This window comes from Paenibacillus sp. YIM B09110, from assembly GCF_037167145.1.
GTDB lineage: Bacteria > Bacillota > Bacilli > Paenibacillales > Paenibacillaceae > Pristimantibacillus.
The window spans coordinates 1-57,671 of record NZ_JBANSP010000017.1 but is presented as its reverse complement, the minus strand read 5'-3'; the positions used below and the strand labels follow the sequence as shown (position 1 = coordinate 57,671).

At 50.7% G+C, this 57,671-nt stretch carries 42 protein-coding genes (1 of these 42 running past the window's edge); 11 read left to right on the top strand and 31 right to left on the bottom strand.

Going from position 1 to position 57,671, the window contains the following annotated elements; all coding sequences use genetic code 11:
- The 4 genes from V8F51_RS21985 to V8F51_RS21970 form a co-directional block, all read right to left on the bottom strand.
- Positions 1–808, bottom strand: partial view of an ABC transporter substrate-binding protein gene (locus tag V8F51_RS21985; protein ID WP_337102656.1) — the 5' portion only. The gene continues 785 nt to the left of window position 1, outside the view; 808 of the gene's 1,593 nt are visible here — the first part of the coding sequence; it begins with the start codon at positions 806–808; the stop codon falls past the left edge of the window.
- A 66-nt stretch (positions 809–874) separates the two neighbouring features.
- Complete coding sequence (locus V8F51_RS21980; RefSeq protein ID WP_337102655.1) at positions 875–1,789, bottom strand: carbohydrate ABC transporter permease; 915 nt, start codon at positions 1,787–1,789, stop codon at positions 875–877.
- 14 nt (positions 1,790–1,803) lie between these two features.
- Complete coding sequence (locus V8F51_RS21975; RefSeq protein ID WP_337102654.1) at positions 1,804–2,712, bottom strand: ABC transporter permease; 909 nt, start codon at positions 2,710–2,712, stop codon at positions 1,804–1,806.
- Between the two features lie 334 nt (positions 2,713–3,046).
- Positions 3,047–3,838 (bottom strand): alpha/beta hydrolase, encoded by a 792-nt coding sequence (locus V8F51_RS21970; protein ID WP_337102653.1) that lies wholly within the window; start codon positions 3,836–3,838, stop codon positions 3,047–3,049.
- 297 nt (positions 3,839–4,135) lie between these two features.
- Here V8F51_RS21970 and V8F51_RS21965 point away from each other — a divergent pair, with 297 nt between their 5' ends.
- A complete protein-coding gene (locus V8F51_RS21965) occupies positions 4,136–5,842 on the top strand; it encodes an RICIN domain-containing protein (RefSeq protein WP_337102652.1) in 1,707 nt (568 codons plus the stop codon).
- Between the two features lie 92 nt (positions 5,843–5,934).
- Here V8F51_RS21965 and V8F51_RS21960 read toward each other — a convergent pair whose 3' ends face one another.
- The 14 genes from V8F51_RS21960 to V8F51_RS21895 all read right to left on the bottom strand — a co-directional run bounded on the left by V8F51_RS21960 (position 5,935) and on the right by V8F51_RS21895 (position 26,337).
- Complete coding sequence (locus V8F51_RS21960; RefSeq protein ID WP_337102651.1) at positions 5,935–6,831, bottom strand: glycoside hydrolase family 43 protein; 897 nt, start codon at positions 6,829–6,831, stop codon at positions 5,935–5,937.
- A 20-nt stretch (positions 6,832–6,851) separates the two neighbouring features.
- Positions 6,852–8,507 carry an MGH1-like glycoside hydrolase domain-containing protein gene (locus V8F51_RS21955; RefSeq protein WP_337102650.1) on the bottom strand — a complete coding sequence of 552 codons (1,656 nt, stop codon included), beginning with the start codon at positions 8,505–8,507 and terminating at the stop codon, positions 6,852–6,854.
- 66 nt (positions 8,508–8,573) lie between these two features.
- The gene (locus V8F51_RS21950; protein ID WP_337102649.1) at positions 8,574–9,920 is read right to left on the bottom strand and encodes an ABC transporter substrate-binding protein; all 1,347 of its coding nucleotides are present in this window, start codon (positions 9,918–9,920) and stop codon (positions 8,574–8,576) included.
- Positions 9,921–10,053: 133 nt separating this feature from the next.
- Positions 10,054–10,887 (bottom strand): carbohydrate ABC transporter permease, encoded by an 834-nt coding sequence (locus tag V8F51_RS21945; protein WP_337102648.1) that lies wholly within the window; start codon positions 10,885–10,887, stop codon positions 10,054–10,056.
- Between the two features lie 5 nt (positions 10,888–10,892).
- On the bottom strand, positions 10,893–11,807 hold the full coding sequence (locus V8F51_RS21940; protein ID WP_337102647.1) for a carbohydrate ABC transporter permease: 915 nt from the start codon (positions 11,805–11,807) through the stop codon (positions 10,893–10,895).
- A gap of 61 nt (positions 11,808–11,868) precedes the next feature.
- A complete protein-coding gene (locus V8F51_RS21935; protein ID WP_337102646.1) occupies positions 11,869–13,479 on the bottom strand; it encodes a response regulator transcription factor in 1,611 nt (536 codons plus the stop codon).
- Complete coding sequence (locus V8F51_RS21930; RefSeq protein WP_337102645.1) at positions 13,464–15,323, bottom strand: cache domain-containing sensor histidine kinase; 1,860 nt, start codon at positions 15,321–15,323, stop codon at positions 13,464–13,466. Before V8F51_RS21930 ends, V8F51_RS21935 begins: the two co-directional genes overlap by 16 nt.
- Before the next feature lie 175 nt (positions 15,324–15,498).
- Positions 15,499–17,607, bottom strand: a complete 2,109-nt coding sequence (locus V8F51_RS21925; RefSeq protein WP_337102644.1) for a glycoside hydrolase family 36 protein — start codon at positions 17,605–17,607, stop codon at positions 15,499–15,501.
- A gap of 6 nt (positions 17,608–17,613) precedes the next feature.
- On the bottom strand, positions 17,614–18,453 hold the full coding sequence (locus tag V8F51_RS21920; protein ID WP_337102643.1) for a carbohydrate ABC transporter permease: 840 nt from the start codon (positions 18,451–18,453) through the stop codon (positions 17,614–17,616).
- Positions 18,454–18,487: 34 nt separating this feature from the next.
- Complete coding sequence (locus tag V8F51_RS21915; RefSeq protein ID WP_337102642.1) at positions 18,488–19,246, bottom strand: carbohydrate ABC transporter permease; 759 nt, start codon at positions 19,244–19,246, stop codon at positions 18,488–18,490.
- A gap of 16 nt (positions 19,247–19,262) precedes the next feature.
- A complete protein-coding gene (locus V8F51_RS21910; RefSeq protein WP_337102641.1) occupies positions 19,263–20,606 on the bottom strand; it encodes an ABC transporter substrate-binding protein in 1,344 nt (447 codons plus the stop codon).
- 99 nt (positions 20,607–20,705) lie between these two features.
- A complete protein-coding gene (locus V8F51_RS21905; protein WP_337102640.1) occupies positions 20,706–22,325 on the bottom strand; it encodes a response regulator transcription factor in 1,620 nt (539 codons plus the stop codon).
- Positions 22,300–24,048 (bottom strand): cache domain-containing sensor histidine kinase, encoded by a 1,749-nt coding sequence (locus V8F51_RS21900; RefSeq protein WP_337102639.1) that lies wholly within the window; start codon positions 24,046–24,048, stop codon positions 22,300–22,302. Before V8F51_RS21900 ends, V8F51_RS21905 begins: the two co-directional genes overlap by 26 nt.
- A gap of 186 nt (positions 24,049–24,234) precedes the next feature.
- Positions 24,235–26,337, bottom strand: a complete 2,103-nt coding sequence (locus tag V8F51_RS21895; RefSeq protein WP_337102638.1) for a methyl-accepting chemotaxis protein — start codon at positions 26,335–26,337, stop codon at positions 24,235–24,237.
- 317 nt (positions 26,338–26,654) lie between these two features.
- On the opposite strand from V8F51_RS21895, the gene V8F51_RS21890 reads away from it, so the two are divergent.
- Positions 26,655–27,806, top strand: a complete 1,152-nt coding sequence (locus V8F51_RS21890; RefSeq protein ID WP_337102637.1) for a serine hydrolase domain-containing protein — start codon at positions 26,655–26,657, stop codon at positions 27,804–27,806.
- 57 nt (positions 27,807–27,863) lie between these two features.
- Here V8F51_RS21890 and V8F51_RS21885 read toward each other — a convergent pair whose 3' ends face one another.
- Both V8F51_RS21885 and V8F51_RS21880 read right to left on the bottom strand, forming a co-directional pair.
- On the bottom strand, positions 27,864–28,997 hold the full coding sequence (locus V8F51_RS21885) for a serine hydrolase domain-containing protein (RefSeq protein ID WP_337102636.1): 1,134 nt from the start codon (positions 28,995–28,997) through the stop codon (positions 27,864–27,866).
- 53 nt (positions 28,998–29,050) lie between these two features.
- On the bottom strand, positions 29,051–31,018 hold the full coding sequence (locus V8F51_RS21880) for an alpha-amylase family protein (protein WP_337102635.1): 1,968 nt from the start codon (positions 31,016–31,018) through the stop codon (positions 29,051–29,053).
- Between the two features lie 161 nt (positions 31,019–31,179).
- Here V8F51_RS21880 and V8F51_RS21875 point away from each other — a divergent pair, with 161 nt between their 5' ends.
- A complete protein-coding gene (locus V8F51_RS21875; protein WP_337102634.1) occupies positions 31,180–32,049 on the top strand; it encodes an AraC family transcriptional regulator in 870 nt (289 codons plus the stop codon).
- A gap of 8 nt (positions 32,050–32,057) precedes the next feature.
- Here the strand turns inward: V8F51_RS21875 and V8F51_RS21870 are convergent, their stop codons facing one another.
- Positions 32,058–32,933, bottom strand: coding sequence for a helix-turn-helix transcriptional regulator (locus V8F51_RS21870; protein ID WP_337102633.1), 876 nt, complete (start codon positions 32,931–32,933; stop codon positions 32,058–32,060).
- Between the two features lie 119 nt (positions 32,934–33,052).
- On the opposite strand from V8F51_RS21870, the gene V8F51_RS21865 reads away from it, so the two are divergent.
- The 4 genes from V8F51_RS21865 to V8F51_RS21850 are packed head-to-tail and all read left to right on the top strand — an operon-like array spanning position 33,053 to position 39,910.
- Positions 33,053–34,204 (top strand): glycoside hydrolase family 88 protein, encoded by a 1,152-nt coding sequence (locus tag V8F51_RS21865; RefSeq protein WP_337102632.1) that lies wholly within the window; start codon positions 33,053–33,055, stop codon positions 34,202–34,204.
- Positions 34,205–34,220: 16 nt separating this feature from the next.
- Positions 34,221–34,859: a hypothetical protein gene (locus tag V8F51_RS21860; protein WP_337102631.1), complete on the top strand. Its 639-nt coding sequence runs from the start codon at positions 34,221–34,223 to the stop codon at positions 34,857–34,859.
- 40 nt (positions 34,860–34,899) lie between these two features.
- Positions 34,900–38,889: a glycoside hydrolase family 2 protein gene (locus tag V8F51_RS21855; protein WP_337102630.1), complete on the top strand. Its 3,990-nt coding sequence runs from the start codon at positions 34,900–34,902 to the stop codon at positions 38,887–38,889.
- A gap of 49 nt (positions 38,890–38,938) precedes the next feature.
- Positions 38,939–39,910, top strand: coding sequence for an alginate lyase family protein (locus tag V8F51_RS21850; protein ID WP_337102629.1), 972 nt, complete (start codon positions 38,939–38,941; stop codon positions 39,908–39,910).
- A 410-nt stretch (positions 39,911–40,320) separates the two neighbouring features.
- Here the strand turns inward: V8F51_RS21850 and V8F51_RS21845 are convergent, their stop codons facing one another.
- From V8F51_RS21845 to V8F51_RS21835, 3 genes are all read right to left on the bottom strand, one after another.
- Complete coding sequence (locus V8F51_RS21845) at positions 40,321–41,217, bottom strand: carbohydrate ABC transporter permease (RefSeq protein ID WP_337102628.1); 897 nt, start codon at positions 41,215–41,217, stop codon at positions 40,321–40,323.
- Complete coding sequence (locus V8F51_RS21840) at positions 41,211–42,110, bottom strand: ABC transporter permease (RefSeq protein ID WP_337102627.1); 900 nt, start codon at positions 42,108–42,110, stop codon at positions 41,211–41,213. Before V8F51_RS21840 ends, V8F51_RS21845 begins: the two co-directional genes overlap by 7 nt.
- A gap of 80 nt (positions 42,111–42,190) precedes the next feature.
- On the bottom strand, positions 42,191–43,780 hold the full coding sequence (locus V8F51_RS21835; RefSeq protein ID WP_337102626.1) for an extracellular solute-binding protein: 1,590 nt from the start codon (positions 43,778–43,780) through the stop codon (positions 42,191–42,193).
- A gap of 310 nt (positions 43,781–44,090) precedes the next feature.
- Between V8F51_RS21835 and V8F51_RS21830 the strand changes: the two genes are divergently transcribed.
- A complete protein-coding gene (locus V8F51_RS21830) occupies positions 44,091–46,442 on the top strand; it encodes a helix-turn-helix domain-containing protein (RefSeq protein ID WP_337102625.1) in 2,352 nt (783 codons plus the stop codon).
- Positions 46,443–46,534: 92 nt separating this feature from the next.
- Here the strand turns inward: V8F51_RS21830 and V8F51_RS21825 are convergent, their stop codons facing one another.
- Positions 46,535–47,776: an NAD(P)/FAD-dependent oxidoreductase gene (locus V8F51_RS21825; protein ID WP_337102624.1), complete on the bottom strand. Its 1,242-nt coding sequence runs from the start codon at positions 47,774–47,776 to the stop codon at positions 46,535–46,537.
- Positions 47,777–47,863: 87 nt separating this feature from the next.
- Complete coding sequence (locus V8F51_RS21820) at positions 47,864–50,509, bottom strand: LuxR C-terminal-related transcriptional regulator (RefSeq protein ID WP_337102623.1); 2,646 nt, start codon at positions 50,507–50,509, stop codon at positions 47,864–47,866.
- Between the two features lie 90 nt (positions 50,510–50,599).
- Between V8F51_RS21820 and V8F51_RS21815 the strand changes: the two genes are divergently transcribed.
- The gene (locus tag V8F51_RS21815) at positions 50,600–51,169 is read left to right on the top strand and encodes an RNase H family protein (protein WP_337102622.1); all 570 of its coding nucleotides are present in this window, start codon (positions 50,600–50,602) and stop codon (positions 51,167–51,169) included.
- Between the two features lie 3 nt (positions 51,170–51,172).
- Here the strand turns inward: V8F51_RS21815 and V8F51_RS21810 are convergent, their stop codons facing one another.
- Entirely contained in the window at positions 51,173–52,327 is a 1,155-nt protein-coding gene (locus tag V8F51_RS21810) for a benzoate/H(+) symporter BenE family transporter (protein WP_337102621.1), read from the bottom strand.
- A 90-nt stretch (positions 52,328–52,417) separates the two neighbouring features.
- Between V8F51_RS21810 and pdxR the strand changes: the two genes are divergently transcribed.
- Positions 52,418–53,854: a MocR-like pyridoxine biosynthesis transcription factor PdxR gene (pdxR, locus tag V8F51_RS21805; RefSeq protein WP_337102620.1), complete on the top strand. Its 1,437-nt coding sequence runs from the start codon at positions 52,418–52,420 to the stop codon at positions 53,852–53,854.
- Between the two features lie 2 nt (positions 53,855–53,856).
- Here the strand turns inward: pdxR and V8F51_RS21800 are convergent, their stop codons facing one another.
- Both V8F51_RS21800 and V8F51_RS21795 read right to left on the bottom strand, forming a co-directional pair.
- Positions 53,857–53,994: a hypothetical protein gene (locus tag V8F51_RS21800; protein ID WP_337102619.1), complete on the bottom strand. Its 138-nt coding sequence runs from the start codon at positions 53,992–53,994 to the stop codon at positions 53,857–53,859.
- Between the two features lie 662 nt (positions 53,995–54,656).
- A complete protein-coding gene (locus V8F51_RS21795) occupies positions 54,657–55,346 on the bottom strand; it encodes a metal-dependent hydrolase (RefSeq protein ID WP_337102618.1) in 690 nt (229 codons plus the stop codon).
- A gap of 138 nt (positions 55,347–55,484) precedes the next feature.
- Here V8F51_RS21795 and V8F51_RS21790 point away from each other — a divergent pair, with 138 nt between their 5' ends.
- Positions 55,485–55,643, top strand: a complete 159-nt coding sequence (locus V8F51_RS21790; RefSeq protein WP_337102718.1) for a hypothetical protein — start codon at positions 55,485–55,487, stop codon at positions 55,641–55,643.
- Positions 55,644–55,725: 82 nt separating this feature from the next.
- On the opposite strand, the gene V8F51_RS21785 is transcribed toward V8F51_RS21790, so the two are convergent.
- Both V8F51_RS21785 and V8F51_RS21780 read right to left on the bottom strand, forming a co-directional pair.
- Complete coding sequence (locus tag V8F51_RS21785; RefSeq protein ID WP_337102617.1) at positions 55,726–56,574, bottom strand: formylglycine-generating enzyme family protein; 849 nt, start codon at positions 56,572–56,574, stop codon at positions 55,726–55,728.
- Positions 56,575–56,717: 143 nt separating this feature from the next.
- A complete protein-coding gene (locus V8F51_RS21780; protein ID WP_337102616.1) occupies positions 56,718–57,353 on the bottom strand; it encodes a glycoside hydrolase family 11 protein in 636 nt (211 codons plus the stop codon).
- Positions 57,354–57,671: the final 318 nt, after the last annotated feature.

Here is a 57,671-nt window from a genome sequence, read left to right as displayed (position 1 = left end):
TCATCTTATCTGTCTTCGTATCCAACACGATACCCGCAGGAGCGCCGGCTACCAGCTCGTAACGGAAGTTTTCCTCCATGCTCGGCCTTGTTTTATCGAAGTAGCTAAGCGTATCGGAGCCGCTGCCCGAGAGCCAGATCGGAGCCAGGCCAGGCTCCTTGTCCTTGATGGTTTGCAGCCATGGCTCCAAGTCTTCCAGCGTGTTAATGGAGTTGACATCAAAGCCGTATTTATCGATAAGATCTTTCCTGAACATGATGGTGTGGCTTTCGCCGATTTCTTTGTTGGTTGGTATCGCATAAATCTTGCCGTCTACTTTGCCTCCGTCGAGGAAACGAGGATCCAGCGAATCCGTAATTCCTTGACCGTATTCGGCTAACAAATCATCGAGCGGCAGGAATGCGCCTTTCGCAACGTTGTTGGCAAAGTCGGCCCAGTTAGGAGCGAAGGTCAAGTCTACTTGCTCTCCGGATTGGTAGGCAAGCGCCATCTTTTCCGACCAGGACGACCAAGGTAGTCCTTGGAAGTCGATCTCGGCGTTGATTTTCTCTTTCAAATATTTGTTGATTTCCGCTACAACCGCCTTGGAATCGTTTTGCGGGAAATTGCCTACCGTATACACAATGAGTTTACGGTACGTAGAGATGTCGGGATTGCCGGATCCGATATCCCCGGATGACACGTCGGTTGACGCCGGCTTCTCGCTAGGCGAACCGGATGAGCCCGAGTTGCCGCTGCAGCCAGACATAACCAGCATGGTCGCGGTTATCCAACCAAGCGCCATTCCCCACCTTTTTGTTGTCTTCATTTCTAAAAAAACCTCCCCTATTCATGTTCATATATTCTAACCGGCCGTTAGCCAGGGCTAGACGATCTAACCTTTGATTGCTCCGATTGTGAGCCCCTTGGTAAAGTACTTCTGAAAGAACGGATAGACGAACAGGATAGGCCCTATGGAGACGACAACCATAGCCATTCGAAGACTTTCCGTCGGAACCGATTGCTGCACCAGCAGAGCAACTCCGCTCCCCGCCAATTGATTTTTGAAAAACTCCGCTTGGCGAATCATTTGAATCATTACATACTGCAAGGAGTATTTATCGGTATCATTAATGAATAACAAGGAATTAAACCAATCGTTCCAATACGTCAGCGTAGTGAACAAGCCTATAGTTGCAAGCACCGGCAGCGAAATGGGAAGTACGAGCTGGAAAAAAATCCGCCACTCCGAAGCGCCGTCGAGCTTGCCTGATTCAATCATTTCTTCCGGTACGGTCTGCTGAAAAAATGTGCGGGTAATGAAAATATAAAACGCGTTCGAAAGGCCTGGGAGAATGAGTGCGACATACGTATCCTTCAAATCCAAATAGTTGACATACAACAGATAGAAAGGAACTAGCCCTCCGGAGAACAACATCGTAATCAAGAGATAAATATTAAACGTCTTCTTGAACGGAAAATCCTTGCGAAAGATGGGATACGCGTATAAGGCAATCAATAATACCGCTAGTAATGTACCGATAAACGTAACGGACAGGCTAACCCCATAAGCTTTGGCAAGAGTCGCCGAATTAGTGAATAAATATTGATAGGCAGAGCCGTCGATTTGATCAGGCCAGAACTTGTAGCCCTTTAATGTTAGCGATTTTTCATTTGAAAACGAGATGGCGACGATCAGCACGATAGGCATGATACATGCAAGACTGAAAGCGATGAAAATAATATGAAGCAATATCGCGGCTAGCTTGGACACTTTCTGATACGCTTTAACGCTCGTTCCTTTGTTCATTTCGATTCTCCATTCTAGAAAAGTGCGGTATCGCGATTAAGCTTGCGAGCCAGACTGTTGGCTCCGATGACTAGGAAGAACCCGACTATCGATTGGTAAAAGTTCGCAGCGGAGGACATTCCCAAATCATTGAGCTGGATCAGGCCTCTGTAAACATACGTGTCGATGACATCCGTCGTGGAGCGCAACGCACCGGAGTCGAGCGTAACATGATAGAACAATCCGAAATCAGATCGGAATATGCCTCCCAGATTCAGAATCGTCAGGATAACCATCACGGGAGTCAATAGCGGAATCGTTATGCGGGTGATCTGCTGCCATTTGTTGGCGCCGTCCATAACCGCAGCTTCATACAATTCCTCGCTAATTCCGGTTATTGCCGCCAAATAGATGACACTTCCAATACCGACGGAGTGCCACATTTTCGTGATCCACAAAATATATGGCCATGCTTCAGGGTTCATATAAGCATTAATTGAAGAATAACCAAATAATGGAAACACGTATTTGACCAAGAAACCGTATTCCGGGTGCAGAAAGGCATACACGATATAACTCACAACGACCATGGATAAGAAGTTCGGCATGATCATCACCGTCTGATAAAAGCGAGAAGCGAGTCTCGCACGAACTTCATTTACGCCAATGGCTACAGCAACCGAGAGAATCAGTCCGGATATAATGAAAACAACATTGTAGGAAACCGTATTGACCGTTACTCGCCAAGCATCGGAAGTGGCGAAGAGAAATCGGAAATTGTCGATCCCCACCCACGGACTTCCAATAATGCCATCGATGTAGTTGATGTTCTTGAAGGCAATGAAAACGCCAAACATCGGGATATAACAATTAATGAAAAAAACGATGCTTGTCGGCAGAAGCATAAGCAGCAGTACGCGATATTTAACAATGTTTCGCAGCAAACGGACAATCCTCCTTGGTCGCTGTGATTGGGTAGGATTGGTTAATGAATTTGTAGTTGATGGAACCGCAGCCATAGCACTTAACCTCACTCAATTAATTAGGATGGCTTCATTATAGGGGACGATGATTCGCCTTCTCTCTATTGCAGGTGACCTGATTTATTCAATAGTGACTTTCACTGGTTGAAAATGCTTCGTTTTCAATCAATGGCTAAGAGGACTTGAAATCAAATACAGTCCCGCTAATATTCGCATATTAGAGGGACTGCTGTTCGCATTGTTGAGATCGTCCTCGTTGCCGAACGATGCTTCGAATCTTGATTGCTTCGGATAATTATCTAAAAATAAGCTGAGAAAAATGGTATAGATCGTTTTTCCATACCGGCCAATCATGGTCTCCGCTCTCCTCGTACCAAATGTGCGGCACATTATTCCGTTCCAAATAGGCATGAGTCCTGTCGCTGACATGCTTAAGATTGTCTAGGACCCCGCATGACAGCCAAAGCAGACTGAGCTTAGCCGACGCTTCTTCCGGATTCGGGACAAGCAGCTCGGGCTCCTTCGTGTTAGGAGCGGAAGAAAAACCGCCAATCCAGGCGAACCGATCCAGATTGGCTAAACCGATATTGAGCGATTGCCCTCCTCCCATCGATAAACCGGCCAGAGCACGCTTCTCTCTTCCTATCTGAACCGAGTAGTTGGACTCTATATAAGGGATGAGATCTTGCAGCAAATCGGATTCAAAGTCTTCGAACGCCTTTAGCTTGTCGGAGTCGAATAGATCTCCCACCGCCCTGTCGTTCGCCATGGCACGACCGTTGGGCAAGACCACGATCATGGGCGCAAGCTTGCGGTCAGCATACAAATTATCAAGAATCACCTGCGGACCCGCATGTTTGTACCATTCCTCCTCGTCGCCGCCAATACCGTGCAATAAATAAAGAACGTTATAGCTAAAATCTTCGGAGTAACCGGGTGGGAGGTAAATCATCGCTTTGCGCTTGCAGCCTACCGTCGTCGAGAAATATTCAATCGATTCTATTTTGCCTCGGGCAATGTCTTCCCTGTTCTGGTCAAACCCTAGCGGAGCGGCATTTCTAATCGAATCATGGTCAATCGAACTCATCGTGTTTCGTTCCCCTTCCTAATGACACTTGATTAACTGTCGAAAAGTATAAACTCTCCACACCGAGCAAACAACCTGTCAATGGATACTTCTCAACCGTACGCCAAAGATAGAGTTAGAAGGGGCATAATACCATAATTAGACAGGTTGTTGACCTTAACTCCCGGATAGTACACTCGTTTTTGCAAGCGCATACAATTCACACTCTTATCCTCCCCCATCTCTCTATTCGCTTCGCCCCTGCCGTTGTACTACCATGAATTTACATATACCATTCAAAAAAGGAGATGAGTATTAATGATCAAGAAGAAAGTCAGCTTAGCAGTAAAGCTTCTGTTGCTTATGGCGCTAGTGATATCGCCGATGCTGCTGAGCGGCAAGAAAGCAGAAGCGTGGGTCGGCATGCCGATGTCCAAGCTCCATGTAAGCGGCAACCAATTGGTGAACAGCAGCGGACTGCCCGTGCTGCTGAGCGGGTGGCATCAACCCTCGGGCGCTTACTGGACGTACCAAAACAGCAACTACTATCTGAATCAGAATGGCGGGAACCGGCATGCGGCCATCTTGGCTTACTTGAAGGATATTACCGATACCTTTACGAGCACCTCGGCCAAATACGGCAACAACCATGGATGGTATATGAACCAGGTGCGTTTATTCATTGACCGGGAAGACATGGGCGACGTTGCGGCGGGCACATACAATTTTGCCGGACTGCAGGCCGTTACTCAGAACGTGATCATTCCATATATCAACTACGCTAAGACCAAGGGGCTGTACGTCACGCTCGGCCTTGATTTCACATTAAGCAACAATCAAGCAACAACGCCGGACAATCTGGCCAAGTTCAATCAGATTTGGGGTTACCTCGCTGATCAGCCGGGCATCAAGAGCGCGGATAACGTGATGTTCGAGCTCGTTAACGAGCCGGTGCTATCCGATGTTAACGGGGTATGGGGGGGGCATCCTTCCCAATCCAACTTCGCAGCATACTGGAACTCGCTCAAAAATTTCCAAAATTCCATGATCTCCACGATTCGCGGCAAAGGTGCGGATAACGTCATATGGGCGTCCGGACTTGGTTGGGATCAATACTATCAACTGTGCGCGGCGTATCCGCTGACGGATCCGCTGAACAATGTCGGTTATTCAGTCCATTGGTACCCGGGCTACGGCGCCAATGACAATTACACGACTTTGCAGCAGCAATGGGACACCAATATCAAGCCATGCGCCGATAATTATCCAATCAATATTACGGAGACAACCTGGTTCAAGACCCAGCCGGGAGACTCCTCTTATTGGGATCTGTTCAACGGCTCGAATGCGGGCTTCGGCAAAAACACCAAAGCGATCTTCACGGCCGCGGGCAATGTGAGCATTGCCGTCCATATGAACGGATTTTTGCTGGATCCCGGCACGCGAAGCTCGTTCGCAGACCCGACAGGCGGTTTGATGTATGATGGCAATACGGCCAGGGACGGCATGGCCCGCTTTATTTTCGAATGGTACTATGAGCGCGCGCAGTTTAATCCTTGGAATGGCATATGGAACGGAGTCACGAACGGTGCCACCTATAAACTCGTCAACCGTGCTTCGGGCAAAATACTCGAGGTTCCGGGCGGGCAGAACACGAACGCGCTGCAGCTTCAACAATGGACGGACAACAATGCGAACGCGCAGCGCTGGGTCGTTACGGATCAAGGCACCTACAATAACTATTACGAATTGCGAAGCGTTAGTTCCTCCGATAACAAGGTCATGGATGTTCGTAACGGAACGAAAAACAACGGGGAAGCGATTCAGCTTATGCAGGATCTCTCCAATACCGCGCAGCAGTTCCGATTGATCAAAATGAGCAACGGCTACTGGAGCATTTTGAACGTAAATAGCAACAAAGCGGTCGAGGTTGTCGGATCCTCCACGGCCGATGGAGCGAAGATTCAGCAAAATCTGTACCGCGGCGATCTCAATCAGCAATGGCAGCTGGTACAAATTAATTAACTAGAGATAGCGAGTGAACTGGGCTGTCTCTGTATTGCCATTAAGCGCAGAAAAACCGCAATTCGTCATGAATTGCGGTTTTCTTGCACCTATTAATCGGTATCCTTTACGCTCACAACGCCATCTCGCTCGAGAAGCTCCAGGAAGATCGGCCGCTCGGCCGGTGTCCGGTTCGGCGCGTGTATCGTCAGCATTTGACGGCCATCAAAGGTCTGGAACACCATCCCGTGTCCGCCGTCGTTCTTGAACAACGGTTCCGTCTGCTGCACCCACGGTCCCGCCACGTGGCACGTTTCCGACCGCGCCACGCCCAAGGCGTACTGGTTGTCGATAAAGCTTGCCCACAGCATATAGAGATGACCTCCCCCGCCTCTGAAGAGATAAGGGCCGTCCGTCACATAATTGGCTGTATCCGGGTAACGCGGCGATACGTAAGGCGTTGCCCACGGCGCCTCCGAGGCGCGAAACAGAACCGTTGGCTCCGACGCCGCGCGTCTAAGATCGCTGTCCAATCGTATCGCGCAAACCTCGCCGTCGCCCACCTGCTGCCATTCATGGCAGAAGACCATCCACGGCACGCCGTCTTCATCCACGAACAAGCTTCCGTCGAGCGAGCTCCAGCCAGAGGGGGTGAGAGGCCCATCGCTATGGGGAATAAACGGCCCGAGCGGCTGATCGGCAGCAAGCACCGCGGTGCCAAGCAGAGCGTTGTCCCTTCTGCGGAACGTGGCGAACATATAATACCGCCCGCCGTAAGCGTACACTTCCGGCGCCCAAAAGTTCGTATCCGAGAAGAATCCCTCTTCGGGACGGAATACCGGATGAGGCCCGTCCCAAGAAACCAAATCCTCGCTCACATAGGCATCGAAGCCCGTTCCCGCGCCCCATATATTTTTGTCCGTGCTTCCGAACAGATAGTATTTGCCATCAACCGGCATCGGCAGCACGAATGGATCGCGTATTTGAATATCCTTGCTTTCCAGCGACATCTGAAGCACCCCTTTGCATCTTATCTGTAAGTAGGCGGAACGATGCCGATTCCAGGCTCTTCCGCCCTGAAACGACTCTCCGCGAGAGCGACTTGCTCATTGCCGGAAACGCTGAACGGAATCTCCGAGCCCCTCCATTCGATCATCCCTTCGACCTTCCTCGGAGTCATGCCGATTAGACCAAGCAGATTGCCGCTTTGATCGGTAATGACGCGTATACCGCTCGGGAATGCGATCCAACGCTCGCCGTTTCGGTAGATAACCGATTCGCCCTCCCCGTTAAGCAGCTCGAATACGTTCTCCGCCACCGTTCGGCTGTAGGCGGTATCACCTGTCGGCTCTTCGCCATGATCCATCGCATAGGGACGAAGACCCGTGAACCACAGCTCGCCTGTGGGGCGTGGCATGATGCCGCATAGCCGCTCCACATAATCAAGCACGCATAGAATCGAAGGCGAATACGCTTCGGTGAAGCCTTCTTCCCCCGTCCACGGACTAACGGCTTGCGCGAAACGGGTAAACCCGGTTGCGGCTGACAAGATCGACTGCAGCACCCAGGTCAGCTCGACGTGGCGGCCGTGATGTTCGAATGCATGCGGCGCGCGAATCAGGCTTAGGAAATTGGACGGCCCCGCCCAGCTGTTATAGCTGGAGAAAGGATCGAACCGCGGATCGTCCATCGCCAGCGACGTAAACGGGTATTTAGCAAAAAATTTGCGCGTATTGAGCAAATAACGGCGCAGCATGGAGTCAAAAAACGGACGATCGCCGACCTCGCATGCCATAACTCGCAGAAGCACATCGGACTGCACGCGCACGAACTGTCCATTTTGGTCTCTATCGTAGAAGAAATGGTCCGTTTCATCGAAGCAATACCGGTACAAGCTATCCAGCGATTGATTCGCCTTCGCTCTCCATTCATCGCCCGATTCCCCCAGCTCCTCGGCCATCCGCGCCAAATACAGCCTTTGGCAGTAAACGTTGGCGGTAAGATCGGGAGCTAGAAACGGCAAGATCGGCGAATCCGGATTGACCCGCGTCGCATCGCCGAGATGCGGCGTGTCCGGCACATGCCAGAACCTGGGCGACAGATCATGTCCGGTATCGAAGGCGCTGAACGCCTCCACGCAGCCGGTGCCGAACGTATCGCGATATTTCACAAGCCATTCGTCATATCGGGTCATTGCCGCATACATCGTCTTCAGAAATGATTGATCGCGGCCTTGCAAGCAATAGTGGTTCCAGACAGACCTGGCAAGAGGCGTGACGAGCTGGATTTGCCTATAGGACGGACCATGCTCCGTTATTTTATAAGGGAGCAGCCCATCCTCCCGTTGATGCTTGGCAAATGACAAATACGTCTCCTCGGATACCGACGGGACGAACCGCGACAGCAGCTCGGCGTTAATCGTGCCGGTGCTCTCCAGCCAACAGCCGAGGTAAATGCCGCCTTCGTGCAGGATCGGCTTTTCGCCGCCCGTCGGCACGATGCAGGCAAGCAACGAGCGCATGGCGGCATAATAAACCTGCTCCAGCCGGCCTTGCGAGGACGCGAATTTCACTCCTGCCCGCTTCCACTCCGCCATAACGTTGTCGTCGGATTCCTTGTTCGTCTCACCGATCCGTTCATCGACGGACAGGCTCCTTAATTTGTCCAGCAACATCGATTCACTCATCTTAGATCGTCTCCTTCACGAATGCATGGCGAAACGAGCTGCCGCATGGGCAGCCCGTCTTACCGGTTATTCCTGATTGTTGTTGAAAATTTTCACCGTGCCGTTATAGAACGACTTGACCGCTTCCTCCACGCTCTTGCGGCCGAAACCGATTTCGTACATGGTCGATTCCGCGAGCTTCGAATACTCCGTGTTTCCCGGAGGATTGTAGCTGACCGCAAACGGCTCGGTTTCCGTTGCTTTGGATACGCGACTCGTATAATCGTAGACGATTTTGTCGGCATCGCTGGCCTCACCCTCGAGCAAAGCGCGGTTGGCTGCGGTTACGGGCACGCCGCGGTCGCTGCGGAGAATCTTCGCTACTTCCGGATCATTAATGAAGAAGCTCATCAATTGCGCGACTTCTTTCGGATGCTTAGTCTTCGCATAACCCGACAAGCCTTGGCTGGACTCGAAGACGACGCCGGTGCCTTTGTCGCCGCGCGGCAACTGCACCATGATGAGTTCATCCTGCGTCAAGCTTTGATGGCCCGCGAATTGGTTGGAAGGAATGAGGCTCATCGCGACTTTGCCTGTAATGATCAATGATTTGCTCGTATCCCCTGGCGGATTGGACACTTGCAGCTCGGCCGGAACGACGCCGCCGGCTTTCGAGGTAACATCCCAATACTGGAACCACTTGAGCGCATCCGCCTCTTCGAAGCCTAGCGTGCTATTAGCCATGTCGTACAGCTGCTTGCCGGATTGCTTCAGTCCAATGTCCATGCCGTCGACCGTCAGGTTGTATGTTCCATAGAAGCCGCTGCCGAGTTTATCGGAAATTTGTTTGCTGATTGCCGCATACTCTTCCCAGTTCCAGCCATCCTGCGGAACGGGAATGCCGGCGCGCTCGAACATCGATTTGTTTACTATTACGCCGCGCGCGTTCGCCCCTGCAGAGATATGGACGAGCTTGTCGCTCAGCGTACCGTATTGGACCATCGTCTGATCCATATCCGATAGATCCAGCTCTTGCCCAACGTACGGCGTCAAATCCAGCAGCACGTCCTTAATCGCATAATCCACGACGTTACCGCCGAGGAAGAAAACGTCCGGCGCCGTACCCGAGGCCAGCTGCGTATTCAGCTTGTCGAAGTATCCCGTAGAAGGAGAAAACTCGCCTACGATCTTAATATTCGGATGCTTGTCTTCGAACAGCTTAAGCGCTTGGTTCGTAATGTCCGCCCGCTTCTGGTCCCCCCACCACATGACGCGAAGCTCGACTTGCTCTTCGCCGCCTGTCGAATTTCCTGTCCCGTTGTCCTTCGTATTGCCGGAGTTCGAAGCGCCTGGGCTTCCGGTTCCTCCCGAGCAAGCGGTAAGCACAACCATCATTAAAGCCAATATGCCGATCCATACGCTCTTTCTCTTCATTCTGACCAACCTCCCGATTTTTGTTGAATCCGTTTACATGACTAAGGTTAATCGCAAAGCGTCCATCTTGGAATTTGATTTCTTTAGGTCATCGCTTGTCTTTTTTTCGGGTTGCGTACGATCGATAGCCGATTTATTTCAAACCGGTCGTCGCGATGCCCTCCATGAAGTACCGCTGGAAAATCAAGAAGATCAGCGTAATCGGCACCAGGGACAAGGTTGACATCGCTAGCAGCGCGCCCCAGTCGGATTGGCCGGAAGGATCGAACAATGAACGAATGCCCAGCTGTACCGTGAACAATTTAATGTCGCTCAGATAGATCATTTGGCTGAAGAAATCGTCCCACGACCAAATAAAAGTGAAGATGGCCGCGGAGATTAGCGCCGGCGTAAGCAGCGGCATGATGATCTTGAAGTAGATTTGGCGCTGGCTGCAGCCGTCGATCGTCGCGCTCTCGTCAAGCTCTCTCGGAATGCCGCGTATGAATTGCACCATCATGAGAATGAAGAACGAATCATGCGCCAGCCACTTCGGCAGAACGAGCGGAAAGTACGTATTGATCCAATGCAGCTCGTTATAAATAATGTATTGCGGGATGAGCGTGACATGGTAAGGCAGCATGATCGTAACGAGCATCAGCGCAAACCATACCTTCTGGAACTTAAAGCTCAACCGCCCGAATGCAAACGCCGCGAACGAACATGTGACGACATTGCCAAGGACGCTAAGCACCGAAATCATCCAAGAGTTTACGAAAAAGGTTCCGAAGGAAACGTCCTGCAGCCCTTGCCAGCCTTTGCGGTAATTGTCGAGCGTAAACACCTTCGGCCACAGACCGGTCTGAGTGAATATCATGTCGTTCGGCTTAAAAGAACTGCTGATCAGCCAAAGCACGGGGTAGAGCATGGCAATGCCGAAGAGGATGATCAGCACGTGTTTCGAGAGTCCTATTGCTTTCATCTGCATCTGCTTCATCTCCCATCCTTGCTATCGCCATAGAATACCCAAAATTTGGACGTCATAAATACGATCGCCGTGAAGCCCCCTACGATAAGCACCATGATCCAAGCAAGCGCGGAAGCATAGCCCATCTCGAAGAACGAGAAGCCTTTCATGTACAGATATAGCGTATAGAACATCGTCGCGTCGAGCGGTCCGCCGCGTCCGTCTCCGATCACGAAAGCCGGCGTGAACGCCTGGAACGAATTGATGATGCTCATGACCAGGTTGAAGAAAATGACCGGCGTCAGCATCGGCAGCGTAATGCGGAAGAAGCTTCGCGCTTTGCCTGCGCCGTCTACCTGAGCAGCCTCGTACAGATCGGCCGGAATTTGCTTCAAGCCGGCTAGAAAAATGACCATCGCCGATCCGAACTGCCATATCGATAATGTAATGATCGTATAGACGATGTAGTCCGGATGCGAAATCCATGAAGGTCCTTCGATGCCGAACCAGCCCAGGAAACGGTTAACCAATCCGCTGCCGTCGAAGATTTGCCTCCAGACGATCGCAATCGCAACGCTGCCGCCAAGCAACGAAGGCACATAATACACGGTGCGGTATATGCCCAGCGCTTTAATGCCTTTGTTAAGCGCCATCGCCACGAGCAGCGCGAACGCGAGCCGGAGCGGCACGGATAGAAACACGTATTTGAAGGTTAGCCACAGGGAGTTCGTGAACGTTTGGTCATCGGTAAAAATCGTCACATAGTTGGACAACCCGACCCACTTCGGTGCGGTCAGCAAATTGTATTTCGTTAGGGACAAATAGAGCGAGCCTAACATGGGACCGAGCGTAAGGCAGAAAAACCCGATCAGCCACGGCAACAAAAATCCGTAAGCGGTCAGGTTATGCTGTTGTGGTTTTATTTTTCGTGTAGCTCGCATGGAAGCGGCCTCCTTTCCTGTTGTACGCCCATTATAGGCGACGGAAGAAGGCCGATGAATGCTATTTATTCGGGATGTCGCTATCGATTTTTACAGATGCCGGTTTTCGCTGCCGGTACTCCGAAGGACTTGTCCCGAACATCCGCTTGAACCTGGAACTGAAGTAGCTGGCATTGGAGAAACCCGTCAGCTCCGCAATATCCCACAACCCAAGGGCGGTATCCTCCAGCAGGCGAACGGCGTGCGTCATGCGCGTTTCGTTCAAATACTGGATAAACGTCTTCCCTACTTTATTTTTGAACATTTCCGAGAAATAAGACGGGTTGTAGTTGAACTTCTCCGCAATCATCGTCAAATTCAGGTCGTACATATAGTTTTCTTCGATAAAATGGCACGCAGCCTCGATGAATCTGGTTTCCTCGCCCCCCGATTCATCTGCCGATAGCCGAATGACTTTGTCAGCAATCCGGCTAAGGAAACGAAGCGCCTTTTCCGGCGTGTCCAAGCTTAGCACCATGTCGGGTCTTAGCCATAACTGCTCGTCCGCTTCGAGGGAGAGCCCCGCTTCGCCTGCGATCGGTTCGAGCATGAGATACAGCTGGAATACCGTCTTCACAAAGGCCGGCTGCGAGGAACGGAAAGCTTCCTCAAGCTCTCGTCCGACCTCCCGCTTGAACGTCTCCAGCTCTCCGCGGACCACGTGTCTCTCTAAGAGCTTCATGGTATTCTCCGATAGAAAGCTTTGGCCGGATGCCGTCTTGGTGTCCTGCTGTTTGAACGTATCGGGCATATTCCAAGCTGCGAGAGCAGACAAAAACCCGCTCTTCCAGCTCTCGAAGCCCGTCACGGGCTGGCCCTCGCCCAGCTTGATTTCAAAATCCATAAACGCCGCAACGTTATCCCGAAGCGCCATTGAGATGGAATTTAACACCCCATCCTCGGCCGAAACGGCAAAAAACATGAAGCCGGGGTACATGGCATCCCGAAAGGCGTGAACACGGCCTTCGAACTGGTCGGCGATCTCGCGGCACAAAATATCAAAAGGCAAACGAAACTTGTCGGGCGTACGCGCCGGTTCGCCATCCGTTGCCAGCTTAGGCCGCAAGCCTGCCGCCATGAACCGCACCTCGCGCGTATGCCACGAATCGAGCTCGAATAATCGCGAGCGATGCCGCATGAAGCTGTCCAGCTCCGGCTGTTCTTTGACGAGCTGTACGATGTAATGCTCCTTCATTTCTTTGTAATATTGCGACAAGCGCCAACGAATGACCGATTCCTGATCCTGGCTGCGCCGTTCGTTATCGAGCTCCTGCTTTACTTTCGTAACGGCGCCGGCAAGCTCGTCCCTTGCCACCGGCTTCAACAAATAATCGCGTGCATGGTTGCGTACTGCCGACTTTGCATAGTGGAAGTCCTCATAGCCGGTAATAACAATCGTACGTAGAGTTGGATATTGTTCGCGGCACGCATCTAGAAAGGCCATTCCGTCCATGGCAGGCATATTCATGTCGGTCAGTACTACATCAATCGCTTCATGCGCCAAAAAATCGAGTGCCTCCTTCCCGTTCGATGCCTCTCCCGCTATATGAAATCCAAGGCTTGGCCAATCAATTTTAAGCCGCAAACCTAGGCGAATCTCCAGTTCATCGTCTACGATCAACACTTTATACATGACGAAAGTTCCTCCTGTTCGGGCAAGATAAGTTCGATCGTCGTGCCGAGTCCGCCTTGTCCGGCTTCGATCTGCACGTCAAAGAGTTTGCCGTAATAGAGTCGGCAGCGGGCAAGGACATTGCCGAGTCCAACCTGTCCACCATTATTATTTAGGATGTAATCGAGCTGGGCGTTACCTGATTGCTCGACCAGCTTGCGTCGAAGCGGCTCCGGCATACCCGGCCCCCTGTCTGATATGGTGAGATGAACGCGACCTTGTCTGCGTCTCACTCCGATACGCACATGACCTTCGGTTCCGCTTGCAAAGCTGTATTTTACCGCATTTTCAATAAGCGGCTGCAGAATGAACTTAATGATGACCAATCCGCCGACATCCTCCTCGTCGATCTCGATGTTCAGTTTATCTCCGAAACGGATATGCAAAATGGATACGTAATAGCGAACATACTTGAGCTCTTCGTCCAGCCGTATCAAATCCTCGTTGATCCGGAGCGAGAAGCGCATCATTTTGCCAAGCGACTCGATAACCTCCACCGTATCGTCGGTTCGCTTCTGAATGGCAAGGCTGCTCATGAGCTCCAGCGTATTGAACAGAAAATGCGGATTGATCTGCATGAGCAATGTTTTGTATTCCGCTTGCTGACGCAGCAGCTTCAGCTCGAATTCGTCTTTGATATGGCGCCTCAGCCTGACGACCATCTGCCTGAACGTCGAGCTGGCATAATCAATCTCGTTCCGAATGAACTTCGCCGGAGGCACGCGGCTTTCGGCGACTTCGAAGTCGCCGCGCTCCACGTAGCGCATGGCGGTAATGAGCCTGGAAAGCGGTTTCGTAATTCCGTGCGACAGCCATGTGGCAAGCAAGATCGAGAGAACGATCAGCACTAACGCAAGAATGAAGATCGTATTGCGAAGCTTCATTAGCGGCGCATAGAGATCCTTCTCGGATACGAATCCGATGAGCATCCAGTTCGTCTTGGCGAGCTTTTTGTAAACGAGAATCTCCTTGGCTCCTTCTTCGCTCTTCACGTACACGACGCCTTGTTTGCCGGTTCCCGTCCGGATGGCATCCACGGCTTTCTTCATATTCGCATGCGCCACATACTCCGACTGGCTCAGCATCGGCTGTCCGTCTTGATCGAGCAAATAAATGCTGCCGCCCGTACCCAGATGGATTCTCTCCAGCGGATCGAGAAAGTAATCGGCCGTTACGTTCACTTTCATGATGCTTTTCGCGTTACCGGGCTCGAACGAGCCGATCGGCATCAGCATGCCGATAACCGGATTCGGGTTATTGTTGCGCAGCTCGGCGGCATCCTGCCCGGCAGGCACCCAATATTCGTAGTCATGAATGAAATCTTGATACCAAGGCTTGTCCACGAGCGTTTGATCGAAGACGACCTGATTGCCGCTGCTCACCCACATCCCTTCGCGGCGGTATACCGTAACCGAAGAAACGCTGCTATAACTGTTGGTTGTTTGCGTCAGAAATTGGCTCATGCGGTAATGGGCGGAATTTTTTTCCCCGGAGCTGGCATCCGGATCAGAGATCAAGGCATCCCAGTTCTTGGTCGTGTCGCTATTGAAAACGATGGATGCAAGGTCGTATACCTGTGTCTGAACCATGCTGATATAAGAGCCGTATTCATCCATTTTCTCAAGAGCGGACGATTCGATATGGTCGCGGATCATCGACCGCGATTGGTTGAAGATAAGGATGGACATCGTACAGAAAGCGAGTACAAACAGCAGCACAAAGATTGCGATCAAGCGGTTGCGAAGCGAATAAAACACCGTTTTCCCCCTCTCCATCCGGCAGGCATCGGCAGCAAGACCGGACATAACGCATTGTGACCCCCATTATATAGACAACCGGCCATTGTTCCAAGTGGCAGTATTCATTTAGAGGGGGATTCATATGCAGCCGACAATGAAAAAACGCAAGCCACGAGGCCTGCGTTACCATACATTATTTGCAAAACTATGAGAAGATGCAATCAAATTGGAATACACCTCGTCATACTAATTGACGAGATTTCAACTCAAAGATTCTTGCCGAATAACGGGCCGGCAGACTAACGCTGAGCGAACCGTTGGCGCGATTCCAAATATATTGACAATCCGCTTCGGCCGGATACAGCTGCTGAACGTTCATACCGAGTCCTAGCCAGTTAGGCATGGATATCGATTTCTCGCGATCGGCGCTACCCATTCTCCACACTGCCAAATAAATCGTATCCCCATCATGAATGCCGTAACTGAGCCATTCATCATCCAGCGCCGGCATGCCGAGCGGCCAGATGGGCAAGCCTGCCTTAATATGCACCCTAATTTCCTTGTAGCACTGAATGCCTTCCTTAACGAGAGCAAGCCGATCCTCGCTTATCTCAGCCAAATGTCCGCTTTGGTGAATTCGCAGCAGCATGCTGTTCACCATATTCATAATGACTTCTTCCTTATCGCCGGCACGCAGCGGATAGGACCATACCGCCGCTTGCTCCGGTGTTACAACCGAGGCGCTAGCCGCAGCGATGGCTGCATTTTTGCGATAATCGGTCTGATCGCTTGTCGATTGTATGCTATGCCTGCTAAGCAGCGCATAATCCATTCGCATACCGCCGCTGCCGCAATTTTCGATGACGAGCTGCGGGAATCTCTCGAACACGTCATCCAACCAGTTCAAGTACGCAAGGTTATGCTGCAATAGTCCGTCGCCGAAGCTGTCGGCAGCCGTCTCCGTTCCGATCCCTGCATTAATATTGTAGTCCATCTTGATATAACCAACGCCATATTCACGTACAAGTCGATCGACGACCTCGTTCGCATGGCTGATTACTTCGGGATTGCGGAAGTCTAGCTGATATCGGGAATGATCGATGACGCGTTTGCCATGCCGCATGAAGAACCAATCATCGGGCACTTTGTTCGCCAGCGGACTGTTGACGCCCATCACTTCGATCTCCAGCCAAAGGCCCGGCACCATCCCTTTGTCTCTAATATAATCGATCACTTCCTTCAAGCCGCCGGGAAACCGTCGTTCTGACGGCTTCCACTCGCCTACGCCATCCCACCAATAACCATCCGAATACCAGCCGCAATCGATGCAATAATATTCGCAGCCTGTTTCGGCAGCGGCGTCAATCAGAGGCATTAGCGCTTCTGTCGTCGGTTCGCCGAACAAGCAGTTCATATAGTCGTTAAATATAACAGGTAAATTTTCATTGTCTTCAGATGGTCTGCGAATCATTCTGCGATATTGCGTCATCGCCGCGATGGCCGCTTGCAAGCTGCCATCCACAACACCTACACTTACCGGCACGCTTCTGAACCGCTTGCCCGGATGCAGATTTTGAAACCAATGATGTTCATCCTCGCTAGGACCGCTCGCTTGCATATACAGCATGTTCGACATATCGCTTAGCTCCCACTGCCAAGAGCCGTTATGCTCGATTTGCCATACGAGACCCCGCCCGGTTTCCGTATTCTCAAGAAAGGCCATAGGTACATACTGCGAAGATGACCATGTGCCTGTACTCGAGTATGACAGCCGCTTCATGGAGAACTCGTTAACGTCATGCAGACCTAGCTCAGACAAGCGGTATGCCCGCCACTGCGCTTCTCCATACCACGTATTATGGGGAATATGAAGCATCAGCTTCTGATTGCGATGCTTCAAGCCGCCGCGATCAATGCCGGTCAAGGCGAAGGACGACACATATTCCATCCCTGCCGTCCCCGCGCCCTCGTTCAAGATTTCCGTCCAGCTGCGAATGACTGGAATCCCGTCATACAGCTGCAAATAGCTGGTTACGCGAACCTCGGTTACGAAGTCCTTCTGATGCACGGCGATGAGCTTGCCCTTCTCGTTCCTTGTTTCCTCCAGCCGCTCGAAGGACAACCGTTTCCCCGGCATCGTTCCCGTATGCTTGGAGCCATGATGATCGTCATGGTTCTCGCCGCTGAAATGCACCTCAACCAGCCTGCATTTGCTCCTTCGCTTCTCGTCCCATAGCTCGGGATGATCATCCGGCTCTTGTCCAAGATGCAGCAATCTGACATCTCCGTCAGCAGTCGTTTCGATTAGAATAACGAGGCCGTTTTCTCGAATGCAATGAAATGGTGACATCGTTCCCTATCCTTTCACTGCGCCAGCCGTCATTCCTTCAATGAGGAAGCGCTGCAAAAATACGAATATGATGACCACCGGGAGCACGCTTAATACGGATGCCGCCATCATGCTGCCCCAATCCGTCTGATACAATCCTTTGAATAAACTGATCCCAGGCGTCAGAGTGCGATGTGCCTCGTCATTAATGAACACAAAACCGAACATAAACTCGTTCCATGAATTCAAGAAGGCAAACAGCGAAGTAGCGACCAAACTTGGCAATGATACGGGAAGCAGAATTCTGAAAATAATGCCGATCCGCGAGCATCCGTCGATCTCCGCGGATTCCTCCATTTCATAAGGAATCGTATCGAAGAAACCTTTCATCATGAAGGTGCACAGCGGAACCGTAAACGTCGTATAAGCTAATATAAGCGACCAATACGAATCAATAAGATGCAAGTTTTTCATCACGAGATAAAGCGGAATGAGCAGCAGCACGCCGGGAATCATCTGCGACAGCAGCATGGCGACGCTGAATGCTTTAACCCCTTTAAATCGGATAAAGCGGCTTAACGCGTAACCGGCGAATATGGAGATCATTAATGATGCGGCTGTCGTTACGACTGCGATAAACACGCTATTTTTAAAGAAGGTTATGAAGGCCGATCCGTTCAATACATTATCAAAATGCTTCAACGTAGGCTTGGAAATAAAGAAGCTCGGATTCAACGTTCTTATTTCAGTATCCGGCTTCAAGGATGTTACAAACATCCATAGGAAAGGAAACAAGCAATAAAATGCAAAACCTAATAGAACGACATAGGTTATCACGGTCATTAATCGTTGTTTTCGACGGCTCATTAACATCGTTGCTATCACTCCCATCCGGACCTGACTATGTCCGATTTCTCCTTTGGCTGAACATATAATATAGAATGAACCCGCTGATCATAAATCCGAGCATCATAGACGCCAACGCGGAAGCATTTCCGAAATTGTAGGATTCCATCGCATAACGGTAGATCATGATAGGCAGCGTCTCTGAAGCATACAGCGGTCCGCCCTCCGTCATCACCCAAATGAAATCGAAGTTGACTGCCGTCCAAATCACATGAATGAACACGATGGTAATCGATACGGTCTTCAGCTGAGGCATGACGATTCGGAAAAACCGGGTACGCACGCCTGCACCGTCAATCGCAGCAGCCTCAAGCATATCGCGCGAAACCGATTGAAGACCTGCCAGCAAGCTGATGGTGAAGAACGGGAAGCTTCTCCATACGTTAACAAAAACAACGGTCAGTAATGCGGTATCAAGTTCGCCGAGCCAATAATACGGCTGGTCAATGATGCCGAGCTTCGTCAACCACAAATTAATAATGCCGTAATCCGGCGTCAGCATCCAAGTCCAAGTCATTCCGGCGATAACAATGGGAACGACCCAAGGAATAATTATGATCGCTCTGAATAGAGCTCTTCCCTTCACCTGCTGGTTCAGCGCCACAGCCGATATAAGCCCCATCGCATATTCGCCCGCGACCGAGAGCACGGTCCACACAACGGTATTCCACAGCGCCTTCAAGAAATATTCGTTATGAACGACTTCCTTGAAATTGCTTAAGCCTGAAAACCCGCTTAACGTTTTATTCAGCAAGTTTTTAAAATGAATGCTATCCCACAACACCGTTAATAACGGATAGGCATTCAGCAGAACAAAAAACAAAACAGCAGGAAGGATAAACCAATAAGCTGCCTTCCTCAATTTTCTCTCTCGCAGCCATCGCTTTCGTAATACCGCCAAGCGATACGGTCGGGAATACGACCCCTTGATCGGCAAGCGCCATAAAGTCTTTGCCCCAGCCAGAGTCACTGACAACGTCGCTGCGCGGTGCCTTCGACGGGTTAACCGTTGCTTGGTAATCCGCGCTCATCAGGAATTGAGCAAATTCCCAAGTTGCATCTAGATGATCGGAATTGTACACGTAGAGCGGCGCGATTTCCATGAATGTCGCTGGCGTGTTCTTGTATGGCGGCGCAGCTACCTTCACGTCTTTCATGCCTTCTGGATTTTCAGTGCTGCGGCCTTCGATCCATGGACCGTTTACGACCATCGCGTATTGACCGAGAACGAAGTTTTGATCCTCTTCTTCCCAACCCCATGTTTTGGCATCGGCCGTGATCGTCTTATTCGCTTGAAGATCTTGATAGAACTTGAACACTTCAGCGGCTTTAGCCAGCTCATCCGCATTGTCCAGCCACGTATTTTTGAATTTGCCGTCATCCATTTTCTTCGCTAGCTGAACGTCGTTTTGCGCAAGATACATAATCAGCTCTTGCGGCGAGCGCACGCCTGCACCTGCAATGCCGTAGGCTTCTTTACCTGTCTTTTCTTTCACGACCGAGCCCATAGCCAGCAGCTCATCCCATGTCTTAGGAGGCGCGTCGTAGCCCGCGTCTTTGAGCAGTTGCTCATGATATAGAAGCGCGCGAATGCCCAAGTAGTTAGGAAGAGCCATTACTTTGCCGTTTACTTTAAGCGCATCCCACACATTATCGTACACTTTGCCTTTGTCCGCCCATTGATCAACGTAAGGCGTCAGGTCCGCCAAAGCGCCGAAGTTGTTGAATTCGCCGAACCATTCGGCAAGTCCCCAGCTAATATCCGGCGCATCGCCGGCATTGATGGAGGCAACCAGCTTATCATGCAGGATGTCATACGTAATGACTTGAAGGTCAACGGTGATATTATCGTGAGAATCGTCGAACTCCTTCACTTTCGACTGAATCGCTTTTCCCTCATCCGTGCTCGGGTCTAGCGCCGCCCAAAACTTCAGATTCACTTTCTCCCCCGCAGGCTTCTCGGTCGCCGCGCTTTCATTGCCGCCTGTATTGGCTGCATCCGCACCGTTATTGCCGTTGCCGCCGTTATTGCCCTCATTGCCTCCGCAAGCCGAAACCAATAAAGCGAATACCATCGAAACCATCATAATAGCGATACTCTTGTTAGCTTTCATGCATGGATCCCCTCTCGTTTGTTGTTCCTTACATGTATCATTCTAGCCTGTGGGCATCACGGATCCTATGCGACAATCTTCGCAGCAATGTTGAATATATTAGGATAGCTGGGACTGCCTATATTGCGAAGGCTGCTGTCCAACGATCTTTTTGAACACTTGGCTGAAGTATCGTTGATCCAAGTAACCGACCTGCTCGGCGATCTCGTAGGTTTTCAGCCCCGTCTCTCTCAGAAGGCGCTTAGCATGCGTAATGCGTATGTCGGTTACGAACTCCATGAAGCTTTTATTCGTCGATTGTTTAAAGAGCGTGCAGAAGTAGTTTTTGTTCAGGAAAAACTGCTGCGAAATATCGTCTAACGTTACGATTTTATAATTTTCCTCGATATAATGGCATATGACCTCAATCAGCGGCTTACCGTTTTTCATGCGCGCATCTTTGGCGGATAACGCCAACAGACGCTCGAATATTTTCGCCAATAGCTCCTTCACCTGCATCACATTCATTTCCTGCAGCTTGCTTCTGCCTTCGCTTACCCACACCAAAACTTGCTCATCCCTGCACTTGGTCTCGATTTTCTCCAACAGGTCGGACGCCGATTTTTTTAACTCGATCCCTCTAATGCCAGCCAGCGCTTTGTCCTCGAATGCTTCATTCAGTCTTGCCATCAAGCTCTTCTCGTCACGCAAAATGCCAGTTTCCAGCTGTGTATTGACGAGCAAAGCCATATGTCTCCACAGATCCAAATAGTTTTTGGCATACGCCGCTCCTTGGTCTCCCGCTTGAGCGGTGCCGTAGCAAACGATTGGCTCAAGATCATCCAAAGCCATCGAGTCAAGCGCATGGGAAGCTTCCCGATATGCGGCCGACAGCTTGGACAGTCGCGTTTTGTGCATGCTGACCCCTATCTTGGCTTCCACTTGAACATACGTCCGCAGCGATTGGATCAGCTTTTGGAGCTGAACGGCCAGCCTGTTATCCTGTTTCTCCTGGGAGGAATAGATCAGAACGATTTCGTTCGATTTGGTCAGCTGTCTATAAATAATGAGCTTCGCGGATAGCCCGAACGATTCGCTCAATATATTGCGGATGGCAAAGTGAAAAACCTCTCGATCGCCCTTGTACCTAGCCTGCACTTTCTCGTCTTGATTCAGCAGCCTCAATACGGCTATGTAATAACCCTCCTCGGGCAGCTCAATCTGCAGCTTCTCGGATCGAACGAACAATTCATTCTCGTCGATCTCGCCCGAGCTGACCCCATGCGTGAACAATTCGTCCGTAAGTACGGTTAACCCCGAGCGAAGGACCGCCTTTTGCCGGATTTGCTCGGTCTTGGCAGCCGAATTGATATGAATTTTCTCAACCACCCTATCGAGCACTTGCAGCAGTTCAGCCTCTTGCACCGGCTTTAATACGTAATCGAAGGCGCCATGAAGAAACGCCGAACGGGAATAATCGAAATCGCCGTAACCGCTTAACACAATAACTTCCGCTGTATTGCCGGTTCGCCTCAGCCATTCCATGAATTGGAGGCCGTCCATAATCGGCATTCGAATGTCCGTTATTATCAATTGGGGATGATGCGCATTCACAAGCTGTATCGCCTCATTGCCGTTCAAAGCATGACCTACAATCGTCCATCCGAGCTGCTCCCAAGGAATGATCGCCTTGAGGTGATCATTCACGGCAGATTCATCGTCCACTATCAATACTCTCATGTTCGTTATTGCCTCCTTTGCGCAGCGGAAGTTCGCATACGATAAGTGTTCCTTTGGCAGCCCGGCTAACGACAGAAACGCCATATGCTTCTCCGCATATTAACCGGATACGCTGATTTACATTGTACAGCCCGATCGAGGTTCTTCTCGTGAGGTCCTGCGCCGAATGGCCCGCGAGCCGATCGCGCACGCCGTCAAGCTCTTCCTCTGTCATTCCAACCCCGTTATCCGCCACGTACAAATACAAGCTGCCGCGCTCCTTGTCCACACGCCCGCCAATCCGAATGAAGCCTTTATGGCTTACGCTCGGGTTAATCCCATGCTCCACGGCGTTCTCCACCAGCGGCTGCAAGATTAGCTTGGGAACGGCGTATTCCCGAATTTCCGGGGTTATCGCCAAGTTGAACGAGATACGGCCTGCAAACCGTTTGCCGATAATAACCAAATAATTGCGAACATGCATCGTTTCTTCCTTGACGGTAACCCATTCGCTAGCCAGCCCCATATTGTACCTGTACATGTTGCTCAAGCTTTGACAGATCAGCTTCAAATCCGGAACACGGTTCATATCCGCAATGCCCGACATCATCTGCAGCGTATTAAATAAGAAATGGGGCGATATTTGCGCTTGAAGAGCCATAATTTGCGATTCCTGATTCATAAGCCTCAGCTTCAAATCATGTTCGATCATTTGCTGAATCGTTTCAGCCATTCGATTAAATTGATTGCCTAGAAACCCGATTTCATCTTGTGAATGAACCTCGACTCTCGCATCGTAATCGCCGATCTGGATCCGGGTCATTTTCCGATGCATATTGACGATAGGTTTCGTGATCCCGAAGCTAAGAAAGAATGAAATCACTAGCGCCAGCACTACAGAGATGCCAACCGCGATAATAGCGAGCGTTCTGTACCATAGCAGCTTCGGATTAATTTCGTACGTGTAATTCAAGGCGAGACCGTTGCTCTCAAGCGGCACAGACATATGGATGACATTGCGATTACCCGCATTGTCGCGGAATTCCGTTCCTGTGAGCGAAGGCAGCGTATGATAGGAAACTCGATTGTTATTTTCGATAATCGAGATTTGTCCCTTGTAAAAGCTGTTGTACCGTTCGACCAACTTGCGGAAGTTCTGCTCCTTCATGTCAATGACAAGCAAGCCCACCGGCTTCCCAAGCGAACGAACGGGAAACAAATATTGAATAATCGGTTCATTATAAACGCTTTCATATCTTAAAATCGTCGTAGGACGATCGTCTTTGGAGCGAGAAATCGCAAGCAGCGACTGAATATAGGGCTGCTCAAGATGCGGATACAGCTTAGGGTAAAAGCTGCCCAACTCCACGCCGTCATTCCGCTGCAGACTCATGCCTATAATGTCCGTTATCCGGGACTGATTGTAAACGCTTAGAAAAAACTCTCTGATATCTTTGACCGTATCATAGGTTCTGCTGTCGGTCAGAAACTCCTCGTCTCTCGCAATACTGCGAATCAGATCTGGATTGGAATAAATTTGGTAAGCGGTTTCATTTAAATTGCGGGCGTACTCGTCGATTGCTTCTTTCAAATCCTCTTCTACCCGCACGCGTGCGAAATCACGATCGTCTTTTATCGTCTGCGACACCTGATATAAGATAATTCCCGACGTAATGGATAAAGGCAAGGCGGTTGAAATCAGCATCGCCAAAAATATTTTCAATTGAATCCGTTTGGATTTCATAACTTCACTTTCCTTCGCTAGAGCATCTCGTTATCCTACTACATTATCTTACTGTGAAAAAGATTACCGTTCATTTTTTTCATCCTTTTGTTTAATATATTCAGGTTATACGATCATTCTAAATTGCTGCAACAGCTGCTTCGAAAATAAAAAGGCAGCCGATTCGCTTCGGCTGCCTCTCATTGATCAAAGCATAAATTTGTTCAGCTGCTCCTTCGACTCATTGGCCATGTCCAACAATTCACTAGCAGATGTTGAGATGCGGGAAATTGTCTCCAATTGCGATTGTGCCAATGTGGACACCTCATTCATACGGTTAGACGATTTTGTGTATATATACGATATTTCGTCAATAGATGCCGTTACCTCTTCAGCGCTAGCGGACATCTGCTCGGAGGAGGCTGAAATATCATGCACATTGCCCGTTACCGATTCCGAATTGAGCACAATATTTTTGAACAGCTCATCGGCTTTCTGAATAACCGCCATTCCTTCTGTCGCTTCTTTGACTTCAGCTTCCATTGCGCGGACTAGCTGCTTTGTATTCTCTTCAATTTCATGGATAATGCCTGTAATCAGTGTCGACGAGCTTGCCGATCGTTCAGACAGCTTCTTAACCTCCTGCGCAACGACGTTAAAGCCCCTCCCCGCCTCTCCGGCTCTTGCCGCTTCTATGGATGCATTCAACGACAGCAGATGCGTTTGTTCGGATATCTCCCTAATAACTTCGATAATTTGCGAGATATCATTCGACTTGCTTCCTAGAAATTGAACGATATGGGCCGATGCGTCGACCGAATCATGAATGAGCTGCATCTGTTTGACGGCATCATGAATGACCGCTTCCCCATGCATGGCTTCATCAAGAGTGTGAGATGATTCATCGGATACGATGGAGGAAGATCCGGCAACCCTCTGAACGCCAATCGCAATTTCTCGCATTGCCGTCGAGCTTTCATCCAAACTAGCGGCTTGCCGCTGGGCGTCCTTCGCCAGCTCGTCAATATTTCGATTCACAACGTTTAACGACTCTACGGAACGGGCGGTCTGATTGCTCAGATCATAAGAGGATTCATACACTTTGTTGACGATTTGCGTACTGTTCCGTATCGTTTGCTTGAAGGAGCCCACCATGGCATGAATCGAGTTAACGATCTCTACTAATTCATCCTTGGTTGAAATATTCACGCTGCCTCGCAGATCTCCTTGCTCATACAAGCTTAACGACTCCTTGATAGAGACTACAGATCGGATTACCGATAAATAGAAACCGATAAATACGTAGCTTAGCAACAATATAGCTGCTAGAACGACCGCATTAAAAGCATTCACCTTCGCTTGATAATCATCTATTCTAATATTCAGTAAGCGATCGAGATTGGACGCCTCCAGCTCGAATAACTTAGAGTAAGCATCTATCAGTAGCGTAGACTGTTCAAAAAAATGATTAGAATCGAGCTGTCTATTATCGAAGTCGAGCAAGTTTTGTTCGATTAAAGACAGATAAGAGAGCGCTAGACGATTATTGTCTTCGCTGACTTGCGCTAACTCGCCTTTCAGTGTCTCGTTTTGCGCAATTGAAGTGAATACTCCCCGATAGATATCAGCTATGGACGCTTTCGATAAACTGTAAAGCTCCATTATTTCATCGCGGCCGGCATCATCCATTGTCCCGACGGATAAGTAGCCTGAACCGATGCCGCGGATTTTCGCCACATTTTCCATCGATGCTGGAATTTTGTTCACAATGCCGTCCATGAGGTAATAGCTGTCCAGATCAGGATCAATAATTAAGTTAGACGAATCGCCGACAGCCGCTATCAAAGCGATCAGATCGGCAATTAGCAAGGAGTGTTGGTCGAATAACGATGGATCATCTAACCGTTTACTGGCGATCGATGTCCAACTGTCGGCAATTGCGCCTATTCGATCATCCGTCTTCAGTTCCTTGCCCAGCCTTGCATCCGTCAGCCGTAACTGTTCTAACTTGCCTTCTATTTGCTTTCTTACCTCCATTAACGAATCAGATACAGAAATATCTTGTTTCGCGTAACGATGGCTCAGTCCTCTGCTTTGTTGAATATCTGAAATAAGCGCATATACGGGTTCAATATACTCAACGCCCAACTTTTCTTTTTGCGTAAAATCAATTAAACCTTTCATTGAATCCTGGAAAATATAAAACATGACCGACATCGGAATGAGCACCAGCAGCCCAATCCATATAAATTTGTATTTATAACGAAGCCTATCCATCACTTTCATTGAAACGCCAAATAACTTATGCAACTTGCAGCCCCCCTGATTGTGTTAGAAAACATAAGACATCTACACTAGTTAAACTTGATTCAGGAATAAACGAAGTGTATATGGCATATAAAATGACACACAAAATCTCGGAAGACGCCGTTGTCTTCAAGAAACATTCATTCGACCCTTGAATATAACGCAATTATGTCAGAAAAACGAACATAAATATAGTATCACGGATAAACAATAAGCGCGACAGTATTTTTCGAAAAGTTACTTGATAAGGAAGAATAACCCTTACATAATAGAGTTGTAATTATCGGTAGACAATCTAACAACCTTTTAGGAGGACTAAAATGAACTTTTCGAAGCTGGAGGCTTATCTGGATCGATTTTATACGGAAAAAAATATTCCAGGCTTAGGATTTGCCATGTACTACAAACACGAACCTGTGTTTGAGCATTATGCGGGATTTTCGGATGTCGAAAATCAAGTCCGTTTCGGACCAAATACGCTTTTCCGGCTCTATTCCGCAACAAAGGTAATTACTTGTACAGCCCTTCTCCAGCTATTGGAGGCTGGAAAGTTTAGATTGAGTGATCCGCTCCACGCTTATATTCCTGAATATAAGAGCATGACCGTGCGCCATATTCGGAAGGATGGATCTGAGGAAGTTCGCCCTGCGCATAACGATATCGCGATCGAGCATTTGTTCAGCATGACGGCGGGCCTCGACCAGCGGGATACCGAAGAAACGCAGAAAGTGATCGAAGCATCAGGCGGCGAAGGCAAAACGCTGGATGTCATCCGGGCGCTCGCGAAGGAGCCGCTAGTCTTCGAGCCGGGCACGCATTTCAAATACGGCGCTAGTCATGAGGTGCTGGGGGCGCTTATCGAGGTGCTGTCTGGAAAAACGCTGGGGCGCTATTTCAAGGAGAACATTTTTGACAGGATCGGTATGAGCGAAACGTCATTTGACCTGAAGGATGAGAAACGTTTCTGTAAGCTGTACAACAACTTCAACGGGAAGACGCATTCGGCCGAGAGCATTGGCGAGACCTTCGTTATCCAGCCCGGCAGCGCTTATGAAAGCGGCGGCGGCGGACTCTACTCAACCGTATCCGATTACATCTTGTTCGCTGAGGCATTGTGCAATTATGGTATGGCGTTGAACGGCGAGCGTATCCTTAGTAAAGAAACGGTTAACACGATGAGGACCAGGCGTTTGTTCAAAGAGGCGCAGCAGGATTTCGCCAATTTCGGAGGAGTGAGCAAGAGCGGCTACAGCTATGGTCTTGGTGTACGAACGCTGGTGGACCGCGAGGAAAACAACTCGTTAAGCCAAAACGGCGAGTTCGGCTGGGACGGTGCCCGCGGCTGCTATGTGGTCATTGATCCCGAAGCGGAAATCACGCTGTTCTATGCGCAGCAAGAAGGCGGATCGCCGTGGTACCGCTGGCACGGCACCATTCGCAACTATGCGTATGCCAGTGTCTGGGGCGACTAAAAAACGAAAGAGCCTATCAAAAGCCGCAACCGGCATTTGATAGGCTCTTTATTACGATTACAAACAGCTATATACGACATTTCTCAACCGCGGATGCACGTAAGGCTCCTGATTGTTCAGCAGATGCTGGGCGTACATGACGGTCAGCTGCGATTCCGGATCGATGATGGCCATGCAGCCGGCAGCGCCGCTCCAGCCGAATTCGCCGATAGGACTCAATGAGCCGCTGCCTGCTTTGGAGATATGCGTACGCACGCCCAGTCCGTAGCCGTAACCTTGCATAGGATCCCAGAAAAAATCGTCGCGCATACGGTCAGTCAGATGATCCGTCCGCATCAGATCGATCATCGCCGGCGATATAATGCGTGCACCGTCCGTGCTTGTTCCTCGATTGGTCAGCGCGTTCAGGAACAGCGCATAATCGCTCACGGTGGACAGCAGCCCCGCTCCGCCGCTATCGAATTCCGTTCCGATCCGGTAGGGATTCCCATCCTTGCGTTCAGACTTGCCCAGTTCTTCCCTATATTCGTATTGGGGCGCAAGACGGCTTCGCTGCGCTTCCGACAGATTAAAATCTGTATCGAGCATGCCCAGCGGACCCGTAATTTCGTCGCGGATATAGGCGCTGAACAATCTTCCGTCCACGACCTCGATGAGCGCTCCGAGAACATCATGGCATAAGCTGTAATTCCACCTGGTTCCCGGCTCGAACGACAACGGTTCCTTGGCGAGCGCCTCCGCGAAGGAACGCGTCGGCACTTTGCCTCTCGTTCTTTCAATGACCTCTTGTATAGAAGGGGCTTCGAAATCATAGGAGAAGCCGGCCGTCATCGTGAACAGATCCCGCACCCGAATCGGCCTCTCCGCACGCTCGAGCACAGCTTCGCCGCTTGCAAGTTTCTTCTTCACGTTCATCTCTGCGTATTCCGGAAGATAGTCCGACAGCGGATCGTTCAGATGAATCGCTCCCTTCTCAACGAGCCGAAGCGCCGCCACGCAGGTCATGATCTTCGTCATGGAATATATATTGAATATACTTCCTTCTTCAATAGGCGTCCGCTCTTCCAGGTTAGCGAAGCCATTCCGGTAGCGGAACACCGTTTCGTTGCGGTGTATGACCAGCACCTCCGCCCAAGGGATACGCCAGGAGGTCACTCGGTCGATAAATGAGGCTAGTGGTTTAAAGTCCATGATTGATCATCCTTTTATATAAAGTAGTTGTTTAGCAAATGCCTTTCTTTCGTTCATTCATAATCGATTACTACCATTTGATGGCACTCAAGCACGGGAACTGTGTACGTAACGGTGTCATTCTCGTGGTTGAACGGAAGCGGTGTCATTTGCGGTGCCAAATAAACCTGCTTCACGGGATTTGCCGTCCGCACGGATACCACGACATCGTAAAGCGGAACGATATCCTCAATGACTTCGATGCCTTCGCCACGGCGAACCGGAGACGCATACAGCAGGTGATTGACCAGCCGGTTCTCTTCCTTCTGCTCCTGAAGCGTGACTATGCCTTGCGCAGGCAGACTCGTCTGCAGCGTCTTGCCGGGCAGCAGAAGATTCAAGGCATGCAGCACCGCTTCCTTCAAGATCAGACTGCCTTTGGTCGCATAATCCTCGAATACATTCCACGCGATATAAATTCCGCTGCCGCTCTCCACCATGCCCGGCCCGCCGTCTGCGTAGCTGCTCGGCGTATGCTGATGCGAACAGAACGTGAACGCGTCTCGGTTGAAATACGGATCCTCGCGATGTCCAAGCGAAGTTCCGCCATCCAGCTCGATCTTCTGTCCCTGCGCGTAAAAAATGTAGGATGCCTCCCCCAAGCTCCCCGGCTGGAAGAGAGGGCGGAAATAATCGGGACGATACGGGTTCGCACCTAGATGACGCACGCCAAGGTCGATCGCGAATGCACGGCCTTCCGGATTCAGTCCGGACCAGCCCGTTGCGAGAATTTTGCCGCCCTGCTGCAAGTAAAACTCTAATTTCCCCCGCAGCTCATCGCCAACTTCTACGTAATCCGGTAATATCAACACTTTATAAGCCGAAAATTCATGCTCCGTATCGATAACATCAAACAGCAATTTCCCCTCGAGCAGCATGCGTACAGCGCCAGCATCCGAGTTCGACTTGCGCGCCTCCGCCTTCGAATGCATGCCGGTCGCTTCAAGCGACAGAAGGGCCACATCGGCAACGTTCGTCGCCTTCACGCACCAGGCTTCCTTGTTCTCGACCTCGCCATAAGCCGCGCCGATCAAGGCATAGGTCGCTTCGTCCATATGGCCGTCCGGATGCAGTTGATCTCCGATCGAGCATCTAGCGCCATTGGCTAAGCTGAGCGCCGCTTCGTAACGGAGCGCGTTCGGGTGCTTATAGCCGCCGAATTCCCCCCAAGACGTATGGAATTTCCCCGTCATGCCGAGAAAATCGACGCCAAGCGTCTGCGCATACCGGGCCGACAACGGGAAGTGATCGTAGCCCCAGCCGCCTGTCGGCAGCGATTCCAGCTCCAAGTGGCTGTTCATGGCTGCCAAGTCGCGGCGGCCGCGCGCGATATGCCCGCCATTATGGAAGATCGGCAGACCCGGCTTGACCGATTCGACCGTTTCCTTCACCTTTGCCGTATAGCCCGCATACGTGTTCTCCCAGAGTTGCCGCATCGCCTTCGCATCACGCGGATCGATCCCTTGCTCCTGCGCGCTCTGAACGCAATTATGGCAGTAGCATTTGCGCACCCCGACGATATCGAGGAACAAGCCGTCAGCCTCATAGCGCGACAACGTCTCGCAGATCTGATTGAGCAGGATATCCAGGTAAGGCGAATTCATGCAAAACTGGTGATAACCCGGCTCCATGAAACCTTTGACCCAATTCGTATGGTCATGCTCGTCGCGAATGAGCCATTCCGGATGGCGTCTCGCTAACTTCTCGTCGAGTCCTGCCGATAAGTATACGGGTGTCTTGACGTCAATCTCATGCGCAGCCTCAATCATTGCCGCAAGCAGATCGAAGCCCAGTCCCGGATGAATCTCGTTCGCTTCCGTTGGATGATAAGCCCATCCATGATGGCATTTGGAGAACAATGTAATCGAATCGACGCGGCCCAGCCGCAGCATATCCTGAAACTGCTTCTTGTCGAAACGGGCTCCGATCGGCGCAATCGCTTCGGAGGTATGAAAATCGAGATGGACCTGACGGAATCGCATAAGCTATATCTCCCTTTCCGGTTCGTATAGCTTAACTATATAAGCTCAGCAGCTCAGCGCACAGGTTCATAAGCGACTTTTTATAGCACGATTTCTACCTTCCGGATCGTAAGTCATGCTAGAATAAGATAAAGATTCCTTATGTAAAGGAGATGCTGGCCATGCAATGTCTGGAACTAACGATTCCTCCGCTGCCGCAGCTATTACTGATTGGCCACGCCTTCTGGCCGCCGGGTCAACAGCACTTTGTCCGGTCATTCGATGTATACGACATGCTGTTCGTCTTGAAAGGAACGTTGTATATAACGGAAGACGACGTGCCCTACGAAATCAAGGAAGGCTCCATGCTTGTGCTCGAACCGAACCGGACGCATGTCGGGCATCTCCCCTGCGAAGAGACAACCGAAATCATTTGGATTCATTTTGTTCATCCAGAGCCAGTACGAACGATCGACAGCAGTCACATCCCGTGGTCGCTTCCTTCTGCCAAAGGTACGAATCACGATGTTGAACCGCACCGGCAGGTCATGTATATTCCGAAGTTCACAAGCGTGCACGTTCCTGACATCCTCCCGTTCCTCCAGCGGATGCTGGAGCTGCATCATACGTTATCGCCCGCAAGCTCCTTGCCGCTGCAGACGCAGCTGGCCGGCTTGTTCGTTGCGCTGCAAATGGCCGTGCATAACAAATATGTTCCACGCTCCAGATTGCTCTGCGATCAAACGATTGCCTATTTGCAGCAGCATCTGACCAGACCCTTCGACGCCAAGCATATGGAGCAGAGTTTGCATTTTCATTTCGACTATCTCGCCAGATGCCTCAAGAAATATACGGGCATGAGCCCGCTTCAATACTTGCATGATCTGCAAATCAAGCAAGCCAAATCTCTGCTGGAGGGCACGGAGCTTTCCGTATCCGAGATCGGCCAGCGCATCGGCATCGAGAACGCCAACTATTTCATTCGCTTGTTTCGCAAACAAACGGGAATGACGCCGGGGCAATACCGGTCTTCCCGAATAGGCAGGGCATAAGCAAGTAACTACTTGGCGGAATGATGCAGCGCCGACCGGTAGTCCAGCGGCGTCATGTTTTTATGTTTTTTGAACAGCTTGCAAAAATAAGGAGCGCTCAGTCTGCCAACCTCGCGAGCGATCTGCCCCACCGATTTGTCCGAGCTCCCCAATAAAACGCACGCTTCGCGAATTCTTCTAGCCGTGACGTAATCCGTAATGGATACGCCGGTGTATTGCTTGAACAAATGGGATACATAGTAGGAGGACAGGTGCAGCTCTCCGGCCAGCTGTTCCAAACTGAAGGGCTGCCTGAAATGTTCCTCGATCCAGTCCATAATGGCTTCGATATGACCGGTTTTCTTCACAGACCAGCCTTCAGGCGGCAACTCCGCATGGGTGATGACCGACAACTGAAGAAGGCGCAACAAAGCAATCACAAACAAAATGTGAGCCTCTTCCTGATCCTCCCCCGCTTCCCGAATAGCCCCTGCATGTCCCTCCATCAGTCCACACATTCGGCTTTCCGCAAATGCGAACTTCGGCGTGGGCAAAGCACCTTTGGCCAGCAAATGAAGAAAGGATTGCAGCTTCGGATACGGAGCGAGGTAAGGCTCCAAGTACCTTGGATCAAAGGTAAGATTGCTTCGTACATACTTGGCATCCTTACGGCTCGGAATTTCCACCCGGTGCAGTTGGTAAGGCTGGAAACAGAACAGCACTCCGCCCTCTAATTCATAGCTGGCGCCCTCTACCTCCACGAGTCCTTGGCCCTCGTGAATAAATAACAATTCCAAACCTTGATGCGCATGGAATTTGAGAAAATGATCATCATTCCACTCATCCCTGAACGCAAAGTGGAAGCTGCTGTGACCCAGGTCCATGTGCTCGATGCGAGAAGCCAATTCTATCGCCCCCTACGTTACGAGAATCGCAATTCAGCTATATTTTAGCACAACCTAGAATCATTCGTCCGGTTATATAATGGAGGCAGCTTTTCACAAAAGAAATGGAGGTTGCCGCCATGTGGGCACAAGCGATCGAAGACGCTTTGACTGTCGTTTCCCAAAATATCGAACGGTTTGAAGACCAGTTCCCCCTTACGAGCTCCCAAGGAGACCGGATCTACCGATTGACTCCGAACAATGATTGGACCGAAGGATTCTGGAGCGGAATTCTCTGGCTGTCTTATGAATACACCAACGATTCCCGTTATAGAGATGCCGCACTGAATACGGTAGCCAGCTTCCGCGAACGTCTCGAGAATCGGGTCAACCTGGACCACCATGACATCGGATTTCTATATTCGCTTTCTACCAAAGCACACTGGATTTTAGAAAGGGATGAACAATCCCGTTCGATTACGCTGCAAGCCGCGGATGTTCTGCTAGAGAGATGGCGCGAGGTGCCGGGCATTCTGCAAGCATGGGGACCTAAGGACGATCCGCAAAACGGCGGGCGCATCATCGTGGACTGCCTGATGAATTTGCCCCTGCTGCATTGGGCCTACGAGCAAACCGGCGACGAGCGATATCAGCAAGCTGCCGCCAAACAAACAGCTATAAGCCGTCGCTTCCTCGTCCGCGGCGATGACTCCACCTACCATACGTTCTACTTCGATCTATCGACCGGAGATTCGATCCGCGGCGGCACTCATCAGGGCAGCCAGGACGGGTCGACTTGGACAAGGGGGCAAGCCTGGGGAATCTACGGTTTTGCGCTTGCCTATCGATATATGCGGCAACCGGATTTGCTAGATACGGCCAAGCGATTGGCACGTTATTTTGTCGATCGGCTTCCCGAGGACGGCGTCGTGTACTGGGATTTTGACGTACCGCAGGTGCCGGACACCAAGCGGGACAGCTCCGCTGCAGCCATCGCCGCATCCGGCATGCTCGAAATAGCCGAATGGCTTCCTGATGGAGACGCCGATCGGGATTGGCTGACCAGCGCGGCCGAACGAATGGTCACGGCGCTTGCCAAGAGCTATTCCACGAAGGGAGAACAAGATGCCCAAGGACTTCTCAATCGAGGCTCCTACGCCGTCCGGCTTGATATTTCTCCGGATGATTATGTGATCTGGGGCGACTATTTTTACCTGGAAGCTTTAATGCGACTGGAGCGCGGAGTACCCGGCTATTGGTATGAGCGGCAACGAGGACAGACTGGCGAATAACAACCGGAGGCGACATATGCAGCGTTATCACTACCGGGCGCAATGCCGTAAGGGCATCGATCCTGAATCGTATTTCCGCGATATAATGTCCGAGCTTAAGAGCCGAATGAAAGACCTTGGCATTCGACAGCTTAGCTTGTTCCGTTGGGGTGCCCAGTTGTTTGTTTATTTCGAAAGCGCTTCGGAGCACGTCGATCCCCATCGTCTCTTCCACGATTGCGAATCGGAGCTGGTGGACTGGCCGGGAACGGACATCTCCAGAAAATGGGTCCCGATGATGGACATCTTCCACTATCAGCAGCCTGTGAGCGGGAAGCAATGGCGACGGAACGAGACTGCGTCAAAGCCATTTGCCCGAATCGCCCGGCTAAAGCCGGAACAGGTGGCCAGTTATATTTTCTACCATTACCAATACCAAGAGGAACGTCCCGGCGACGGGGACAAATACGGGATGATCGCCCTTCATGAGAATTTGATGTTTTTTTATTCCGAATTGCCGGCCACCATCGAACCTCCTCCATACGAAGGCAAGCTCTCCACCTCGGGCACGCCCTCGGACTGGTCGGAGGCGATGGAGCCGCATTTCATCATGTGGGACGAAGAGACGGATGGCTCTCTCATCTGGCTGGAAATCCCCTTGGTGATTCAAGCATGACGACGACTGACTGACTGCGATTGAAGAGGAGCGTACAGTGATGAGAACATCGATATGCTTGAACGGCGAATGGGAATTCATGCCCTTGTATGAGAACCGCTCGGGCTTTGACCTCCCAACGGAGCTTGATTATGACGATCGTAAGATACAGGTGCCCTCCAGCTGGAGGGCTTCCTACGTTCGGGCTTCGGGAAAAAGCTTCGGAGAGATACCCGAACACGGGTATGCCCCTTATGATCTGCACGGTTATCCGAAGGAATGGACGCGGGCCGATGCAGGCGTTCTTCATCGGGAGTTCCGGCTGCCGGATACGATGCCGGAGGGCGCAAAACGCATCTTCTTGCGGTTTGACGGCATTATGCAAAAAGCCGCCGTTTACTTGGACCGCAAATTGATCGCGATATGGGAAGACGGCTATCTGCCGCTTCTGGCGGATGTGACGGAATACGTGCAGGCGGGAACCACGCACCGGCTGCATGTCGTCTGCGGCAACTTCGACAAAGTGACGCTGCCTTCCGGACAAACCAAGACTACCGGCCTAGTCGGTTCTTGGTATGGCGCCATGGCTAGAGGGATTTGGCATGATGTATATGTGGAGAGCAGGCCTGCCGTTACGTTGTCGGATGTCGCCATTCGCACGTCAGTCCGGGAAAAGCGATTGGAAGTGGATGCTAGAGTTGCGTTTGGTGATCCGCCTCGGTTATCACACGAACCGCCGCTCAAAGTACGGCTGAATGTCCGGGAAGCCGGCAGGCCAACTTCCGCTCCCGTTCTCTGCGCCGAAGCTAGCATCCCAAAGGCGGGGCAAAACGTCCCTGTCGCCTTCCGACTCGACTGGACGAACCCTAAGCTTTGGAACCCGGATCAACCGTTCCTCTATCGACTAGAGCTCGAGCTTTTGGATGGCGATCAGGTCATAGACGTTGTGTCGGAGCGGTTCGGCTTCCGCGAAATCTGGACGGAAGGATCTCGTTTCATCCTTAATGGTACGCCGGTCAACCTGCGCGGCGATTCATGGCATTTTCAAGGGGCCCTGCAGCAAACGGAGGCATATGTGCGTAATTGGTACCGTATGTGCAGAGAAGCTGGAGTCAATAGTGTCAGGCTCCATGCCGAACCCCACCCTTCCTACTATCTGGATATTGCCGACGAAGAAGGGATGCTGATCGTCGACGAAACCGCTATATACGGCTCCAGCAAGTCGATGCAGGCGGATCATCCCGATTTTATCGCCAACTGCAAGAACCATGTCCGAAGATTGGTGGAACGGGATCGGAATCATCCCTCCGTTATCATGTGGAGCCTGCAGAACGAGATGCGCTGGGTAGACGGACGCGACCGCTTCAAGCAGCAAATCCCATCCATGATGGACATCATTCGCGAGCTCGATGGTACTCGGCCTATCATTCTTGAAGGCGACAACCGGCTCCTTCACAAGGAGCTTACCGAGGTCGAGAGCTTGCACTACAACATTGACGGCACGATCGCGCAGTGGGATCGGAAGTCGCCTCTCGTATTCGGCGAGCATGGCGGCTGGTGGTATGTATGTCCTCAGAATAGCAGTATGTACGTAGGACATGCAGCGTATCGGAATACCGATGAATGTGTAAAAGGACTGGCCGAGAAAGAACGGCTGTTCATCGAATATGCGAGGCGGCAAGGCGTATCCGGAATATCCACCTTCAACTTTGCCCATTACTTCATGCGCGCCATGCCCGAGAGGGATATTCCGCTTTCGGTAGCCAGCCTGGATACTCCGGGACCGAAGCCGACTGTCATCCCGCGGTATTCCTTATCTCTGAACAATGGCATGCTTCCGGAACCATATCCGTTATATGTGAAAAACACGTCGTTCGACATGCTGGCCGCTTCCTTCAAGCCCGCCACCATGATTGCTATTGAATATAACCGCTCCTTCTTTGACGACAAGCCGATTGTCAGAAGCTTCGACGTATACAATGATACGATGCAACCGCGCCGGACGCGCATTGCATTCGAAGTGCGGCAAGGCGGCAAGCTCATTCACAGCGAGCTGCTCGAATTTGCGCAAGTGCCGGCTGATCGCGCGACCGCAACCGTCACATGGAGGCCGGAGCCTGTTCGTTCGGTATCGGTTCTGCAGCTACACGCCGTAATGCAGCTAGATGACGTACCGGTTCATGAGCTTGATATAAGCTACAAGCTCTATCCTTCACGTCTCAAGACCGATCCCCTTCATGTTGGGAGACCGGTCGTATACGTAGGCGGCGAACAGGATTACGCCGTGATTAACGCTCTTCTTCCGGAATGCACGCGCCTTGATCCTGCGAGAATCGCACAGCTTTCGCCCGATCATCTGCTGATTGCGGGAAGCAAGCTTGAGGATACCGACGGTCGGCTTGAGCAGGCGCTCAATCATTTTGTCGCCGGCGGCGGACGGGTCGTGCTGCTGGAGCAGCCTGATCTGTCCCTCGGCAATCTGGCAGTCTCCAGGCAGGAGTTCATCAGAGCCCACTCCGGCAGCTACGATCATCCTGTCCTGCAGGGTCTGGACAACGACGACTTGATGTTCTGGCACGAGGAGCTTCACGAGGACGGCCCTCTTCCGATTGTTCATGCTGCGTTCGAGAAGCCCGTCCAAGGAAACTTCACGATGATATTGGAATGCAGCGCAGGCGATTTCGGCGACGGCGGTGATCTATGGTCTCCGCTCATCGAATACCGGAGCCGCAATGGACTTTTCATCGCCAACCAGCTGGAGCTAACGGCGGGCTTCCATGACGTGCCTCAAGCCTGCCTGCTGCTTCGCAATCTGCTTGCATACGCTGGGAACATCGCTACGAACGAAGTACGCACGGGAGCTATCGTAGAACCGGGCGGGCAAGCCGATGATTTCCTTCGCAAGCTTAACTTGACCTTCGACGTGCTGCCGGATCCGACGCTTGCTTATCTTGAGGTATACGGCCTCCTACTCGCCGAGCCTCATTTGCTCGCGAAGCCGAAATCGGCTCATGCGATACGGGAATATGCGGCAAAAGGCGGCAAAGTTGTTATCCTTCCTGCGGATACCTCTCAGGAATCCGCTTTGAGCGCTTTGCTGGAGCGTCCTGTCACGCTTCGCAAGCAGGAAACCTATCACTTGGAGGCCGACTACAGTTTGCCTGAAACGCTAGGATTAAGCCCGGTCGACTTGTTCGGCTTCGACAAAGTATTTCTGTCCCCCCGGGAAGTCGTGAACCGTCCGCTCGCTTCGTACAGCTTGAAGGCGGACGATACGTCCGCGCTTTGCACGAGCGTGGAAGGAACGGCATGGAAGGATTATTTTGCAGGGCAGCATACGGATGAATACAGCAGATTGGCTCTCGTGGAGCTGAATCGCGACAAGGCTCAGCCTTCGGGACATTATGTGCTGCTGACGGAATCGGGCGCAGGTCGCATTCTGTTATCCCAGCTTCTTCTAGAGCCGGAGAGCGATAAGTCCCTCCGTCTATATACGAGGCTGCTCGCCAATCTTGGCGCGGCGTTCGAAGACGAACCTCTGACTCATGCGAAGGGGGATGCTGCTTGGTCCGTTGAGAAGGTGATGGCGCTTCCCTGCCGGCCTTATATAGATTTCGAAGAAATGAAAGCCTATTATACCGATCCTGAATTTTCGCTTAACAATTTGGGAGAAGGACTGTACGGTTGGATGCAGAAGAAGGAACGCGGCCGCGACGACGGAGTATTCCGCATCCAAAATCCGGGCCGCGAGAAATGGTTTCTGAGCTGCTTCGTGCATCTGCTGGAATCGGAAACCCATCCTGCTGACGAAACGCGCATCGGCAAACTGCAAGTGACTGCGAACTGCCATTACGAAATATATTTCAACGGCAGCCTCGTCCCCGATCCCGAGGATCGTTTGGAGCTGCAAGCCGGCATTAACCGCCTTATCGCCATCGTGTCGGGTACGGAAGAAGCTATCCGCTTCGGACTCGTATTCCGGAATACGGATGGCACCTATATGCGGAATCTCCAATACCGACTGACGATTGATGAAGTGGAGCCCAAATAACATTGTGCGAATGCCATAATCAAGTTAAGGGAAAGGATTATACGCGCTTATGAATAAAACGACTGCTTCTATGGACGCGCTGCTCCGGCTTGCCGATGAAAGTCTGTCCGTTTGCTGCCATGCCGTTCCCGTATGGACGATTCCCGGCTTTTATTTCGATGCGGCAGGGCATCAGGCTGCCAAGCGGCTTATGGAAGCGGATGCTCAGGCAGCCTTTACGACAGCGATGGCGTACAGGCTGACTGGCGTCAATGCCTACGCCGATAAAGCAATAGCACTAATCTGCGGCTGGGCGGCCGTCAATCGGCAATTGGCGGGCGATGACGGCCCGCTTGTGTCCGCCTACTTGGGAACAGGATTTATACAAGCGGCGCTGCTAATCGGCGAATATGAAGGCTGGCGCAAGGAGCAACGCGATCTATTCGTCCGTTGGATGACCGAGGTTTGCTTGCCGGAGTGGGATCGTATCCCGCTCCGGAACAATTGGTGGAGCTGGAGCATGTACGCCCAGCTCTCGCTGTTCCGCTTCATGGGCGACAAAGATCGCTTCGCCGAGAAAGTCGGCCATTTCAAGGAGCATATCGATGCTTCGATTGCGCTTTCGGGATTCATCCCGGAAGAAACAACAAGAGGAACGAAGGCCATCTGGTACCATTATTTCGCCCTCGCTCCCCTTACGGCTGCGAGCAAGCAGATTCTGGACTTTACCGGCGAGGATTTGTTCCGCTGGGCGTCGCCAAGCGGCAAAACCATCAAGAAAGCGCTCGACACCTTGCTCTATTACGCGGACGGCCATGCCGAGGAATGGCCGTACGACAAGGAGCAGAGCGTTCCCGCACCTCTCGCCTCCGATACATGGCCGCTCGATTTGTTCGAGGCGATGTCCGCGGTGTACGAGGATTCCGATTACGAACGATTCGTTTCCACCTATCGCCCGATCATCGGCAATCGGAATCGAAACAGCGGCTATTTTCAATCCTACGCTTGGGTGTTCCCTGAGCTGCTTTTGAGCTCTTCCTAGAACCAACTATTAACGAGAAAAAGGACCTCGAACATCGCTTTACAGCGGAATTCGAGGTCCAGCTTTTCATTTGATCATAATGAAAATATTCAGCCTCATTTGCCTGCATTTCATACAGTCTAATCGGTCCCAATCGCCTGTTAAGCGACTTTTGAATGGAAAACATACAGTCAAAACCGGCATTTCACCCCTCAACAAAGGTTCCTCCGTCCGTTTGACTGTACTAAATCCAATCAAACTCTGATATCGGATCGATTCCATCCATTTGACTGTACTAAATCCACTCAAAAGGCCAGGACATCTCTAAAAAGAGCCAAATAAATGACAAAATCTCTGAGATCCATTCAACTCCAACTAATTAAAGACTCGCAGCCATTTCGCTGCGAGTCTTTTCTTTTACACTTTGCACCTTAACCTTTCACCGATCCGATCATCGTCCCTTTTTCGAAGTATTTCAGCAAGAACGGGTATACCACGAGCACGGGCAACGAGCATACGATGACGGATGCCATCTTCAGACTCTCCGGCGCGGGCGGCACCAGATTCGTTGCCGTCGTGAAAGGATCCAGCTTGTTTTCAATAAGAATTTGCCTAATGACTTGCTGCAGCACGTACTTCGATTGATCGGTCACGTACAGCAGGTTGTCCATGAACGCGTTGATATGATGAACCATCGACCAAAGTCCGATCGTTACCAACGACGGAATCGAGAGCGGCAGCACGATGCGGAACAAAATCTTCATATCCCTAGCCCCGTCGATGCGGGCGGCTTCGATCAAGGCGTCCGGAATCGAACGGAAGAACGAAAGCATCACCAGCACTTGGAAGGCGTTGGCCGCCGTTGGCAATACATAGACCCATAGCGAATTCAGCAGATGGAGCTCTTTGATTAACAAGTAATTCGGTACGATGCCCCCGTCGAAGATCATGGTGAACAGCAGGAGCAGCACCAAAGCGCGCTTCATCGGAAAATCGGGCCGCGACAGCGGATACGCCGCGCAGACGGTGACGAGCAGCGTCAGAAAGGTGCCCACGCCCATGCGGAACAGCGTATTCGCATAGCCCGACCAGATGAAAGGATAGTCCAGCAGCTCCCGATAAGCCGTCCACTCGAAGTCCCGGGGGAAGAAGTGGAAGCCGCTCCGAAGCGCCTCCCCGCGGCCGCTGAAGGAAACCGCGATCACATGGATGAACGGATATACGACGACAAGCGCAAGCATCGTTAACACGATGTAGATCATAGCAGGCGCTATGCGATCCTGCCATTTTTTGTCCTTCTTGACTGACTTTCCTCCTGCTTCTACCATAACCCGCTCTCCCCTCGGCTCAGTTTCCTTACGGTCAGATTGGCGCCTAGTATGAGCAGAAGACCGACCAGCGACTTGAATAAGCCAATCGCCGCCGTGTAGCTGTACTGGAACTGCTGCAGACCGACCCGATATACGTAAGTGTCGATAACATCGCCGGTTTCATAAGTAACCGGGTTAAGCATATTGATGATTTGTTCGAAGTTCGCGCTTAAGAAACCGCCCAAGCTCAAGATGAACATGATCGCCACGGTTGGCATGATCGACGGGATATTAATCTTAATGATCCTCTGCCAGCGGTTCGCGCCGTCAATGATGGCCGATTCCTGCAGCTCCGGGTTGATTCCCGACAATGCCGCGAAGTAGATGATCGAGCCCCAGCCGAGATCCTTCAGAATAGCGGAAAAGACCACGATGGAGCGGAAGTACTCCTTCTTCCCCATGTAGAAGACCGGCTCTCCGCCGAACCATCCTACGATATCGCCTACGACGCCGGTCGTCGGAGATAGAAAATAGATGATCAGACCCGACATAATGACCCAAGAAACGAAGTGGGGCAAATACATCGTCGTCTGAATGAATCGTTGGAAATACCGGGATCGAACCTCGTTAAGCAGCAGCGCCAATACAATCGGAGCCGGGAAAGCAAAGAGCAGCAAATAAAAATTAAGGAGCAGCGTGTTTTTGAGCAGCCGATAGAAGTCGCTGTTTTGGAACAGCTCTTGAAAATGCTGAAGCCCTACCCACGCGCTTCCCCATACCCCGTCTACGACCCGGAAATCCTTGAATGCTATAATGACGCCGTACAACGGCCCGTATTTGAAAATGAAGAAAAACAGAAACGAAAACAGAAACAGCGTAAAGAGCTCTCCATGCCTGCGTATGGTTTTCATGCTACACTTCCTTGAACCTTGGCCGCCTTATCCGCAAGAGCCGTTAGGCTTAACCGGCCCTTGCGGGTCAGCGGATTCGGTTATTTTTTGAATTGCGCCTGGTACATCTCGTTCGCTTCCTTCGTCAGCTCGTCGCCGCCTCTAGCCTTCCATTCCGTTACGAACTTGTCGAATTCTTCGAGCGCAATTTCGCCGCTAATAATTTGGGCAAAGTATTTCTGCATCAGCGATGTCAGGTCGGACTTGTATTTCCCATCGGACGGCAATGCCGAGAACAACAGCGCATCGGTGTGCCCCGGGGCGGACGAATACGTCTGGATCGCTTCGTTCAGCTTCGGATTGGAATATTTCTGGCGGTACGCTTGCGTCGTAATGTTGCCGAGCGAGAAGAGGCGAATGCCTTCTTGGTCGCGCTGCTCCTGCTTCTCGAAGTTGGTTAGGAACTTGGTAGCGCCCGAAGTCGCTCCGCTCTCCGTGAAATCCCAATGTGTCCCCTTTAATCCAAGGGTCGTCATGTTGATCGTTTCCTCGTCGGTGCTCTGTGCGCGCAAGATTTCGAACAGCTTCGCGAGCTTCTCCGGCTGTTCCTTCACCTTGTTGCCGATAACGACAAAGTTGCTCTTCACTCCCCAATCCCATGAGCCGTCGCCGCCGGGGCCTACCGGATTCTTCGCGAATACGAGCTCCGATTCCGGATTCAAGGACTTCATCTCCGTCACGGTACCGGATTCCGGAAGCGCGCCTTTGGCAATCTGCTCCTCGATGACGCCGATCCGGTTATTGTAGAGCTTCTTGCGGTAGGAATCCTGCGTATCCGTAATGAATTCAGGGTCGATGACGCCGTCCGCATACCATTGACGCAGCTTCGCCAACGCTTCCTTCGTCTCCGGCATGACGGAGCCGTTGACGATTTCCCCGTTTTTCTCATGCCACATCGTCGGCTCCACGCCGAATGCTCCGAAGATTGAATAGAAGCCGGAGGACCAGGTGGACGTTGCCGTACCGGTCAAACCGTACGTATCTTTTTGGCCATTGTTGTCAGGGTCCTTCTGCGCGAATGCGTATACCGCCTGCTCGAACTCGTCGAGTGTTTCCGGCACTTTCGTGATGCCGACTTGATCCAGCCAATCCTTGCGCCAGAGCATCGCCAGGTCATAAGGCTTCAGATCGATGAACATCGGAATCGCCCAGAGCTCGTTATTGAATGTAACGGTTTGGAACAGCTTGCCGTTTTTCTCGATATCGGTGGAATACTCGGGCATCTTCTCCTTTAACATGTTCGGATCGATGCTCATGAGAACGCCTTGATTCTGGTATGCCGCCACGTTGGCCGGATCGCCCAGCATGAAGATATCGGGAATGTCCCCGGACGCGATGCTCGCATCGGTCACCTTCACGGGCTTGATCTTCACGTTGAACTTCTCTTCCAGCCACTTCTGAACCTGGGAGTTCTCAACGACTCCGGCGGCTTGGAAATGAATGCCCCATGTAATTTCCACTGGCTTCGCCTCTGCCTCATCTGTGCTGCTTGGATTCGTGCTGACATTTGGATTTGGATTATTCGTATTATTAGTAGTGTTGTTAGCATTGGAGCTGCAGCCTGCCAGTAAGCCGACCGCCACGATAGCCGCCATTAAGGCACCGCTTAATTGGTTACGTCTAAATTGCAAAACAATCTCCCCCTATACGTTCGTATGATGGACCGCATCCTCGCTCTTGCTCCCGGCCGGGTAATGGGAGCGGTTACAATATTTACGATAGCCTTCTCCGGCGGCGTTCACAATCCTTTCTTTCGCTCCTTTTTTATGTTTTTGGCGTTTTCGGCTGATTTATCCGAATTATGTTTTTCCGTTTTTCGTATGTTTTTCGGGCATTCGCTTCCCGCTCCGCGCATCTGTGATATAATCCCCCTATTGGCGCCACTGGCTGACTTTCGAAAATGTAAGCGCAACCAAAAGAGATCACAGGAGAGTGATTACGATGCCGGGAAACCGTTCGATCAAGCATAACACGATGTTCGTCAAGCTGCTTCTTACCTTGACCGCCATTGCCGTCATCACCGTAGCGCTCATTGCCACGGTCACCTATTCGATCTCGGCGGACAACAGCATCCAGAACGCTATCGCGTACAATGAATCCATCTTGACGCAGCAGCAGGAGCTCATTCACAAGGAGCTGACCGCTATCAAATATAATGCGACCGGCATGATCGCGACCCAGTCGTACCTGTACCAGACGAAAGGGAGCAAATTAAGCGTCAGCTCCCTGATCGATTTGACCGGCTTCGTGGAAGAACAGAAAAAAATAAGTCCTTACATCGATTCCATCTATTTATATTACGCTCCGTTGGAGCTTGTCCTGACGTCCCGTCCCGAAATTAAGACATCTCCCATCTCTACCTTTACGGACCGTTCTTGGCTGGATATATGGAGCAAGCAATCGGAAAGCCGAACAACGTGGATCACAGGTAGGCCGAACGGTTTCGCGCCGGATCATCCCGCCGCCACCCTGCTTCAGAAAATGCCCTTGATCGGCCAAGTGAACGGCGCCATCGTCATCAATTTAAAGCTGGATTTGCTCTTCGACGATTATTTGAGCCACTATCATAACAAAAAAGGCACCACCCTCGTCTTAGGGCCGGACTCCGAACTGCTCTATTCCGATGCAGAGCCCGCTGCCGGCGAGTCTCTGCATCAACGGATTGATCTCGGCAGGCTAAGCGCCGGAAGCGGCTCATACATCGACGATTCCGACCGGATCGTCTCCTATACGACCTCGGAGCTGACCGGCTGGAGGTTCGTCGACATAACGGAGCGTTCCGTACTCCTGCAAGGGATGGACCGGATCAAAACCATCGTCGCCACCGTTGCTGCGGCTTACTTGATTGCCGCTATCGCGATTTCCTTCTATTTATCAAGAAGATTGTACCGGCCGCTTCAAAGCGTCATCTCTTATATCGGCGCTTCCGAAGACAGCCGGCGCGACGAGACCGGCTCGCCTGATCCGGCGGGCGACGAAGCAGGCTTCATCCGCCATCGCTTCGACACGATGATCCGCAATTGGGAGACGCTGATGAAGGAGAAGCGGCAGGTCGATTCCCTGCTTACCGATAACCGTACGGCCATTAAAGAGAAATACCTGAACGATCTCATTCAAGGCGGAAACAACGGTGAACGCAGTCCCGAAGGCAACGCCAACCAGGCGGCGGAATTGTTGGGACTCCGGCTTGATTGGGACCGGTATGCCATGCTGACGCTCGAGCTGGAGGAGCCTTATCCGGTGAAAGGCAGCGAAGGCATTTTCCATTTTCACCTATTGCGATACGGGCTTATGGATGAGCTTGGCGCGGATATCGACGGAGAGGTGTTCGCTAAGGACGACAAGCGGACGGTCATTCTTCTCTCCGTTCCCAAGGAGGCAGACGACTATCCGCTGGAGCAGGCCAAGAAGCTGAAGCAGCATGTGCTTTCCCGATATGGCATATCTGTTACGATCGCCGTCAGCCGGATCTACACGGGGGAACAGTCGGTCCTCTCGGCTTATGAGGATACGATCGAAGCGCTGAATTTGAAAATGTACATCGGCAAAGGCGAAATATTGCCGTACGCTATCATTGAAGATTGGAAGGCGGAGGAAGAAGCTTATTATTATCCGTATGAGCTGGAGACGAGACTCCAGCAAGCGCTGCTGCAGACGGATAAGGAGGAATGCTTCAAGACGATCCGCCAAATCACGCAGACCGCGATCGACAAGAAGCTGGGCAAGGCGAACATCCAGCAGCTGTATTTCCAACTAAGCGGAGAAATCGTGAAGACGCTCGTTCAGACTAGAGGCGACATGTCCGCCGTATTCGGCGATCGGGTGGCATACACGGAATTACTGGCTCGCGCAGAGACGCTGTACGATATGGAGCAATGCCTCGTGGAAATGTGCGACCGGATTATCGATTATCATCGGGAGAAACGCTCCAAGATGACCGACGTGACCTTGCAGCTGGCGACCGATTATATGGCTGCGAACTTCAACAAAAACATTTCCGTAGATACGGTAGCCGAACATGTGCAACGCAGCTCCTCCTACTTGAGCCGCATCTTCAAGGAGGCTACGGGAATGACCGTAGGCGATTATTTGATCCAGCTTCGCATCAAGCGGGCTATGGAGCTGCTCCAGCAGCTGGGACTTTCCATCGAGGAAATATGCAAGGAAATCGGGTACGCGAACGTAAGCTACTTTAATAAAATATTCAAAACCCGTACAGGTCTCACCCCGGGGCAGTACCGGCAACAGCAAGCCGCCGACAAGCTTCACAGCCAAGTAGGCGGGCACTCTTGAACAACGAGGAAAGCCCCAAGCTCCTGTTTCTAACAGGATCTCGGGGCTTTCCTCATCTGTATCGCTAATGTCATCGTTTCCCGGGATTACAGTTACTCCTGTACAATAGGATTTGACAGCATTTCACCAATCAGCCTTCCAAGCTCAGCAGGCTCGTTCGCATGATTATACATGCCGAGGAAAACGTTTGTTGCCTTGGGATGAGCGGCGATGATACGATTGACCGCATTTTGCTCCGGCGTATACGGAACATTGCGAGTCATTTCGCAAGCTAATCCGAACATGGGCTGAAACTTGCTCGTCAGCTCGCTTTCATAATGCGACGCCATCTTCTCCCATTCGAAGTTCTCCAGCCCGTGCCGGACAAGAACCTCCTTCAGCATTCGGGCGCTATACATGGCATCATGCATGCCCTGCCCGACCGCGGGATCCTTGAACGTAAGGGCATCGCCTATCAAAGCCCATCCTTTGCCCATTGCTTCATGCCAATCATTGTCATAACCGAGCAACCCCCGAATCGGACCCGCAGCTTCGGCTTCCCCAAGTCTCTGGGCAAAGGATGTTTCTCCGAAACCGGTCTGAATGGCTTCTTGGAAGCCCGTCTCCGCATTTTCCTTCATACGGCTAAGCAAGTCCGTGTTCGTAAACGGAAACATCAATCCGACAACATGAAGCTGATCACTGGTCGGGAACACGATCGCGATATATTCCCCTAGCTTATAAAATTCCGAGCAAGGGCCATCATCTTGACGAAATCCTTTGAAGTAACCGACATAAGAAGCAAAGTCGGTAGGCGTTGACGTCAAACATTTGCTCCCAGCCAATGCGCGTATCGTTGACCGTCTGCCGTCCGCACCTACTACAAGCTTGGCCTTGTATTGCACAGCATCTCCGCTGGAATGTACGCCCTCGATACCATTCACAACCTCACCTTCTCGCAGCAGCCCGGTCACCCGAAACTGTTGCAAAGCATGGACGCTGTCTACCGAACAAGCATGCTCAAATAAAATATGGTCCAAATGGGTCCGACGAATGCATAGGCATTCTAATTCTCCATTCACCTCGGGAAAAGTCCCTTCAATGACGGCATCCTCCAGCTGTACATAGGCCCGCTTATAAGTCGGAGTCCCCGTGGCGAGCAGCTTATCCAGTATCCCCATCTCTCTGAATATCGAGAGTGAATTATTGAATACATTATGGGTGGATAACACGTCACTTGGAAAATGTCCTTTATCGACGAGCAGCACTTCATAACCGGCACGCCCCAGCTCATACGCTAGCGTCGCTCCCGCAATTCGAGCGCCTACAATAATGATATCGTAATCCGTTCTCAACGTTATTTCTCCTCCTCGCTTTCGCTATACTCCCATATTACCTTCGGATGAGTACGGGAAGCGTCTATCGAAAGATATAGAAGAAGGTTATAACTTGCCGAGCAGCCCGCTATTCTCCGCAATACGGATAGCTTGTACCCGGCCCTGCGCCTGAAGCTTGCTGTACACCCGGTGAAGATGAAGCTTCACGGTACCTTCCGTCAGAACAAGCTCCGCTGCAATGGCTTTATTCGATAACCCCTGCGCCATGAGGAGCAATACCTCCCTCTCTCTCGCAGTTAAGGCATCTATGGACACTTTGGTTACGGCCTGCATATCCCCCTGTCCAGCAGTTCCCGAATGACGACCGAGCATTTGGATAAAAGCCAGTTCTTTGTCCGACCACATGGAGGAGAGTGAAGAAACCGTCTCATATTTGCCCAGACGCTGCATAATAGCAGGTCCCGCGTCCAGAAACGGCCGGATGCAATCATACTGGCAGCCAACCCGAACCGCTGAAAACAGCAAACGTCCGCTCTCAACCGAATTGTTCCGGTTCGCGTGCAGCTCGCTAAGCTGGAGAAGCGCCTGGAGCTCACTTAACGGATTCTCTCGTTTTGCTGCGAAATTACTTGCATCAAGCGCTAGTTCATAGGCTTCTTCCCAATCTCCTAAACCTGTTAAGATCTGAATATAAATGAAATCCTCATCGTTAGGGTACAAGTCACTGCTAGAAACAGTCCCTCTTGCCGACTTCCATTTGCGCTCATCCGCCCAATTACGCGCAAATTGCGTGCTCCCTAATTGAAGCTCAAGCAGTGCCGTCTTTGCTACAAGCATGTTATACCAGGTCGAAGTTTGCTGATGTTGAATGCGCAAATGCTCCATCGCCTCGATTATGAGGTCAAGCGATGCTTGAATACGCCGTTCCGCGATCAGAATATTCGATAATAGGAGGACAGATGGAACGTAAGAACCGATTATACCGAATTTTTTGCCCAACCTAAGTCCTTCTTCTGCATAACTTCTTGCGAGCGGCAGCTCGTTGTTCAAATAACAAATCTCTGCCATTGCCGTCTGCTGGTAGGATGTAAAGGTACTCTCATGCATACCGTTCTTCTCAATAAATTCACCGTAGGCGAGATGATAGCTCTCGGCATAATCAATCCGGCCGTTAAATCCGAATTTACCTCGAATAAAGGGTACCGTTCCTTCATTAAGCTCAAGTCCTAGACTAAGCAGCAGCGGGGTCTCGGGATCAGGCAAGTCTTCTCTCTCCCCGTACTCTTGAATGAGCGCAAGCGCCCGATCGAAATTACCGCTCATAACCGAATGAAAGTTCTCAATAATACGGACCTCTTCCCGCATGCGTACAAATCCCGAGGTGTGCGGATCTGCTTTCATACTCTCTAGTTCCGTATTAAGCTTGCGAAGCAGTACCTCGGCCAATGCTGTCTTTCCATCCATTAAATCAATCCAGAGCAAAAGCAGCAGATTGCCCGGCTCATTCACGGTATCCGCAGACAACCGCTCCAGCCAGCGGCGAAGCATTGCCGTCTCTCTTCCCTTCAACCAGACATGGGCATGCCGCTGTATCCATGTTGACGCCCTGCTCTCCTCTTTAGCAGATAGCGCATGCTCTATGGCTTCCTCCAGGAAGCCGTGTCGTTCGTACCATGCAGCCGCTCGGCTATGCAACAAGGCGATCGCTGCTTTGTCTTCGTCCTGAAGCTTAACGCGCAGGAAATCCGCGAACAGATGATGATACCGATACCACTCTCGTTCATCATCAAGGGGAATCAGAAACAATCCCCGGCGCACGAGCTGCTGCATTTTATCTCTCGAATCGGGTTCATTCATAACCGCACTGCACAAAGAAGGGCATAATCGATCAAGTATCGACGTTTGGAACAAGAATCGCTTACTTTCTTCAGTCATATGACTGAATACCTCTTCCATCAAATAATCAGCCACATGCCGATTGCGACCGGTCAGCGGCTTGATCACGCCGCCTAATGATCCGCTAGAATAGGACAGTGCTGAAAGCTGCAGCATCGCCGCCCACCCTTCCGTATTACGAACGAGATGGCCATGGGTCATGCGATCCGGAGGGGCTCCAATCTGTTTGCTCCAATAAGAATCTATCTCTGCATCAGTGAAGCGCAGATCCGATAGACTAAGCTCATTCAGTCTTCCTTTGACCCGCAAAGCGCCTAGCGGAATTGGGATTTCATGCCGGCTGATTAGCATCAGGTGCACCGACGTGGGCAACTTGATCAGCCAATCGTACATCGACTCGTGTATGTATTCGGTTGTGATCACATGATAATCATCGAGGACTAACATCAAAGGCTCGTCTTGTTGCGATAATTCTATTAATGTATTCAGCAGTTGTGCCGATAGCCTCTCGGCGGATTCGAACCCTCCGAGGTCCCCAGATAGATTAATATGGAGCGCTTGCATCGCCGCGCCACGCAAATAACGCCAAAATCGCAACGGATCATTGTCCTTGGCATCAAGGGATACCCAGCCGTTGCTCAGTCCCGCTTGCCGAATCCAGCTGCTTACAAGCGTCGACTTGCCGAACCCGGGCGGTGCGACAACCGTTGTAAGACGAGCACCTAGTGAACATTCAAGCTGTTGATTCAATCTGTCGCGCGCTATATGTGAAGGGGAACTATCGGGCAAATAGAGCTTCGTCTTCAGCAGCCCTTCCGCCTGATGAGCATCAGCCGCTTTATGGTGATCCGTCATAAACGATACTCCTTCCTATGTACCGTGCAGGTTTAAATACGAGCCAATCGGTTTATCCTGATCGCATAATCATCACTAGGAGATGCGCTCATGGATGCTATCAAGTACAAGCTAATCAAAAAAGCACTCGCAAGCCCTAGCCAACGGCAAAATATCATAAATAAAGGAACGATGTTCCTTTATTGCGATTACGCCGGCTTCGTTTCGCACAACGATTACGGAGCAGCTTGCTGCGCGGTATATAGTCGAACAGTAAGTATCACGGCCAAGAAGCTGCCAATCGATCGGGATCAAGGTTCGAACTACGGCGAAATGCAGGCCATCGTGCTAAGTTTGGAAACTCTTTCGGCAGCATTATTGGAGCTTCGCCCCAAAATCGCCGTCATTTTTACGGATTGCAGCCGTATTTTGCGTATAATTGCACAAGACCGCTTCGCGCATCCTCATGACGAGCAAGGAAGAAATGAACTATTAGCTGCTCTAGCTAACCTCAATGGGCTGTTCCCCGAGGTGGACGTTCAAATCAAGTATATTAGCAAACACAAAAAAAACAACTACTTCCATAGACTTGCTCACAATGCAGCCAGGGAAGCCGCCGTTCTTCCTTCCATCCTTGCTTCTACTATAATGAAGATAGGCAGCATGCATCTCGATTTATAATGATTAATACGAAGTCGCTTTCGCCCGCTTCAGCACCTTCATCACAGCCACGCCGGCCAATAACGCCCAAACTGGCGTGGAGATGCCTAGCAAATGAATATGTAGCACAGCTATCGTGAACGTCACAATTACGGGAATTCGCAGCATTTTATCCGAAAAAGCGTTCTTTAACCCAGCAATAAACAACCCCAATAAGGAGAAGCCTGTCATTATCGTTACGAATGCTGACGGCAAGACATTAATCATGTCGATCACTTTCCATGACAATGCTCCAAAGCTTATCACAATCAGGCTCGACACAAGTGCCGCCTTGTATCTATGCTCCTTAACTCCCGCTTCCGCGCTGCTGCAGAGGGCGCTCATCAAACCTCCGACGTTAGCAGCGTTCCCCCCAAACAAACCCGCGACAATGCTTGCCGATCCAGATGCCGTTAACACTTTATTCACGGGGGGATCATACTGATTGCTTCTGAGCGATGCAAGCGCTACGGCAAGATCGTTGCTCAAGATTAGTACAGACATCGGAACTGCAATCGACAGCAACCCTTCCATGGTGAAGTGCGGAATCACTATTAATGGAGGGATATACTCGGCATGCGGTAAGGCGGGATAATGATATTCGAAGCTAAGTCCGATTAGACCGAGCAGAAGTGACCATAATACCGGTGGTAGTCTTTTGGACAATCTAGGCATTATGAAATAGCCGACTCCGGCCAACAGTCCGGCATAAGGAAAGCTGACGGCAGCCGGAACGATTCCAATAACATAAGACAACAGAATGCCTGCCAGCAAAGCGTCGATTAATGGTTTAGGAATTAGGTTCAACACTTTCGAAAATAATCCGGAGACTCCCGCCGCTAAAATAAGGATTCCCGACATTATAAATGCAGCTGCCAGCTCAGAATAGGAGAAGCCGACGGCAGCCGTACCTAAGAAAGCCGTGGCCGTAATCGAATGCGCTCCTGCAAACGGTATTCTGTATTTCAAGGTCAACAGCAGATTCAATAATCCTCCGATGACATAGGCGGAGGTGAACCACGAGACGAGCTCGGGCTTAGATAACCCGGCGGTATGAGCAGCTTGTACGATCATGATAGCTCCGCCCGTGCAGGCGAGCAAAGCAGACATAAAGCCGGTCATTATCGTTTTCGCTCCCATGCCGCCCACCTCCAAGTATTCATACATAAGTGTTATGATAGAAATCATACAAACGGGTTATATGATCTGATTATTCAAGGGGATTATAAGATGTGGAAGCTTGATCGGAGCAGTACAAAAGCACTTTACGAGCAAATTGCCGACCATTTGGAGCAACGGATAGCATATGGCGAATTCCCTCCCGGCAGCTTGCTTCCCTCGGAACGGAAGCTGGCCGAGCAGCTTCAAGTGAACCGCAGTACGATCATATCGGCTTTCGCCGAGCTTCGGGCTTTGGGCATTATCGAAAGCCAGATCGGCAGCGGAACACGGGTTAGTACGTCCAAATGGGGGGCGACCCCCAAACATACGCCCAACTGGAGCCGATTCGCCGAAGGAGGAAGCTTCCTTCCTAATTTGCCGTTTATGCGAAGAATCCGCGAAGCTCTGGCTCAACAGCCTACGCTAATCGATTTTGCGAGCGGTGAACTATCGGCTGATTTAGCGCCTACTGCTGAAATCGCCGCGTTAATGAGCAAACATGATTATACCGCTTATTTGGGTTACGACAATCCTCAAGGCTCGATGTTATTAAGACAGTCTTTAGTTGATTATCTTCACCGATATCGCGGAATCAAGGCAACGGAATCGTCCATCCTGATAACATCGGGTTCTCAACAATCGTTATATTTAATTACGCAATGCCTGCTGTCTCCCGGCGATGCCGTTGCGATAGAAGATCCTTCCTACTGCTATTCGCTGCCTTTGTTCCAGTCGGCTGGACTTCGTTTATTCCGCCTCCCCGTCGACAATGAAGGCGTACAGCCGGAAGATATTCGCGATTTGTACAAAAAACACCGCATCAAGATGGTGTTTCTGAATCCGAATTACCAGAATCCGACAGGAGCAGTACTAAGTACGGAGAGGCGCAAGCAAGTTCTTGATCTGGCAAGCGAGCTTGGCCTGCCTATTGTAGAAGACGATCCATTCAGCCTAACCTCGTATGGAGGCGAGCCACCTCAGCCTTTGAAAGCAATCGACACGATGGGCTCCGTTATTTATATAGGCTCATTCTCCAAAATCGCCGCTTCCGGCTTGCGGATCGGGTGGATGGTAGCGCCTAGCTCCATTGTGGATCGTCTTGCGGATGCTAGGCAGCAGATGGATTTTGGATTAAGCATCATCCCGCAGCTGGTGGCGGGACAATTTCTTCAATCGTCCTATTTCGATCCGCAGTTGGATCGTCTTCGTGCTCAGCTGCAGTTTAAACGGGATTTGCTTATCGAATCGTTGCAGAAGGAATTGCCTGATCTTATCGATTTTCAAATGCCAGACGGTGGATTGCATCTATGGTGCAAATTAAAACCGAATATCCCAGAAGGCAAGCTGCTGGAGGAATCGATTAAGGCAGGAACCGTTTTTGTGCCGGGCAGCGTCTACGGCTCCAATAAAGGCTACGTGCGTTTCACATTCGCAAGAACGAAGCCAGAGGACATCGGTCCGGGGATAGCCCGATTTGCTTCAGCGCTTCGGGCGTTAATGAAATGATGTTAGGTTTCGTCTTTGTTTTCATGGCCGTGGTCTTCCCATCTTCTGGAGTAGGCTTTGTTCGTAACCCAGAAAGTCATCCAGGAAAGCACGATAATAATGAGGGCAGCGGCAATCCATACGCCTGCCGGAACATTCATAGCAGTACCTCCTATTCTTATTACGATTCTATAATGGTACGATGGTTTCGTTCATCTTCGCGGATGGCATGTGCTCCCCCTATGACGATAAGCAAAGGACCTGCGACAAACGCAATGCAAAGCACAATAAAACATATCCAAGCAGACATTGGTCCATCCTCCTCCCTTGTTAGATAAGGCGAATTACTTACGACTATCTTAAAAGTGATTGGGACGGATGTAACCAACCAATCCAGAGATTTTTAGGCCATCCAGTTGCGGTCTTTTAACTTGTTTGAGGAGAATGGATTTCATACAGGCTAATGCGGCGTTGATTGAATGGAACGAGCAAAATAAGGGAACTAGGTTGTACGATATATCGTATAAACCAACCTTTCGTATAGGTCAAATCAAATTTTTTGATCGAAAAATCATCCAAAATCACCAGCAGCGTGGATGGATTAACCACTTTTATATGATAAATCGTATAAGTTTTTACAGTTTGCATCTTGTTTAACTGGTCTTGTATGATAATTCATATAAATTGAGGTTATATCTAAATTGGTTAACTGTTAATCGACAGTCTCCGATTTCCAATCAAAAGTGACCTGTATCTATTTATTGAAAACACGAAGACGCCGGCCTTAAGCCGACGTCTCATTCATAGATCTGATTTCAACTGCTTACAGCTCGATTGCCTCACCCGGCGCGAGCACTTTGCCATTAATGCCGCGGGCCTCTAACTGGCTCACAAACTGGTCTGCATCCTGCTTAATGACGGGAAACGAGTTGTAATGGACGGGAATGACCAGCTTCGCCCGATACCACTCCGCAGCCTTAAGCGCATCCTCGGGACCCATCGTAAAATGATCGCCGATCGGCAACAACACGACATCGATATTTTCTCGGTCGCCTAGCAGCTTCATATCGCTGAATAAAGCCGTGTCGCCGGTATGTAGAATCGTCTTACCTTCGACTCGCAAAATATAGCCCGCAGCAACACCGCCATAGATGACCGTCTTTGTCTCTTCATCGACGATACCGGACGTATGGATGGCCTGTACCATCTTCGCTTTTACGAATCCGAGGTCTAAGGTACCCCCGATATTCATGCCGATCGTCTCCACGCCTTTCCATGACATGTAAGCAGCCAATTCAACATTGGCGACTACCGGTGCCTGATTAGCCTTCGCGATCGGAGCGGCATCCAGAATGTGATCTCCATGCGCATGCGTCAATAGGACGGCATCCACTTTAATATCCTCCGGCTTCGTGACGGCTAGCGGATTACCGCTAAGGAATGGGTCGATAATCAACGACTTGTCCCCTGTAATAATCTGCACCGCAGAATGTCCATGATAAATAATTTTCATATTAATGGGTCAACTCCTTTATTGAATAGCTAACGCTATATGCTATCATCCCCAAAAAAAGAAAACAATGAACCCTGCGATGTTTATACTAACTAAGTTAAGTGTAATTATGTATAGAGAAAGCTGGAGGTGATTGCTTTGAAGATCATGATTTCCGCTTCGGAAGCAATGGAGAAAGGGGTTTGGAAGGAGCTGCTTCGTCTGTTCGGCAGAGACGAGGAAGAAGAATTTTGGCCCCAGGAGGAATTTATTTTAACGGAGCAGCAAGCGCTTCTCTTAAATCTGATTAAGAAATAAGTGTATGCAGCCTTTAAAATATGCAAAATACAAAGACGCCGGTCCTAGGCCGACGTCTAATTTCATGTATCTCGATTGTCCGCTACTCACCGCGACTCACACGAAAACCTTGATCAGGGCCTATGCCATTGGCTTCGAAATTACTCAGATAGGATAGTTCACCGACATCGCCCATCCACCCGCCACCCTTCACAACCCGGGTAGAGTTGCTATTGCTGTCCGAATCTCCATACCCGTTCCAACACCATTCCCTTACATTGCCGGACATGTCGTAAAGTCCTAACTCGTTAGGTTTCTTTGCTCCGATCGGTTGTGTCTTATTGTGGTTGTTTTCTACAACTGGCCAGTTCCATTCTCCTGATAATATTTTATCTCCGGCATTTTTCCAATACCATGCTGCATCGTCTGCTTGATCGCTCCCGCTATAGATGTAGCTCTTGCTCATCTGACCTCCACCCGCGGCATATTGCCACTCCGCTTCTGTCGGCAATCGGTAACCATTTGCTACTTCAATGATCGTTACTGTCCATTTTAAGTTATCGGTTTCGCTTTTATTTTTCGGATCTTTATTATTTTTGTTTATATGGTAATACGGTGTTAATCCTTCTTTAATACTTCTCTTATTGCAGTACTCCACCGCGTCGTACCAGCTTACCGTTTCAACCGGCAAATCATCCCCTTTGAAGGCCGAAGGATTACTTCCCATGACGTCCATCCACTCTTTTTGAGTGACCTCGTATTTACCGATGTAAAAGCTTGATAATGTTACGTTTTGCCCATAGTAGTTGGAGTTCTTGTTCACAAAAGCCCCGCCTTTGACGAATACAAAGTTGTCAAGCATTGGTTCTGGCTTACGTTCGGGCTCTTGTTGCGAACAAGCGCCGACTACAAGTGTTGTTGCTATGAAAAGGAAAATAATCATCTTTCTCATGGATATATCTCCTTTAAACAGACTGACGAATCAAGTGAAAGGGAAACGACCTTCGGCCTTTCTGCCGTGAAGGCTACCTCGGCCGCGCCCCTTCATTCTTCTATAAGAATGGGCTCGTCAGTTGCCCATCTTCAGACAACCTATTACCACACCGTTACGTTAGAGCTGCCGCTGCTTTGATATCCCTCTGTCGCCAACACCTGATAAGACCAGCTGCTGCCCAGATTCATTCCTTTACTCTTCCAAGCGTTAACGTGGTTGCTGAATGTAATCGCAACGTTGCTGCCGGTCGGCCGCTTGGACTGACGGACGCTCCAGAACTGGGTGAATGTTTTGGTGCCGTCAATGGAAGGAGCGTTCACTCGCTGAGTCGTGTAAATATCATAGGTGCCGCCATCGCTGGTCACTGTGCCTTTATGTGTTCCGGTAGGTCTATAAGTACCCCAGCTGTCTACAACGTAGTATTCAATGAGTGAATTTCTCGTCCATCCATAGAGAGTTAGATACCCATTGCCGGACGGCGCCCATACACCGGCATTGTAATTAACGGTCCGAGTTGGCGATCCGGTATTCCAGCCTTTGCCGACAACAAAATTGCCGGTATTCGACCAGCTAACGCTGTAGTTGCCGCCAGCTCCATTGGTCGCATTTACGGTCCCACCGCCGTCGGTCCAATTTTGCCAGTAGTCTGTCGCTGCATTTGTAGTTGCTGCAAACAAGCTGAAACTCATAGTTGCTGCCATCAATACCGTAAATACTTTCTTCTTGAATTTGAACATATTCCGCCTCCTAGAATTTTTATTTACGACCGTTTTCCGTGAACCTCTAACTGCCACCTCCTGGCTAAGAACAAATTTATTTAGTGTAACCACAAGACAATTTTTGTCATGTGCAACTAAATTGTAGAAGGTAAGCGCATACATAACAACTTATCAAATTATAGAAGTACCCCTACATTTTTAACTAATCTTTCGTAACCGTCAAAAAAGCCGCCCCATTACACAATGTCATTAAGTTAAGGCGAAGAGCCGAAGTTAAGGAAAGAGCAGGTTATCGAAAAGATAACTTGCTCTTTTTCTTGCGCGAAAATGGAAAAT

What these genes read in the sequence shown, in the direction of transcription:
- V8F51_RS21935 (WP_337102646.1), bottom strand. Translation starts at nt 13,479, where the DNA reads ATGTATAAAGTGTTGATCGTAGACGATGAACTGGAGATTCGCCTAGGT.
- V8F51_RS21970 (WP_337102653.1), bottom strand. Translation starts at nt 3,838, where the DNA reads ATGAGTTCGATTGACCATGATTCGATTAGAAATGCCGCTCCGCTAGGG.
- V8F51_RS21880 (WP_337102635.1), bottom strand. Translation starts at nt 31,018, where the DNA reads ATGCGATTCCGTCAGGTCCATCTCGATTTTCATACCTCCGAAGCGATT.
- V8F51_RS21940 (WP_337102647.1), bottom strand. Translation starts at nt 11,807, where the DNA reads ATGCGAGCTACACGAAAAATAAAACCACAACAGCATAACCTGACCGCT.
- V8F51_RS21910 (WP_337102641.1), bottom strand. Translation starts at nt 20,606, where the DNA reads ATGAAAGCTAACAAGAGTATCGCTATTATGATGGTTTCGATGGTATTC.
- V8F51_RS21820 (WP_337102623.1), bottom strand. Translation starts at nt 50,509, where the DNA reads ATGACGGATCACCATAAAGCGGCTGATGCTCATCAGGCGGAAGGGCTG.
- V8F51_RS21885 (WP_337102636.1), bottom strand. Translation starts at nt 28,997, where the DNA reads ATGGACTTTAAACCACTAGCCTCATTTATCGACCGAGTGACCTCCTGG.
- V8F51_RS21845 (WP_337102628.1), bottom strand. Translation starts at nt 41,217, where the DNA reads ATGGTAGAAGCAGGAGGAAAGTCAGTCAAGAAGGACAAAAAATGGCAG.
- V8F51_RS21920 (WP_337102643.1), bottom strand. Translation starts at nt 18,453, where the DNA reads ATGAGCCGTCGAAAACAACGATTAATGACCGTGATAACCTATGTCGTT.
- V8F51_RS21860 (WP_337102631.1), top strand. Translation starts at nt 34,221, where the DNA reads ATGCAGCGTTATCACTACCGGGCGCAATGCCGTAAGGGCATCGATCCT.
- V8F51_RS21810 (WP_337102621.1), bottom strand. Translation starts at nt 52,327, where the DNA reads ATGGGAGCGAAAACGATAATGACCGGCTTTATGTCTGCTTTGCTCGCC.
- V8F51_RS21905 (WP_337102640.1), bottom strand. Translation starts at nt 22,325, where the DNA reads ATGAGAGTATTGATAGTGGACGATGAATCTGCCGTGAATGATCACCTC.
- V8F51_RS21780 (WP_337102616.1), bottom strand. Translation starts at nt 57,353, where the DNA reads ATGTTCAAATTCAAGAAGAAAGTATTTACGGTATTGATGGCAGCAACT.
- V8F51_RS21890 (WP_337102637.1), top strand. Translation starts at nt 26,655, where the DNA reads ATGAACTTTTCGAAGCTGGAGGCTTATCTGGATCGATTTTATACGGAA.
- V8F51_RS21815 (WP_337102622.1), top strand. Translation starts at nt 50,600, where the DNA reads ATGGATGCTATCAAGTACAAGCTAATCAAAAAAGCACTCGCAAGCCCT.
- V8F51_RS21850 (WP_337102629.1), top strand. Translation starts at nt 38,939, where the DNA reads ATGAATAAAACGACTGCTTCTATGGACGCGCTGCTCCGGCTTGCCGAT.
- V8F51_RS21840 (WP_337102627.1), bottom strand. Translation starts at nt 42,110, where the DNA reads ATGAAAACCATACGCAGGCATGGAGAGCTCTTTACGCTGTTTCTGTTT.
- V8F51_RS21930 (WP_337102645.1), bottom strand. Translation starts at nt 15,323, where the DNA reads ATGTCCGGTCTTGCTGCCGATGCCTGCCGGATGGAGAGGGGGAAAACG.
- V8F51_RS21875 (WP_337102634.1), top strand. Translation starts at nt 31,180, where the DNA reads ATGCAATGTCTGGAACTAACGATTCCTCCGCTGCCGCAGCTATTACTG.
- V8F51_RS21855 (WP_337102630.1), top strand. Translation starts at nt 34,900, where the DNA reads ATGAGAACATCGATATGCTTGAACGGCGAATGGGAATTCATGCCCTTG.
- V8F51_RS21830 (WP_337102625.1), top strand. Translation starts at nt 44,091, where the DNA reads ATGCCGGGAAACCGTTCGATCAAGCATAACACGATGTTCGTCAAGCTG.
- V8F51_RS21965 (WP_337102652.1), top strand. Translation starts at nt 4,136, where the DNA reads ATGATCAAGAAGAAAGTCAGCTTAGCAGTAAAGCTTCTGTTGCTTATG.
- V8F51_RS21955 (WP_337102650.1), bottom strand. Translation starts at nt 8,507, where the DNA reads ATGAGTGAATCGATGTTGCTGGACAAATTAAGGAGCCTGTCCGTCGAT.
- V8F51_RS21800 (WP_337102619.1), bottom strand. Translation starts at nt 53,994, where the DNA reads ATGAATGTTCCGGCAGGCGTATGGATTGCCGCTGCCCTCATTATTATC.
- pdxR (WP_337102620.1), top strand. Translation starts at nt 52,418, where the DNA reads ATGTGGAAGCTTGATCGGAGCAGTACAAAAGCACTTTACGAGCAAATT.
- V8F51_RS21980 (WP_337102655.1), bottom strand. Translation starts at nt 1,789, where the DNA reads ATGAACAAAGGAACGAGCGTTAAAGCGTATCAGAAAGTGTCCAAGCTA.
- V8F51_RS21945 (WP_337102648.1), bottom strand. Translation starts at nt 10,887, where the DNA reads ATGCAGATGAAAGCAATAGGACTCTCGAAACACGTGCTGATCATCCTC.
- V8F51_RS21950 (WP_337102649.1), bottom strand. Translation starts at nt 9,920, where the DNA reads ATGAAGAGAAAGAGCGTATGGATCGGCATATTGGCTTTAATGATGGTT.
- V8F51_RS21925 (WP_337102644.1), bottom strand. Translation starts at nt 17,607, where the DNA reads ATGTCACCATTTCATTGCATTCGAGAAAACGGCCTCGTTATTCTAATC.
- V8F51_RS21960 (WP_337102651.1), bottom strand. Translation starts at nt 6,831, where the DNA reads ATGTCGCTGGAAAGCAAGGATATTCAAATACGCGATCCATTCGTGCTG.
- V8F51_RS21900 (WP_337102639.1), bottom strand. Translation starts at nt 24,048, where the DNA reads ATGAAATCCAAACGGATTCAATTGAAAATATTTTTGGCGATGCTGATT.
- V8F51_RS21865 (WP_337102632.1), top strand. Translation starts at nt 33,053, where the DNA reads ATGTGGGCACAAGCGATCGAAGACGCTTTGACTGTCGTTTCCCAAAAT.
- V8F51_RS21785 (WP_337102617.1), bottom strand. Translation starts at nt 56,574, where the DNA reads ATGAGAAAGATGATTATTTTCCTTTTCATAGCAACAACACTTGTAGTC.
- V8F51_RS21795 (WP_337102618.1), bottom strand. Translation starts at nt 55,346, where the DNA reads ATGAAAATTATTTATCATGGACATTCTGCGGTGCAGATTATTACAGGG.